Source organism: Aminobacter carboxidus (assembly GCF_014863355.1).
Classification (GTDB): Bacteria; Pseudomonadota; Alphaproteobacteria; order Rhizobiales; family Rhizobiaceae; genus Aminobacter; species Aminobacter carboxidus.
Window position 1 is genome coordinate 341835 of the sequence record NZ_JACZEP010000003.1, and the last position, 56641, is coordinate 398475.

General features: G+C 61.5%; 54 protein-coding genes and 1 pseudogene (2 of these 55 only partly in view). 33 read left to right on the forward strand and 22 right to left on the reverse strand.

The annotated features are described in order from the left end of the window. The 7 genes from IHE39_RS13500 to IHE39_RS13530 form a co-directional block, all read right to left on the reverse strand. Positions 1–99: the 5' end (the start) of an ATP-binding cassette domain-containing protein gene (locus IHE39_RS13500; RefSeq protein WP_192566820.1), read on the reverse strand. The gene continues 588 nt to the left of window position 1, outside the view; only the first 99 of its 687 coding nucleotides appear in the window; the start codon lies at positions 97–99; its stop codon lies beyond the left edge, outside the window. Continuing rightward, on the reverse strand, positions 96–845 hold the full coding sequence (locus tag IHE39_RS13505) for an ABC transporter ATP-binding protein (RefSeq protein ID WP_192566821.1): 750 nt from the start codon (positions 843–845) through the stop codon (positions 96–98). Before IHE39_RS13505 ends, IHE39_RS13500 begins: the two co-directional genes overlap by 4 nt. Further along, the gene (locus tag IHE39_RS13510; RefSeq protein WP_184770526.1) at positions 838–1809 is read right to left on the reverse strand and encodes a branched-chain amino acid ABC transporter permease; all 972 of its coding nucleotides are present in this window, start codon (positions 1807–1809) and stop codon (positions 838–840) included. Before IHE39_RS13510 ends, IHE39_RS13505 begins: the two co-directional genes overlap by 8 nt. Before the next feature lie 8 nt (positions 1810–1817). Beyond that, positions 1818–2738, reverse strand: coding sequence for a branched-chain amino acid ABC transporter permease (locus IHE39_RS13515; RefSeq protein ID WP_192566822.1), 921 nt, complete (start codon positions 2736–2738; stop codon positions 1818–1820). Between the two features lie 256 nt (positions 2739–2994). After that, a complete protein-coding gene (locus IHE39_RS13520) occupies positions 2995–4131 on the reverse strand; it encodes an ABC transporter substrate-binding protein (protein ID WP_184770528.1) in 1137 nt (378 codons plus the stop codon). Between the two features lie 42 nt (positions 4132–4173). After that, positions 4174–4971, reverse strand: a complete 798-nt coding sequence (kynA, locus tag IHE39_RS13525) for a tryptophan 2,3-dioxygenase (protein ID WP_192566936.1) — start codon at positions 4969–4971, stop codon at positions 4174–4176. Positions 4972–5006: 35 nt separating this feature from the next. Further along, complete coding sequence (locus IHE39_RS13530; RefSeq protein WP_192566823.1) at positions 5007–6632, reverse strand: AMP-binding protein; 1626 nt, start codon at positions 6630–6632, stop codon at positions 5007–5009. Between the two features lie 314 nt (positions 6633–6946). On the opposite strand from IHE39_RS13530, the gene IHE39_RS13535 reads away from it, so the two are divergent. The 7 genes from IHE39_RS13535 to IHE39_RS13565 all read left to right on the forward strand — a co-directional run bounded on the left by IHE39_RS13535 (position 6947) and on the right by IHE39_RS13565 (position 12112). After that, positions 6947–7774, forward strand: a complete 828-nt coding sequence (locus IHE39_RS13535) for a hormone-sensitive lipase (RefSeq protein WP_192566824.1) — start codon at positions 6947–6949, stop codon at positions 7772–7774. A 393-nt stretch (positions 7775–8167) separates the two neighbouring features. Next, a complete protein-coding gene (locus tag IHE39_RS13540) occupies positions 8168–9046 on the forward strand; it encodes an ABC transporter substrate-binding protein (protein WP_192566825.1) in 879 nt (292 codons plus the stop codon). Further along, a complete protein-coding gene (locus IHE39_RS13545) occupies positions 9043–10044 on the forward strand; it encodes a FecCD family ABC transporter permease (protein ID WP_192566826.1) in 1002 nt (333 codons plus the stop codon). Before IHE39_RS13540 ends, IHE39_RS13545 begins: the two co-directional genes overlap by 4 nt. After that, on the forward strand, positions 10041–10835 hold the full coding sequence (locus IHE39_RS13550) for an ABC transporter ATP-binding protein (RefSeq protein ID WP_184770598.1): 795 nt from the start codon (positions 10041–10043) through the stop codon (positions 10833–10835). Before IHE39_RS13545 ends, IHE39_RS13550 begins: the two co-directional genes overlap by 4 nt. Positions 10836–11091: 256 nt before the next feature. Next, positions 11092–11403, forward strand: coding sequence for a hypothetical protein (locus tag IHE39_RS13555; RefSeq protein ID WP_192566827.1), 312 nt, complete (start codon positions 11092–11094; stop codon positions 11401–11403). Positions 11404–11450: 47 nt separating this feature from the next. Next, positions 11451–11744, forward strand: coding sequence for a hypothetical protein (locus IHE39_RS13560; RefSeq protein WP_192566828.1), 294 nt, complete (start codon positions 11451–11453; stop codon positions 11742–11744). A gap of 47 nt (positions 11745–11791) precedes the next feature. Further along, positions 11792–12112, forward strand: a complete 321-nt coding sequence (locus tag IHE39_RS13565; RefSeq protein ID WP_434781313.1) for a hypothetical protein — start codon at positions 11792–11794, stop codon at positions 12110–12112. A gap of 35 nt (positions 12113–12147) precedes the next feature. Here the strand turns inward: IHE39_RS13565 and IHE39_RS13570 are convergent, their stop codons facing one another. Further along, positions 12148–12990, reverse strand: coding sequence for a LysR family transcriptional regulator (locus IHE39_RS13570; RefSeq protein WP_192566829.1), 843 nt, complete (start codon positions 12988–12990; stop codon positions 12148–12150). A 125-nt stretch (positions 12991–13115) separates the two neighbouring features. On the opposite strand from IHE39_RS13570, the gene IHE39_RS13575 reads away from it, so the two are divergent. Next, entirely contained in the window at positions 13116–13778 is a 663-nt protein-coding gene (locus tag IHE39_RS13575; protein ID WP_246471055.1) for a 5-formyltetrahydrofolate cyclo-ligase, read from the forward strand. Positions 13779–13908: 130 nt separating this feature from the next. After that, positions 13909–14316, forward strand: coding sequence for a globin domain-containing protein (locus IHE39_RS13580; RefSeq protein WP_192566830.1), 408 nt, complete (start codon positions 13909–13911; stop codon positions 14314–14316). Positions 14317–14369: 53 nt separating this feature from the next. Here IHE39_RS13580 and ftsZ read toward each other — a convergent pair whose 3' ends face one another. Further along, a complete protein-coding gene (gene ftsZ, locus IHE39_RS13585) occupies positions 14370–15404 on the reverse strand; it encodes a cell division protein FtsZ (RefSeq protein WP_184770537.1) in 1035 nt (344 codons plus the stop codon). Positions 15405–15956: 552 nt separating this feature from the next. On the opposite strand from ftsZ, the gene IHE39_RS13590 reads away from it, so the two are divergent. Further along, positions 15957–17345, forward strand: coding sequence for an aminotransferase-like domain-containing protein (locus tag IHE39_RS13590; protein ID WP_192566831.1), 1389 nt, complete (start codon positions 15957–15959; stop codon positions 17343–17345). Here the strand turns inward: IHE39_RS13590 and IHE39_RS13595 are convergent. The 4 genes from IHE39_RS13595 to IHE39_RS13610 are packed head-to-tail and all read right to left on the reverse strand — an operon-like array spanning position 17328 to position 20874. Beyond that, positions 17328–18272, reverse strand: coding sequence for a hypothetical protein (locus IHE39_RS13595; protein WP_192566832.1), 945 nt, complete (start codon positions 18270–18272; stop codon positions 17328–17330). The genes IHE39_RS13590 and IHE39_RS13595 overlap by 18 nt on opposite strands. A gap of 16 nt (positions 18273–18288) precedes the next feature. Further along, positions 18289–18432, reverse strand: a complete 144-nt coding sequence (locus IHE39_RS13600) for a DUF2474 domain-containing protein (RefSeq protein WP_184770540.1) — start codon at positions 18430–18432, stop codon at positions 18289–18291. Then, complete coding sequence (cydB, locus tag IHE39_RS13605) at positions 18432–19439, reverse strand: cytochrome d ubiquinol oxidase subunit II (protein WP_192566833.1); 1008 nt, start codon at positions 19437–19439, stop codon at positions 18432–18434. The genes IHE39_RS13600 and cydB overlap by 1 nt, the downstream gene beginning before the upstream one ends. Before the next feature lie 4 nt (positions 19440–19443). Beyond that, positions 19444–20874 (reverse strand): cytochrome ubiquinol oxidase subunit I, encoded by a 1431-nt coding sequence (locus IHE39_RS13610; RefSeq protein WP_192566834.1) that lies wholly within the window; start codon positions 20872–20874, stop codon positions 19444–19446. Positions 20875–21223: 349 nt separating this feature from the next. Between IHE39_RS13610 and IHE39_RS13615 the strand changes: the two genes are divergently transcribed. Further along, complete coding sequence (locus tag IHE39_RS13615) at positions 21224–21676, forward strand: DUF983 domain-containing protein (protein WP_434781314.1); 453 nt, start codon at positions 21224–21226, stop codon at positions 21674–21676. Positions 21677–21796: 120 nt separating this feature from the next. On the opposite strand, the gene IHE39_RS13620 is transcribed toward IHE39_RS13615, so the two are convergent. The 3 genes and pseudogenes from IHE39_RS13620 to IHE39_RS30925 form a co-directional block, all read right to left on the reverse strand. Further along, entirely contained in the window at positions 21797–22033 is a 237-nt protein-coding gene (locus IHE39_RS13620) for a DUF1344 domain-containing protein (protein ID WP_184770543.1), read from the reverse strand. Positions 22034–22494: 461 nt separating this feature from the next. Further along, positions 22495–23364, reverse strand: coding sequence for an alpha/beta fold hydrolase (locus IHE39_RS13625; RefSeq protein ID WP_184770544.1), 870 nt, complete (start codon positions 23362–23364; stop codon positions 22495–22497). Positions 23365–23395: 31 nt separating this feature from the next. After that, positions 23396–23584 (reverse strand): annotated as a pseudogene (locus IHE39_RS30925) (DUF1127 domain-containing protein); the annotation flags it as partial. A gap of 830 nt (positions 23585–24414) precedes the next feature. Between IHE39_RS30925 and IHE39_RS13635 the strand changes: the two are divergent. The 4 genes from IHE39_RS13635 (at position 24415) to secD (ending at position 31292) form a co-directional block, all read left to right on the forward strand. After that, positions 24415–27369: an ATP-binding protein gene (locus IHE39_RS13635; protein ID WP_192566835.1), complete on the forward strand. Its 2955-nt coding sequence runs from the start codon at positions 24415–24417 to the stop codon at positions 27367–27369. A 65-nt stretch (positions 27370–27434) separates the two neighbouring features. Continuing rightward, the gene (locus tag IHE39_RS13640; protein ID WP_184770548.1) at positions 27435–28139 is read left to right on the forward strand and encodes a response regulator; all 705 of its coding nucleotides are present in this window, start codon (positions 27435–27437) and stop codon (positions 28137–28139) included. Between the two features lie 128 nt (positions 28140–28267). Beyond that, positions 28268–28657 carry a hypothetical protein gene (locus tag IHE39_RS13645; RefSeq protein ID WP_192566836.1) on the forward strand — a complete coding sequence of 130 codons (390 nt, stop codon included), beginning with the start codon at positions 28268–28270 and terminating at the stop codon, positions 28655–28657. Positions 28658–28760: 103 nt separating this feature from the next. Beyond that, positions 28761–31292 carry a protein translocase subunit SecD gene (gene secD / locus IHE39_RS13650; protein WP_192566837.1) on the forward strand — a complete coding sequence of 844 codons (2532 nt, stop codon included), beginning with the start codon at positions 28761–28763 and terminating at the stop codon, positions 31290–31292. Positions 31293–31360: 68 nt separating this feature from the next. On the opposite strand, the gene IHE39_RS13655 is transcribed toward secD, so the two are convergent. Together IHE39_RS13655 and IHE39_RS13660 are read right to left on the reverse strand one after the other, a co-directional pair. Further along, positions 31361–31624, reverse strand: coding sequence for a DUF1488 family protein (locus tag IHE39_RS13655; RefSeq protein WP_192566838.1), 264 nt, complete (start codon positions 31622–31624; stop codon positions 31361–31363). A 149-nt stretch (positions 31625–31773) separates the two neighbouring features. Continuing rightward, a complete protein-coding gene (locus IHE39_RS13660) occupies positions 31774–31992 on the reverse strand; it encodes a hypothetical protein (RefSeq protein ID WP_192566839.1) in 219 nt (72 codons plus the stop codon). A 282-nt stretch (positions 31993–32274) separates the two neighbouring features. On the opposite strand from IHE39_RS13660, the gene IHE39_RS13665 reads away from it, so the two are divergent. From IHE39_RS13665 to IHE39_RS13675, 3 genes are all read left to right on the forward strand, one after another. Next, the gene (locus IHE39_RS13665) at positions 32275–32652 is read left to right on the forward strand and encodes a COG4315 family predicted lipoprotein (RefSeq protein ID WP_192566840.1); all 378 of its coding nucleotides are present in this window, start codon (positions 32275–32277) and stop codon (positions 32650–32652) included. Between the two features lie 77 nt (positions 32653–32729). Further along, a complete protein-coding gene (locus IHE39_RS13670; RefSeq protein ID WP_192566841.1) occupies positions 32730–33191 on the forward strand; it encodes a pyridoxamine 5'-phosphate oxidase family protein in 462 nt (153 codons plus the stop codon). Between the two features lie 42 nt (positions 33192–33233). After that, positions 33234–34589, forward strand: a complete 1356-nt coding sequence (locus IHE39_RS13675; RefSeq protein WP_192566842.1) for a glucoamylase family protein — start codon at positions 33234–33236, stop codon at positions 34587–34589. Here the strand turns inward: IHE39_RS13675 and IHE39_RS13680 are convergent. Genes IHE39_RS13680 through IHE39_RS13690 form a run of 3 tightly spaced genes read right to left on the reverse strand, consistent with a single transcriptional unit; the run spans position 34586 to position 37266 of the window. Further along, positions 34586–35683, reverse strand: coding sequence for a pyridoxal phosphate-dependent aminotransferase (locus tag IHE39_RS13680; protein WP_192566843.1), 1098 nt, complete (start codon positions 35681–35683; stop codon positions 34586–34588). The two genes, IHE39_RS13675 and IHE39_RS13680, sit on opposite strands and share 4 nt — an antisense overlap. Before the next feature lie 30 nt (positions 35684–35713). Continuing rightward, the gene (locus IHE39_RS13685; protein WP_192566844.1) at positions 35714–36313 is read right to left on the reverse strand and encodes a TetR/AcrR family transcriptional regulator; all 600 of its coding nucleotides are present in this window, start codon (positions 36311–36313) and stop codon (positions 35714–35716) included. A gap of 11 nt (positions 36314–36324) precedes the next feature. After that, positions 36325–37266 carry a nucleoside hydrolase gene (locus IHE39_RS13690; RefSeq protein WP_192566845.1) on the reverse strand — a complete coding sequence of 314 codons (942 nt, stop codon included), beginning with the start codon at positions 37264–37266 and terminating at the stop codon, positions 36325–36327. Positions 37267–37399: 133 nt separating this feature from the next. On the opposite strand from IHE39_RS13690, the gene IHE39_RS13695 reads away from it, so the two are divergent. After that, positions 37400–38725 carry an NAD(P)/FAD-dependent oxidoreductase gene (locus tag IHE39_RS13695; RefSeq protein WP_192566846.1) on the forward strand — a complete coding sequence of 442 codons (1326 nt, stop codon included), beginning with the start codon at positions 37400–37402 and terminating at the stop codon, positions 38723–38725. A gap of 5 nt (positions 38726–38730) precedes the next feature. Here the strand turns inward: IHE39_RS13695 and IHE39_RS13700 are convergent, their stop codons facing one another. Further along, a complete protein-coding gene (locus IHE39_RS13700) occupies positions 38731–39981 on the reverse strand; it encodes a S41 family peptidase (RefSeq protein ID WP_192566847.1) in 1251 nt (416 codons plus the stop codon). A 284-nt stretch (positions 39982–40265) separates the two neighbouring features. Here IHE39_RS13700 and IHE39_RS13705 point away from each other — a divergent pair, with 284 nt between their 5' ends. The 14 genes from IHE39_RS13705 to IHE39_RS13770 all read left to right on the forward strand — a co-directional run. Beyond that, a complete protein-coding gene (locus IHE39_RS13705; RefSeq protein ID WP_192566848.1) occupies positions 40266–41456 on the forward strand; it encodes an aminotransferase class V-fold PLP-dependent enzyme in 1191 nt (396 codons plus the stop codon). Positions 41457–41466: 10 nt separating this feature from the next. Beyond that, positions 41467–42432, forward strand: a complete 966-nt coding sequence (locus IHE39_RS13710; protein ID WP_184770562.1) for an HpcH/HpaI aldolase/citrate lyase family protein — start codon at positions 41467–41469, stop codon at positions 42430–42432. A 13-nt stretch (positions 42433–42445) separates the two neighbouring features. Beyond that, positions 42446–43630 (forward strand): malate--CoA ligase subunit beta, encoded by a 1185-nt coding sequence (locus IHE39_RS13715; protein ID WP_184770563.1) that lies wholly within the window; start codon positions 42446–42448, stop codon positions 43628–43630. Between the two features lie 11 nt (positions 43631–43641). Next, positions 43642–44541, forward strand: a complete 900-nt coding sequence (sucD, locus tag IHE39_RS13720) for a succinate--CoA ligase subunit alpha (protein ID WP_184770564.1) — start codon at positions 43642–43644, stop codon at positions 44539–44541. Positions 44542–44704: 163 nt separating this feature from the next. Beyond that, positions 44705–45673 carry a 2-hydroxyacid dehydrogenase gene (locus IHE39_RS13725; RefSeq protein ID WP_192566849.1) on the forward strand — a complete coding sequence of 323 codons (969 nt, stop codon included), beginning with the start codon at positions 44705–44707 and terminating at the stop codon, positions 45671–45673. Further along, positions 45673–46974 (forward strand): glycerate kinase type-2 family protein, encoded by a 1302-nt coding sequence (locus tag IHE39_RS13730; protein ID WP_192566850.1) that lies wholly within the window; start codon positions 45673–45675, stop codon positions 46972–46974. Before IHE39_RS13725 ends, IHE39_RS13730 begins: the two co-directional genes overlap by 1 nt. A gap of 157 nt (positions 46975–47131) precedes the next feature. After that, complete coding sequence (locus IHE39_RS13735) at positions 47132–47872, forward strand: helix-turn-helix domain-containing protein (RefSeq protein ID WP_184770567.1); 741 nt, start codon at positions 47132–47134, stop codon at positions 47870–47872. A gap of 380 nt (positions 47873–48252) precedes the next feature. After that, complete coding sequence (locus IHE39_RS13740) at positions 48253–49116, forward strand: rhamnan synthesis F family protein (protein ID WP_184770568.1); 864 nt, start codon at positions 48253–48255, stop codon at positions 49114–49116. 572 nt (positions 49117–49688) lie between these two features. Next, the gene (locus IHE39_RS13745) at positions 49689–52133 is read left to right on the forward strand and encodes a glycosyltransferase family 2 protein (RefSeq protein WP_246471057.1); all 2445 of its coding nucleotides are present in this window, start codon (positions 49689–49691) and stop codon (positions 52131–52133) included. A 242-nt stretch (positions 52134–52375) separates the two neighbouring features. Continuing rightward, positions 52376–52984, forward strand: coding sequence for a class I SAM-dependent methyltransferase (locus tag IHE39_RS13750; protein ID WP_067967897.1), 609 nt, complete (start codon positions 52376–52378; stop codon positions 52982–52984). A gap of 302 nt (positions 52985–53286) precedes the next feature. After that, a complete protein-coding gene (locus IHE39_RS30930) occupies positions 53287–53724 on the forward strand; it encodes an acyltransferase (protein ID WP_312880869.1) in 438 nt (145 codons plus the stop codon). After that, positions 53721–54134 (forward strand): sugar 3,4-ketoisomerase, encoded by a 414-nt coding sequence (locus tag IHE39_RS13760; protein WP_192566851.1) that lies wholly within the window; start codon positions 53721–53723, stop codon positions 54132–54134. Before IHE39_RS30930 ends, IHE39_RS13760 begins: the two co-directional genes overlap by 4 nt. Continuing rightward, positions 54131–55246 carry a DegT/DnrJ/EryC1/StrS family aminotransferase gene (locus IHE39_RS13765; protein ID WP_184770571.1) on the forward strand — a complete coding sequence of 372 codons (1116 nt, stop codon included), beginning with the start codon at positions 54131–54133 and terminating at the stop codon, positions 55244–55246. Before IHE39_RS13760 ends, IHE39_RS13765 begins: the two co-directional genes overlap by 4 nt. A gap of 561 nt (positions 55247–55807) precedes the next feature. Then, a protein-coding gene (locus IHE39_RS13770) for a glycosyltransferase family 61 protein (protein WP_192566852.1) crosses the window boundary here: on the forward strand, positions 55808–56641 show its 5' portion. 342 nt of this gene lie beyond the right edge of the window; only the first 834 of its 1176 coding nucleotides appear in the window; its start codon is at positions 55808–55810; the stop codon falls past the right edge of the window.

Genomic DNA, 56641 nt, shown 5'->3' on the forward strand with positions numbered 1-56641 from the left:
CGCCACGACCTCGCCCTCGCGCACATCGAGCGAGACGCCGAACAGTGCCTGCGATGCGCCGTAGAAGGTTTCGACCCCTTTGAGTTCGAGCAGGCTCACGCGGCTTCTCCGAGATAGGCCCGGCGGACTTCGGGGTCGTTGCGGATCTGGTCGACAGTGCCAGTGGCGATGACACGGCCGTAGACCAGAACCGAGATGCGGTCGGCGAGTGCGAAGACGGCATCCATGTCGTGCTCGACAAGCAGGATCGGCGCTTCATGGCGCAAACCGTCGAGGAATTTTGTCAACGCTTTCGATCCTTCAGGCCCCATGCCGGCCATTGGTTCGTCGAACAGGAACGCCCTGGAGCCGAGCGCCAACGCAATGGCGATTTCGAGTTGGCGGCGTTCGCCATGCGACAGCTCGGCGGCGGCCACGTAAGCGCGACCGGCAAGGCCGACCCGCTCCAGCATCGCCATCGCCGGTTCGGTCAGGCTCTTGTCGCTCATGACAGGGCGGAAGAAGCGGAAGCTCGTTCCCTGACGTGCCTGCACCGCCAGCATGACGTTGCGAAGCGCGGAAAACTCCTGCGCCAGCGACGAGATCTGGAAGCTGCGGCCAAGTCCGAGACGCGCGCGGGCGGCCATGTCGAGCCCGGCCATGTCCTGGCCGAGGAAGCGGATGGTGCCGCTGTCGGGCCGGAACGAGCCCGAGATCTGGTGGATCAGCGTGCTCTTGCCGGCACCGTTGGGGCCGATCAGCGCATGAATCTCGCCCGGCCTGAGATCAAGGCTGACGCTGTCGGTGGCCTTGAGCGCACCAAAGGTTTTCCTGAGGTCGCGGATTTCGAGGACCGGCTCAACCATGACGCACCTTTCCGGCCAGCAGCCCGAGCAGGCCGCCGCGCGCGAACAGCACCACGCCGAGCAGGATCAGGCCGAGGAAGAACTGCCAGCGTTCGGTGATGCCGCCAAGCGCATATTCGATCAACACGTAGAGCATGGCGCCGGCGACGGGTCCGAACAGTCGGCCTTTGCCGCCGAGGATGATGAGCACGATCAGTTCGCCCGACATGTGCCAGGACAGCATCGACGGGCTGACGAACTTGTTGAGATCGGCGAACAGCGCGCCGGCGAGACCGGTGACCATCGCCGAGACAGCGAAGGCGATCAACCTGACATTGAAAGGCGTGATGCCGACTGCAGCCAGGCGCGTCGCGTTCTGCCGTGCCGCCTGAAGGGCAGCGCCGAAACGTGAGCCGCGTAGCAGCCAGAACAGGCCGAGGGCCGCCATGAGCACCGCATAGCAGATCAGGAAATAAGACAGCGGCTGGGTGGTATTCACGCCGGGGAATTCGTTGCGGACGTAGATCGAAAGTCCGTCCTCGCCGCCATAGGCCGGCCACGACACGGCGAAGTAGTAGATCATCTGCGCGAAGGCGAGCGTGATCATGATGAAGTAGACGCCCGTCGTGCGCAGACTGATCGCGCCGATCGGCAAGGCGATCAGGCCGCAGACCACCACCGCGACAAGCCAGATGATCGGCATCGATGCCGTGCCCGGAATGCCGGCGAACAGTGGCACGCCATCGAATGCATGGGTGGCAAGGATGCCGGCCGCGTAGCCGCCGAGGCCGAAGAAGGCGGCATGGCCGAAAGACACCAGTCCACCGAGGCCGAGCGCGATGTTGAGGCCGACGGCGGCGAGCGCCAGGATGGCGATGCGGGTGGCAAGTGTGATGTAGAACGGCTCGCCCATGGCGGATGCGCCAAGCGGGACTGCCAGCAACAGCAGCGCCAGCAGAATGTTGACGATGGTTTCGCGGCTCATGGCGGCCCTCACGACTGCGCCGCAAACAGGCCGCTCGGCCTGAAGGCAAGGATGAGCGCCATGACGATGTAGATCAGCATGGAGGCAAGTGCTGCACCGATCAGTCCGGCCTGTGCCGCCGGCATCATCAGCGCCAGGGCCTTGGGCAGCAGGAAGCGGCCCATTGTGTCGACGACACCGACGAGGATCGCACCAAACAACGCGCCCTTGATCGAGCCTATGCCGCCGATGACGATGACCACGAAGGCGAGGATCAACGCCGGCTCGCCCATGCCGACCTGTACCGATTGCAGGGCACCGACAAGCGCCCCGGCAAGACCGGCAAGGGCAGCACCAAGTGCGAAGACGACGGTGTAGAGCGTACGGATATCGACGCCGAGCGCTGCGATCATCTCGCGGTCGGATTCACCGGCGCGGATGCGCATGCCGAGCCTTGTGCGCGAGATCAGCAGATACAGGCCCAGCGCGACCACCACCCCGACGCCGATGATGGCGAGGCGGTAAAGCTGGTACTGGCCGCCGCCGGGCAGGGGCACCGCACCTTGCAGCAGCGACGGGATGTCGAGATAGAGCGGGAACGAACCGAACAGCCAGCGTGTGCCTTCGGAGAAGATCAGGATCAGCGCGAATGTCGCCAGCACCTGGTCGAGATGGTCGCGGTCGTAGAGGCGGCGTATCACGGTCACCTCGATGATCGCGCCAGCTGCGGCCGCAGCGACCAGGCTCGCCGCAAGGCCGATCCAGAACGAGCCGGTGGCCGCCGCGACCGCCGCACAGGCAAAGGCGCCGATCATGTAGAGCGAACCATGGGCGAGGTTGATCAGGCCCATGACGCCGAAGATCAGCGTCAGGCCGGCGGCCATGAGGAACAGCATCACCCCGAGCTGTAGCCCGTTGAGAAGTTGCTCGATGAGCAGTGCGATGGACAAGGGGACGCTTTCGCTGGCTGGATTGTCGGTTCAGTGCGGCGGGACGCCTGCCGCGCTTCTATGCGATATCGGAGGACGTCGACCCCCACTCCGGTTTGCTTCGCAAACCACCTCTCCCCCGTTCGACGGGGGAGAGGAAAAGCCGGCTGCGTCTTGGCTCCTTTCCTTACCCCCTTTTGAGGGGGAGAGGTGCCGAGCGCAGCGAGGCGGAGTGGGGGTCGGACGCCCCATGTAAGGCTAGCCTGCTATTGGCTAGCTACATCTTGCACTGTTCGGCGTAGGCGTCCTTGTGGTGTTCGAAGGCGGTGGCGACGATCTTGTTGGTTAGCACGTCGCCTTCCTTGACCACTTCACGCACGTAGATGTTCTGCACCGGGTGGTTGTTGGTGTTGAAGGCGAACTCGCCGCGCACCGACTTGAAGTCGGCCGCCTTGAGAGCGGCGCGGAAGGCATCCTTGTCCTTGACGCTTGCCTTCGACAGGGCTGCCAGGATCAGGTTTGCGGTGTCCCAGCTCTGGGCGGCGTAGACCGAGGGCAGGCGCTTGTATTCGGCCTGGAAGGCTTCGACGAAAGCCTTGTTGGCTTCGTTGTCGAGGTCCTTGGACCAGCTGGCCGAGTTCTTGACGCCAAGGGCGGCGTCGCCAACCGCCGGCAGGATGTCCTGGTCGAAGGAGAAGCCGGGTCCCATGACCGGGATGTTTACGCCCGATTGGGCGTACTGCTTCATGAACGAGATGCCCATGCCGCCGGGCAGGAAGAAGAACACCGAGTCGGCACCGGAATCGCGGATCTGGGCGATCTCGGCGGCGTAGTCGGTCTGGCCGACCTGGGTGTAGACTTCACCCGCCAGCTCGCCCTTGTAGTAGCGCTTGAAGCCGGTCAGCGAGTCTTTGCCGGCGGGATAGTTCGGGGCGAGGATGAAGGTCTTCTTGTAGTCCTTGTTGGCGTATTGGCCCATCGCCTCGTGGAAGTTGTCGTTCTGGTAGGCGACGTTGAAATAGTTCTTGTTGCACTTGGCGCCGGCCAGCGCCGAAGGGCCGGCATTGGGCGACAGGTAGATAACGTCCTGCGCCACCGCATTCGGCACCACGGCCATGGCGAGGTTCGACCAGATGATGCCGGTCAATAGGTCGACCTTGTCGCTCTGGATCATCTTTTCGGCCAGCTGCACGGCGATCTCGGGCTTCTGGGCGTCGTCCTCGACGACCAGCTCGACATCCTTGTTGCCGGACTGCTTCATCGCCAGCGTAAAGGCATCGCGCATGTCGACGCCAAGGCCGGCACCGCCGCCCGAAAGCGTGGTGATGACGCCGATCTTGACCGGCTCGGCGTAGGCAAGGCTGGATGCCGCCAGTGACAGGCCGAAAATTCCGGCCGCAATGATCTTCTTCATTAGATACTCCTCCCTAGTGTTCCCGTTGTTGTTTGAAGTCTGTTAGAGCCGGGTGCGAACTTTCCAGAGTTCCGGAAACAGTTCAACCTCCAGCATCTTCTTGAGGTACGAGGCGCCCGATGTGCCGCCAGTGCCGCGTTTCATACCGATGATGCGTTCGACCGTGGTGACGTGGTTGAAGCGCCAGCGACGGAAGTAATCTTCGAAATCAACCAGCTTCTCGGCCAGCTCGTAGAACATCCAGTAGCGTTGCGGATCGCGATAGATCGTCTGCCAGGCGACAAGCACCTCTTCGCTCTCGCTGCGGGTTTCGCGCCAGTCGCTACGCTTGCCGTCGGCACCGATGTCGAAGCCGTTGCGTCCGAGAAGCAGGATCGCCTCGTCGTAGAGCGAAGGCTGGGCGAGCACCGCTTCGAGCTTCTCGGCTAGTTCGGGCTGGTGCGCGTGTGGGCGCAGCATGGCGATGTTGCGATTGCCGGCCATGAACTCGATGGCGCGATACTGCCAGGACTGGAATCCCGAGGACTGGCCGAGCGAGTCGCGAAACTCGGTGTATTCGCTCGGCGTCATCGTCCTGAGAACGTCCCAGGCGCTGTTGAGCTGTTCGAAGATGCGCGACACGCGTGTCAGCATCTTGAATGACGGTTCGAGCCTGTCGGCACGGATCGAGCGGATCGCCGAGCCGATCTCATGCAGTGCGAGCTTCATCCACAGCTCGGAGGTCTGATGCTGGATGATGAACAGCATCTCGTCATGAGCGGTCGAAAGCGGCGCCTGGGCGTCGAGAATCTTTTCGAGATGCAGGTAGTCGCTGTAGGACATGCGGTCCTTGAACGACATCTGCGCGCCCTCGGTGGAGGGATCGTACGGCTTGCTCAACTCATCTTCTCCGCGCGCAACCGGAAACGCTGGATCTTGCCGGTCTGGGTCTTGGGCAGGGCGTCGATGAACTTCACCGAGCGCGGGTACTTATACGGTGCGATCGTTGCCTTGACGTGATCCTGCAGCCGCTTGACGGTCGCGGCATCGGCGGCCACGCCGGCGACCAGCACGACATAGGCTTCGACGATCTGGCCGCGTTCGCCGTCCTCGGCACCGATGACGGCGCATTCAGCGACTTCGGGATGCGAGAACAGGGCCGCTTCAACCTCGGGGCCGGCAATGTTGTAGCCGGCGCTGACGATCATGTCGTCGGAGCGGGCCGCGAAATGGAAGAAGCCGTCCTCATCCTGGTAGAAGGCGTCGCCGGTGACATTCCAGCCGTCGCGGACATATTCGAGCTGCCTGTCGTCCGACATGTAGCGGCAGCCGGTCGGGCCGCGCACGGCGAGCTTGCCGACAGTGCCGCGCGACACTTCGTTCATGTCGCCATCGACAATCCGCGCCTCATAACCGCCGACCGGCTTGCCGGTGGAAGCGGGCTTCATGTCCTCGAAGCGGTTGGAGATGAAGATGTGCAGCATTTCGGTGGCGCCGATGCCGTCGAGGATCGGCTTGCCTGTTTTGGCCAGCCACTCCTCGAACACCGGTCCGGGCAAGGTCTCGCCGGCTGATACCGCGACACGCAGCGACGACAGATCTGCACCTTCGTCCATTGCCTTGAGCATGGCGCGATAGGCGGTGGGCGCGGTGAACGAGATCGTCGCCTTATAGGTCTCGATGATGTGGATCATGTTGGGCGGCGTCGCCTGCTCGAGCAGCGTCGCTGCGGCACCGAAGCGCAGCGGAAAAATGGCCAGGCCGCCAAGGCCGAAGGTGAAGGCGAGCGGCGGCGAGCCAACGAAGACGTCGTCGGAGGTCACCGAAAGCACCTCTTTGGCATAGGCGTCGGCGATGATCAGCAGGTCGCGATGGAAGTGCATCGTCGCCTTCGGCACGCCCGTGGTGCCAGAGGTGAAACCGAGCAGGGCGACGTCGTCACGGCCGGTTTTCACAGCTTCGAAGATGACGGACTTGTCCAGTGCGATGCGATCGAGCTCGGCGTCGTGATTGGCGGTGCCGTCGAAGCCGATCACGGTCTTGAGGAAGGGACTGTCCTTGGCGCAAGCGACCATTTCATCCATGAGCCGCGTGTCGCAAAGCGCGATGGTGATCTCGGCCTTGTCGACGATCTTGGTGAGTTCGCCGGCGCGCAGCATCGGCATGGTGTTGACGACGACAGCCCCTGTCTTGGTCGCGGCAAGCCAGCAGGCGACCATGGCGGGGTTGTTGGCCGAGCGGATCAGCACGCGGTTGCCAGGCTTGACGCCGTAGTTCTCGACCAGCGCATGGGCGAGGCGGTTGGTCCAGTCGGACAGCTCCTTGTAGGTGCGGCGGCGGCCATTGCCGATCAGGGCGGTGTGATCGCCCAGGCCCTTTTCGACCAGGCGATCGGTCAGCTCGACGGCTGCGTTGAGATGCTCGGGATAGTCGAAGCCATCGAGGAGGAAGTCCGGCCACTGTCCCTCAGGCGGCAGGTTGTCGCGGGTGAAGGTGTCGATATGCGCTGACGGTCCGAGCATTCTGCGGCTGTCCCCTACCTGCTCCTCGGCATGACGGAGCCGTCATGCGTGCGTTGGAATGCGTTACTTCGGGGGAGGTGCCGCGCCACAACGGGGCAGCCGTTCGGCACAGGCCGCGGCACCCATCTTGCGCGATCGGCATTGCGACCGGCGTCTGGCACAGCGAGACCTCCCACGTTCTCGACTGATGGCCGAGAATTGCACCGGACCAAAATTATTTCAAGCATAAAGTTTCTGGCTCTGGCCCATTGACGCGATCCGGCCCGCTGGCCATTGCTATGCGCCTGATTGCTGCCGCTTGGAGGGATGCCCGCATGCTCGAACGCCGTATCGCCGATTGGGACAACGCCTACACCAATGGCGCCAACATCGCCGGCGGCGACCGTTGGCCGGCCGCGTGGGTGGAGCCGGCGCAGTCGTTTCGCGACACCTTGTCGGCGACCGATAGGGCGCAGCTCGACATCGGCTACGGCGACAAGCCGCGCAACCGGCTCGACTTGTTCCTGCCTGAAGGCACGCCCAAGGGACTCGTCGTTTTCGTGCATGGCGGCTACTGGATGGCGCTCGACAAGAGTTACTGGTCGCATCTCGCCAAGGGCTCCGTCGATTTGGGCTACGCGGTGGCGATGCCCTCCTATACCTTGTGTCCGGAAGTCAGGATCGGCAACATCGTGCGTGAAGTCGGCGCGGCGATCGGCAAGGCAGCCGGACTGGTCGAAGGCCCGATCATGCTGACCGGCCATTCCGCTGGTGGTCACCTTGTCTCGCGCATGGTCGCATCAGGTTCGCCGCTGGCGCCGGAGGTCCAGGCGCGCATCCGCCATGTCGTCTCGCTGTCGGGGGTGCATGATCTCAGGTCGCTGATGAACACCGGCATGAACAAGACGCTGCACATCGACGAAGCCGAGGCGTTGGCCGAGAGCCCGGCGCTGCTGCGGCCGATGGCCAACGTCCGCATCACCTGCTGGGTCGGCGGCGGCGAGCGCGCCGAGTTCCTGCGCCAGAACGACTTGCTCGCCAACATCTGGACCGGCCTTGGTGCTGCGACCGGTGCAGTGGTCGAACCCGACCGGCATCATTTCAGCGTCATCGACGGACTTGCCGACAAGGATCACGCGCTGACACGGACCTTGCTTGGCTGAACATGTGCGGAGTGTGAGATCGTGGCGGTGTGCGAGCAATGTCGTTGGTCTCGGCGCCGACATCGTCACCGAGATCCAATTTGGCGATTGGTTCAGTTTCCGCGACCGTCTACGAGGCTTCCATCGGCACTCTGTGGAGTTGCCCCGGTCGGGCACTCTCTTTTTTGCTGCGTGCCCGGAATGGCTCAATCTCATTGAAAACAGGATGTTCGTGGTCAAGCTACCTTGATATGTGAGGGTGGATTTCGCCGGCAATTGCACTTCCGATGAGTGACCGAAATTTTCGGCCGAGAACCTGTTCGCCGAACAATATATTCGACCGTCACCAACTTACCGCGCGCAGGGACGAACCTTCAATCTGAGCTTCACGCGTGTGTTCTGATGAGAGGTAACATGCCCACCAATCGTCTCGGCTATGCTCGGTTTCGAGCGTGGCTGCCCGCCCTCGCGGGCCTGGCCGCAGTGTCCGGTTCATCCGTGCCGGCAGCTGCCCAACCGCCAAAGCGTGTCGTGTCGATGAATGTCTGCACCGATCAGCTGGCGATGCTTGTTGCCGGCGAGAGGCAACTGCATTCGGTCTCCCACCTTGCAAGCGATCCCAACACGTCGGTACTGGCAGACCGGGCCAGGGGACTCGCGGTCAATCATGGGCTCGCCGAGGAAGTGTTCCTGATGCATCCGGACCTGGTGCTCGCCGGTACCTACACGACACGGACAACGGTGGCGCTGCTGAGGCGGCTGGGTGTCAGGGTTGAGGAATTCGCGCCCGATAGCTCCATCGCCGACATCAGGACCAACATCCTGCGCATGGGGGAGGTGCTGGAGCAGCGCGAGCGGTCGGCCGAGCTGGTCGCCGAGCTTGAGCATGGCCTTGCCGAATTGGGCAAGGGAGGCGCCTCGCACAAGACCGTCGCGACCTACTATGCCAACAGCTACACATCAGGTGCCGGAACGCTTGTCGATGAGATCGTCAAGCTTTCGGGGCTGGTCAATGTCGCGGACAGGTTGGGTCTCAGCGGCACGGCGCGGTTGCCACTGGAGATGCTGGTGCTGAGCAAACCAGACTTGGTCGCCGGTGGCGACGAAGACTATGGCGCCCCGGCACTCGCCCAGGAGAACTTCGTCCACCCGGCATATCAGGCGGTCGCAGAGCGGGGCAGCGCGGTGGCGGTGCCGTCGCGCTACACCATCTGCGGCGCGCCCTTCACGCTCGAAGCCGCCCGCCTGCTGCGCGACGCCGCAAGCCAGCTGGACAAGGAAGAGGCCAAATGAGCGATACCTCTCGCTATCGGCTGGTACTGGCCGCTCTCGCCATCCTCGCCACTTTCCTGTTCCTGCTTTCACTCACCGTCGGCCCGGCGGGTCTCGGTTTCGCCGACAGCATCGCCGCATTGTTCTCCGACAAGGCGGGCGCCATCGAACTGATCATGCGCGAGATCCGCCTGCCGCGTGCACTGCTCGGACTGATGGTCGGCGCAACACTCGGGCTTTCCGGTGCCGCGCTGCAGGGCTATCTGCGCAATCCGCTGGCCGAACCGGGGCTGATCGGCGTCAGTGCCTCGGCCTCGCTGGGCGCGGTGATCGCCATCTATTCCGGCCTGACCATTGTCTTCCCGCTCGCATTGCCGTTGTCCGCCTTGGCTGCGTCCGTGCTCGCCGTCGTCGTGGTTCAGGCGCTTGCCGGACTGCGCGGCAGTACGCTGACAATCATCCTTGCCGGCGTCGCCGTCTCGAGCTTCGCCGGTGCGATGACCTCGCTGGCGCTCAACTTGTCGCCCAATCCGTTCGCAGCGCTCGAGATCATGTTCTGGATGCTCGGTTCGCTGACCGACAGGTCGATGACCCATGTCTGGCTCGCCTTGCCGTTCATGCTGGTCGGCTGGGCGATGCTGGCGGCTCTCGGGCGGGCGCTCGATGCGTTGACACTTGGCAACGAGACCGCGGCGAGCATGGGCATCGACATGCGCCGCGTGCAACTGCTTGCCGTCTTCGGCACGGCGGCTTCCGTGGGCGCGGCAACCGCGGTGTCGGGCGCAATCGGCTTTGTCGGCTTGGTCGTACCGCACATGCTGAGGCCGATGGTCGGCGCACGCCCGTCGCGGCTGTTGCCAGCGAGCGCCCTGGGCGGTGCCTGCATGCTGCTGACTGCCGATATTTTGGTTCGGCTCATCGCGCCTGGCCGCGACCTCAAGCTCGGCGTTCTGACCGCGATCGTCGGCGCGCCGTTCTTCCTGTGGCTTGTCTATCGCACGAGAAGGAAACTTGCCTGATGTTGCTCGATGTTCAAGGTCTTACGGCATCGCTCGGCGGCCGGCCGGTGCTCAAGGGCGTGTCCTTTTCCGTCATGCCAGGCGAATTCATTGGCCTGATCGGGCCGAATGGCGCCGGCAAGTCTACCTTGCTGCGGGCATTGCTCGGCCTGACGCCGGCCGAAGGGGCGGTTGCACTGGGCGCGCTCGACGCCGCTCATGTCACCGCCAAGGAGCGAGCCCGGCACATGGCTTATGTCGCGCAGGAACGCGAGATCGCCTGGGCCGTGCCGGTCGAGATGCTGGTCGGGCTTGGCCGCTCGCCTTATCGGCCAAGCTTCGCATCGCTCGGCCTTGCCGACCGCAATGCCATCGAAGCTGCAATGCGCAAGATGGAGGTCGACAGCTTCCGCGAACGCGCCACAACCGAACTTTCGGGTGGCGAAAAGGCGCGTGTGCTGATCGCCCGGGCGCTGGCGCAGGAGACGCCGCTGCTGCTCGCCGACGAGCCGACGGCCGGGCTTGATCCATCACACCAGATCACGCTGATGCGCCTGTTTGCCGATCTCGCGGCCGGCGGACGAAGCGTCGTGGCTTCGCTACACGATCTCGGGCTCGCCGCCCGCTGGTGCACCCGACTGCTGCTCATCGACGGCGGCAAGATCGTTGCCGACGGCACACCTGATGAAGTGCTGACCGCCCGGACCCTGCGCGACGTCTATGGCGTCGAGGCGTTCTTCGGTGAGAATTCAGGCAGATTGGTCGTCCAGGCACTGGATCTCGTTGCCGCTGACACCAGAGCACGACCATGAAACTGCCTCGGGCAGCGGCTCCCGCGTCGCTGCATTCGCGCCAGCTGCGAGCCTTTCGACTAGGTTTCAGACTTCGCCGATGAAGCAAAATTCCAGATCAAACTAAACTTGATATTTATTGTCATGTTTTATATGGTCCAGTTGTAGTCGAAACGGGACGGTCGCAACGGCCGCCGTCGGGCACGATGGGACCAGGGCAGTGGCAACAGCTCTTTCGGAAATGAATGTCGGGACGCACCGGATCAGCAGGCTGGGCTTGCGGGCAAACAGCGCGGTTGTCGAACTGACGCGTGCCGAGCTTCATCAACTGGTCTGGTCGCGACCGATGACAGAGATCGCCGTGCAGCTTGGCGTGCGCGACCAGCAAGTGGCGCAGGCCTGTGATCGCCATGACATCGCCCGCCCGCAGCCGGGGCATTGGCAGAAACTGCAATATGGCAAGGGAGTCGAGATCCGGCCGCTTTCGACAGACTCCTACGCCGCCGAAGAGCCGGTCGGCATAGCGGGCCGCGAGGCATTCGAGCGTATGCGCGACAACGAGTTTGCGCCGGAGGCCAGCAGGTCATGATGCATTTCAATCCCTACAAGGATTCCAGAGAGGCGTAGGGTGACAGCATGCGCCGCTATCGCGAGACATTCGCCGAGGTCGAAGCCCTGGGCGCCCTGGTTCGCCGGGCAAAGCGGACGGCCGACCTCAGCCTCAAGCGCGTCAACGCCACGCCGCAACCCCACAATGCAGGCAATTCTGCTTTCGCGGTTGAACTCGAGCGCCACCGTGCCGACCGCGAGACGATGTTCGAGGCGATGCGCAAGCTTGAAACCGCGCGCCAGGCGCTGCAGGCAATCGCATCCGATTTTGCCATGGATCAGGACAAAACCGCCCCGATGGATCTGCGCCGCCCTGCCTGAGGCAGCGCCGGATATCACGGGACAACATATCAGCTGGAGACTGTCGAGTGTCAAAGATGGCCGAGATCGAGCGCCGCAGCGAAGAGGCGTCAGCGCATATCCGTGCAACGATCATGAACGAGTTTTGCGAAGTCATGCATAAGACAGGCCTGTCGCCGATCGCGGTGATGCGTCTCGCCGCGCAGGCCGTCGGATCGATCTACCGCGAAGTGGCCGACGTTCATGCCTGCCCTGATGGTTGCCCCTGCGGCTGGCGTCCACATGAAGCTTCCGACATCGAGGTGCTCAGTGCGGCACTTGCAGCTGCGTGCCGGCAGCACCGCTACAACCATGATCTGCGATCGATGCGGGTCATCGGCAGCGCGTGATCCCGCCCACGGCATTGCTCGCGCGAGCGCTCAGTCTATCGGACGGTTTGTCTCAGGCCGAGCAGCGCCTCTTGCACATCCGCGCGCGTTTCGCTCGCCTCTGGCCAGACGGCGTAGACCGGATAGGTAAACTCTGGTGCGCCTTCGACGGTTTCGAGCTCGCCCGCAGCGATCAGGGGCGCAACCACGCCCTTGCGGAAGTAACCCATGCCGCCGGCGCGCAGGATGTAGCTCAGGCCGAGCGGGCCGAGGCCGACGACGAGGCCGGGCTCGCCGAACGCCGTCGAACTGGCATCATGCTGGGCGGCAAACAGCGGTCCCCAATCGACATAGACATAGGTGTCGGCCTCCGGCCTGCCGTTGCCGGGCAAGGTCCTGACCAGGACGAGTTGCTCTTCCTGAAGTATCTCGACCTTGAAGCCGGGCAGCAATTTCGGCGCATAGAGCACGGCGATATCGAGCACGCCGTTCCGGAGCTGGTCGAGCAACTGGTCCGGCACACCGACATGGGCGTGAACGGCAATTTCCGGCGTGGTCTTCTTCATCCACACCAGCCAGTCGAGAAGCAGGGGGTTCCATAGGCTCAGCTCTCCGCCCAGTGCGACGACGCTCGTTCGGCCGGACGGGATGGCCAACTGGTAGCGCGCGCGTTCCCAGATCTGGACGAAGGACTGGGCGAAGCGCTCGAACTCGCGCCCGGCCGGTGTCAGATGCGCCCCGTTGCGGTTACGCACGAACAGTTGCCGCCCGAGTTCATCCTCGAGCGTGCGAATGCGGGCACTGACGGTCGTCTGGCTGACATGGAGCCGATCGGCCGCCCTGAGGAAGCTGCCGCAATGAACGATCTCGAGAAACGTGCGGGCGCGGTCGATGTCCATAGGCGCATTAGTGCAAAATAATTGCATCAATGCAGCATTTAATTCCGTTTGCCTTCCGCATTGATGGAGCGCAGTTTTTCCCTATCGACGATCGAACGTCGCGGCCACAACGGGACACGAAGACGATGTCTGACGAAAAAGGCACTCCTACCGAAACCCGGGCATACGCCTCGCCGCCCTGCCTTATGCATGAGCTTGAGCCTGGCTTCCGGGGCGAGGCAGTTCATTCGGATGCGTGGGCCGATGTCGCGCGCTGGCGCAAGGCGGAGCGGGCACGGCTGATCGGCGAGCGGCTGCTTGCCGACCCTGACGAGCGCAAGGCTCGTTCCGAGCGCATCGCCGCCGAACTCGACCTGGCAATCGGCAAGGTCAGCGGACGCATCGTCAGTGTCTACTGGCCTTTCCGTGGCGAGCCGGATCTTCGCAACTGGGCAGTCCGCGTGATTGGGCGCGGCGGCCGGATCGCCTTGCCCGTCGTCATCAAGAAGGCCTGGCCGCTCGAGTTCCGTGCCTGGTCACCGGGCGACCCACTCGAACGTGGGGTGTGGAACATCCTTGTTCCGGCCAACGGGCCGGCAATCCTGCCTGATGTCGTCATTGCACCGGTCGTCGGCTTCGACGATGCGAACTATCGGTTGGGCTATGGCGGCGGCTTCTTCGACCGCACGCTGGCCGCCATGCCGAAGCGACCGCTTGTCGTCGGCGTCGGCTACGCCGGTAGCCGGATCGCCACGATCTATCCGCAGCCGCACGACATTGCGATGGACATCATCGTTACCGACGAATGAGCGACGGCTAATAGGTCGCAGCCCGCCGCCCTTGTCGCAATGGGCTCTGCTGTTAGGCTTTGACCATGCGATGCCGGATATCAGGACAGCCGGTGCGGCACGCATCGTAACCGGGAGGAGGTCGACTGTCGTGAATGAAGCTGTGCAGCCAAAGGGGCGTTCGCTCTATCTCGAGCTGGGAGGCGAAGACGCCATCCGCCGGTTGGTCGATATTTTCTACGACATCGTCGAGCAGGACGAGGCCGCTGCCGAGCTGCACCTGTTGCACCGCAGGGGCCATGGCGTGGCGCATTCGCGCGAGGAACAGTTCAACTATCTCTCAGGCTTCTTCGGCGGTCCAAGCTATTACGTCCAGAAGCACGGACATTCGCGGCTGAAGGAAATCCACGAGCACGTGGCGATCGGCACGGAGCTGCGCGATCTCTGGCTGACATGCATGCGTCAGGCGGTGGAAAAGGCTGGCCTGTCCGAGCACCTGCAGGCGCTGGTGATGCGCCACTTTACCTTTGCCGCCGAGATGACAAGAAACAGGGATTGAGCCAGTCCAGCCAGCTTCCCAGCCGCCTTGGCGGCTGCTCCCGGAGTTCAGCCTCAGTGGTAGGGCTGCATCGAGCCCGGCGCGGGCTCGCCGCGCATGTTGACGACCGGCTCGCCTTGCGACGTCGGCACTGCCAGCCCGGTAGCAACAACCGACACCTTGAACTGGCCCTGGAGCGAGTTGTCGAAGATCGCGCCGACGATGATGTCGGCTTCGTCGCCGACTTCCTCGCGGATGCGGGTGGCCGCCTCGTCGACCTCGAACAGCGTCATGTCCATGCCGCCCGAGATCGAGATCAGCACGCCCCTGGCACCCTTGATCGAATTCTCATCGATGAGCGGGTTGGCGATCGACGCTTCGGCCGCCTTGCTGGCGCGGTTCTCGCCGCTGCCGACGCCCGTACCCATCATGGCGCGTCCCATGTCGCGCATCACCGTCTTCACGTCGGCGAAGTCGAGATTGATCAGGCCTTCCTTGACGATCAGGTTGGTGATGCAGCTGACGCCGGAATAAAGCACCTTGTCGGCGATGCCGAACGCATCCTCGAAGGTGGTCTTGGCGTTGGCGATGCGAAACAGGTTCTGGTTCGGAATGACGATGACCGTGTCGGCGGCCTGGCGCAAAAGTTCGATGCCTTGCTCGGCCATCTGCATGCGCCGCTTGCCTTCGAAGGTGAAAGGCTTGGTGACGATGGCGACGGTCAGGATGCCTGCCGCGCGCGCGGCCCTTGCAATGACCGGAGCAGCACCGGTTCCGGTGCCGCCGCCCATGCCGGCCGTCACGAAGCACATATGCGTGCCGGAAAGCTGGTCCATTATTTCGTGGATCGATTCCTCGGCTGCCGCCTGGCCGACCTCAGGCAGGGAACCGGCACCGAGACCCTCTGTGACCACGGCGCCGAGCTGAACCAGCTTCGAGGCTTTCGACATGGTCAACGCCTGGGCGTCGGTATTGGCGACGATGAACTCAGTGCCCTCGAGACCTTCGGCAATCATGTTGTTGACGGCGTTGCCGCCACCGCCGCCGACACCGATAACGGTCAGCTTCGGCCTCATTTCCGAGATCTCAGGTTTCTTGGAAGTGTTCATGGTTCCGTTTCCTGCGCAGCGCCCCTGCCCGAATCGGACCGGCTCAGGGAATCAGATTGATCGGGAGGCTGCAAGGAATAGCCTGCCGATTGCGGTTTTTAACCGGCAAGTTCAGGCTTTTGCACGTGTATGTGACGGAGTTGGGCGTTCGATCCGATGTCCGGCCGCGGCGGGCACGGCCGGACAGGCTCGGCTGCCTTGTTGAATTCGAGCCGTTTTCGCGCGGTTGCAGGTCGCTTTGAAGAAAGGGCGGGGCGAGCATACGCCGGGGGCAAGGGTCCGGCGCCTTGCGCCCTTCAGGGTCTGCAGCAACGGGCAGTCTGCGGTTGCCCGGTGACAACTATGGGACGGGCAGCTTATTCCCGCGCGATCCCGGCGTCGATTCATTTGGGTCCAGCGCGGCAAACGAACCCGTGATGCGGTTCTGGAGCGTGTGCGAGCGCGCGACTTACGCGGGGGCGGCAGCAGCAGCAGCCCGTTACAGGCATTGCTGGTGACCGTAGGCATACATTATGCCTATATATGGAAAACAATGATGGATCCTGCGGCGTCATGACAGTCAACATCTGGTCACCCTCGATCTCGAAGGCCGACGGGCCGCTGTATCTGGCGATTGCCGATGCCCTGTCGGTCGACATTGCGTCGGGCCGGCTGCCGGGTGGCTTTCGCCTGCCGCCGCAGCGGACGCTTGCCGACCAGCTTGGCATCGACTTCACTACGGTGAGCCGTGCCTATGCCGAGGCGCGCAAGCGCGGCCTAGTCGAAGGCCGGGTCGGGCAGGGCACCTATGTCAGGATGCGTCGTCCGGCCGGTTCGTCGACCACGGTGACTGGTGTCGTCGATATGAGCATGAACCTGCCGCCACGCTTCGACGACCCGGAGCTGGCCGCGAGAATGTGGGACAGCGTCGCCGAACTGCAGGCCGGCGACGGCCTTGGCCTTTTGATGCGTTACCAGGAAGCCGGAGGCACGTTGCGAGATCGCGCTGCCGGAGCCATGTGGCTCGAACCGCGGCTGGGCGACATTGGGCCCGGCCGGTTGATGGTGTGTCCGGGAGCGCAAGGGGCATTGCTGGCGCTGCTGGGGGCGTTGGCGGCACCGGGCGAGACCATCTGCGCCGAGGCGCTGACCTATCCTGGGCTGCTTGCCGTTGCCGAGCATCTGCGCATTGGTGTCACCGGCGTCGCGATGGATGCCGAGGGGCTGATCCCCGAAGCGTTCGAGGAAGCCTGCCGCAAGCGCGCGCCGAAGCTGCTCTACTGCACGCCGACGCTGCATAATCCGACGACGACAACGCTGTCGCAGGCAAGGCGCGAGCGGATCGTGGCGATCGCGCGCCAGCACGGTGTGCTGATCGTCGAGGACGATGCCTATGGCGCCTTGCCGGTCAATCCGATTGCCTCCTTCGCGGCACTTGCACCTGAAATCACCTACTACATTGCCGGCCTGGCCAAGTGCCTGGCGCCGGCCCTGCGCGTGGCCTACGTGGTGGTGCCGCAAGAGCGCACGGTCGCCCACCTGGCAGGCGCCATCCGGGCGACAGCGGGCATGGCCTCGCCGCTCACCGCTTCGCTCGCTACGCGATGGATCGAAACAGGGGTTGCCCAGTCCGTGCTGGCGGCAATCCGCGTCGAAGCCACGCAGCGGCAGGCGATAGCGTCGCAACTGCTGCCGTCCAGCCTCGCTCAGGCAAATGCCGAAGGCTTCCACGTCTGGCTGAAGCTTCCCTCAGACTGGAACCGGAGCGACTTTGCCGCCCGCTTGCGCTCGGCCGGTATCGGCGTCGTCACCAGCGACGCGTTCTCTGTTTCAGGGCCCGCTCCCGAGGCTGTGCGCCTCGGTTTGGGTGCCGCGTCCAATAAGGCTTCACTGGCTGCGAGCCTCGAGACGGTCGCCGACCTGCTTGTCCAGCAGTCTGCGATGTCATCGATGGTGGTGTAAGCCTTGGGCAGCACAGGCCGGGTTGGCGGGCATCGGGCCGGCGAAAAGCTCGATCCGGTTCATGCCGAGGATGTCATGCAGCGGGGTCTCGTCGCTCAACCGGCGGAACATGCCTGGCGACATCCAGCGCGCGAAGCCGTCGACATTGGGCGCGCCGCGGCCTGAGCGAACGTCATCGATCCACAGCGTGCGTGTTTCCAGCGAAATGCGGGTCAGGCCGGTCGAATTGGGCACGCCGGCATGGGCATGAGCGCTGGAGAAAGCGATGGTCTCGCCCGGTGCTATGACCACCGGTATCGCGTCGCCGACCTCCAGCTCCTCGGTCAGGTGAGGTATCGCCGCATCGGCATCGACGGCGTTGCGTCCACCTGATTTCGATCGCTCCAAAAGTGCGGAAAGGTCGAAGTCGGTGCTGGTGTTTGCGACCGGACGATCCCAAAGCGAGGGGTAGATCGCAAAGGTCCGCCCTTCATCAATGTCGTAGATGGGCGCCCACCAGTTGGTCTGGGCATAGAGGTTGGAGCCCCAGGTGTCGCGGTGGAAGGCGATGGTTGCAGTGGTGCGGGCACGCGGCACGACGGTGCCGGGATCCTGGTGCGGCTGGAACCTGAGGTAGAGCGCGTCGCGGGCGAGCTCTTGTGCGTCAAGGCCGCAAGCCTCGAAGACATTGCGCCATAACAGCCTGACCTCGGGCGACCTGGCGAAGGCGCGCTGGCATTGCGCAAAGCTTTCCGTCTGCTCTTGATGCGACAAATGCCGGTGGATCTCGACCGGCTCGAACGGCGCGAACGCATCTTCCAGAAAGGCTCGTGTGAAGCTGACGAGCTCTCGCATCGGCGCGAGTGCGCTGAAACGAAGGATATCGCCGGCATAGATCCGGTCATGAAGCGCGCGCGGGCCGAGCACCTGGGCGATGTTGCTGTACATCAGGTTGTTCCACGCTTCACACGGTGAGGCCGGCAAAGTTCATCAACAGGCGGAAGAGGTAGGCTACCGCGCCGAGCCCCAGAACGCTGACCGTCCAGATGAGGACCAGCCAGCCGATCCGCTTTGGCCATGAAACCGGCGCCTGGGAGGGGGCTGCCATCAGTGGTAGCCCTCGCCAGCCTTCACCTTGCCGCGGAACACGTAATAGGACCATGCCGTGTAGCCGAGTATGAAGGGGATGATGAACAGCGCGCCGACCAGGGCGAAGCCCATGCTCTGCGGTGGTGAGGCTGCCTCGCGGATCGTGATGTCAGGCGGGATGATGTTTGGCCACAGGCTGATGCCGAGCCCGCTGTAGCCGAGGAACAGCACAAACAGCGCCAGGATGAATGGCCCGGCATGCGGTGCACCTTGCAGGCTGCGCAGGATCAGCCACGTGGCGACAAGCACGAGAATGGGCACCGGGGAGAAGAAAGCGATGTTGGGGAAGCTGAACCAGCGTTCGGCAATGTCGGGGTGGGCGAGCGGCGTCCACAGGCTGACGATGCCGATGACGGCAAGCAAGGCAAGCGTGATTGGGCGCGCCAGCGCCACCATGCGGTCATACAGCACGCCTTCGGTCTTGATGATCAGCCATGTGCTGCCGAGAAGTGCGTAGGCGACGATCAGGCCGAAGCCGGTGAACAGGCTGAAGGGCGTGATCCAATCAAGCGCACCGCCGGCATAGGCGTTGTTTTCGACCTTGAAGCCGTCGAGGAAGGCACCGAGCGACACGCCCTGAAAGAACGTCGCGACGTAGGAGCCGCCGGCAAAGGCCTTGTCCCAGAACGCCCGGTGATGCTGGTCGGCCTTGAAGCGGAACTCGAACGCGACCCCGCGCCAGATCAGCCCGAGCAGCATCAGCACCAGCGGCAGATAAAGCGCGCTGAGGATGACGGCATAAGCAAGCGGGAAGGCCGCCATCAGGGCAGCACCCCCGAGCACGAGCCAGGTCTCGTTGCCGTCCCAGACCGGGGCGACTGTGTTGACCATGGTGTCGCGCTGCTCGCGGTCGCGAACGAAAGGGAAGAGGATGCCGATGCCGAGATCGAACCCGTCCATGATGACATACATCATCAGGCCAAAGGCGATGATGACGGCCCAGACAACTGGAAGATCGATGCCCATCGTCTCAGCCTTTCCTGTCGGAGTGGGTCGGTGCGAACATGTCGATCTGTTCGTGTGCGGCAGATAGCGGACGCGCCGGGCGGCCATGCTGGTCGCCGTCACCAGGATCGTGCTCATCGGTCTCCGGGCCCTTGCCGACCAGCTTGAGCATGTAGCTGGTGCCAATGCCGAAGACGATGAAATAGACCACGACGAAGACGACGAGCGTCGTGCTCATCGCCAGTACCGAATGGTTTGAAACGGCATCCTTGGTGCGCATCACGCCATAGACGATCCATGGCTGGCGACCGATCTCGGTGGTGTACCAGCCGGCGAGGATGGCGATTACACCCGCCGGGCCCATCCAGGTGGCGAAGCGTAGGAACAGCCGCTTTTGGTAGAGCTGCTTGCGCCAGCGCAGCCATAACCCCCAGGCGCCGAGCAGCAGCATCAGCATGCCAAGCCCGACCATGACCCGGAAGCTCCAGAACACGACGGTCGAGTTGGGACGGTCTTCCCTCGCGTATTCCTTGAGGCCCGGAAACTGGCCGTCCCAGCTGTGCGTCAGGATCAGGTTGCCGAGGTGCGGGACCTTGATCGCGTAGAGCGTTTTTTCCTGCTCCATGTCGGGCCAGCCGAACAGCGTCAGCGGCACGGCTTCGCCGGGCTTGTTTTCCCAGTGGCCTTCGAGTGCTGCGATCTTGGCGGGCTGGTGCTTCAGCGTGTTGAGGCCATGCAGGTCGCCGATCAGGACCTGCACGGGGGCTGCAAACAGCACCATCCACATCGCCATCGACATCATGGTGCGGACGTGGCGGTTGTCGTTGCCGCGCAGCAGGTGCCAGGCGCCCGAGGCGCCAACGAAAAGGGCTGTCGCCAGATAGGCGGCAACGGTCATATGCGCCAGGCGATAGGGGAAAGACGGGTTGAAGATGATCTCGAACCAGTTCACCGGTATGACAACGCCGTTGACGATCTCGAAGCCTTGCGGGGTCTGCATCCAACTGTTGGAGGCGAGGATCCAGGTCGCCGAAATCAGTGTGCCGACCGCTACCATGATGGTCGAAAAGAAGTGCAGGCCGGGGCCGACGCGGTTCCAGCCGAACAGCATGACACCCAGGAAGCCGGCCTCGAGGAAGAAGGCGGTGAGCACCTCATAGGCGAGCAGCGGCCCGGTGACCGACCCGGCAAAGGACGAGAAATAACTCCAGTTGGTGCCGAACTGGTAGGCCATCACAAGGCCGGAAACGACGCCCATGGCGAAGTTGACGGCAAAGATCTTCGACCAGAAATGGTAAAGGTCGCGATAGACCGTGTCGCGCTTCCACAGCCACAGTCCTTCCAGCACTGCGAGGTAACTTGCGAGGCCGATAGTGATGGCGGGGAAGATGATGTGGAAGGAGATGGTAAAGCCGAACTGTATGCGGGCCAGCTCGAGTGCTGTCAGGCCGAACATTAGGGACCTCTCTTGCATGTACAATCGGCTCGCGCGCGATTGCTGGTCGAAGCGTAATACTCGTCGATTCCCGTCAGGTGTTGCTCATGCCTTGCAATAGACCCTCATCTTGATCTGCGCAGCGCGCAAAGTCGACGCACCCCGGGGGACATTTTGCCCCATGCGGCTGAGGCCTTGTTCGATCACGCTAATTTCCATACAATAAATCCATTCAATGACAAATTGATAGGAATGTATGTGAATTATATGCATATTGCGCCTTGCCGGCAAGGTTGAAGCGCCCTATGTGTTGAGGTGACGGGGCGCCCTATGGCTGCCCGTGTTCGCGACCCGCAAAGAGGAGACGCGTATGTCTCAGACTAGATCCAGATATTCGGCCGAGGGGTTCACCCCCACCGACAATCCGATGAAGACAGGCATCCGGGGGCTCTGCCCGCGCTGCCAGATGGGACACCTGTTTAAGGGTTTCCTGAAGCTCGCGCCGCGCTGCGAAGTCTGCGGGCTCGATTATTCCTTCGCCGATCCTGCCGACGGCCCCGCCTTCTTCGCCATGACCATTGCAGCTGTGCCGGCGCTGGCATTCGGCGCCTGGTTCCAGACGGCCTTCGGCCTGCCGCTTTGGGTGCACCTGTTCATCACCTTGCCGCTCACCGTGCTGAGCTGCATGGCGCTGTTGCGGCCGCTCAAGGGCTGGCTGGTGTGCTCGCAGTTTTTCCACAAGGCCGAGGAGGGCTCAATCGACTTCGATTGGCATGACAAGGCTAAAGGGCAGCAGCAGAACGGCCAGACACCGGTCGCCTGATCGGGCGGAAGTGTTTGATGAAGCCGAGTTGCACGTGCTGAACAGCAAAAAGCCATGGGCGGGGGCGGCCCATGGCTTTGCGGCGGCATCAAGCTGCCTATGGCGGTGGGGAAGCGTCGATCAGCGCAGGACGCTGGTGACCTTGTCTCCTTCATCGTTGAGCCCGATCGAAACCTTCTCGCCGATCTGGACATTCGGAAGGGCGACGTCGCGCGGCACCGTGAAGCTGTGGCCGTTCTCCAGGGTGATGACGCGAGATGCCGGGCTGAACTTCATGACCACGCCGTTGTTCGACGAAGCCAGGGCGGCACCCGACATGAAGGCGAGCGATGCAGCGGTGAGGAGGAACTTCTTCATTTCATTTTTCCTTTCTTGGGAGGTGGCGCCAACAGCGGCGACGGCTCATTTCTAGCGGCCTCCCGTTTCGAGCTGTTTTCAGAATCTGGCGATCAGTGTTTCGTTTGTTTCAGTCGCAGGCGGCAAGCGAAACACTGCGCTGCTTGTCGGCTGGGGAGGGCAAGCTCGTGTGCCGCTGGAACAGCGGTCGTGCCGTTGCAGCCATAAGCGCTGGCTTGCGACCAGTTACAGGCGCATGACGATTGAGCTTAGGCGTGTGTTGATTGGGGCAGGTGACAGTCGGGATGACGGCAGCCAGGCGCAAGGATGCAGTCTTGGCTCTGTCGAGCCAACTATAAGGCGACGGGATCGGGGAGATGTGGAGGGGTGCGGAGAGGTTTGACCGTATCCCGCAGCCCGGATGCGACCCCGGCGAACGGACAGAAAAACGCAAACGCACCGACCGGCAAGGTGCCGGTCGGTCAGAGCGAATGGGAGGCTGGCGTCATCGAACGCCGCGACTTGCCGACGGTGCCTTTTCCGTCGGCGGCCCGCAGATGCGCGGCAATCATTGGATCGACGATATGAGGGTCGGTCAGCAGCGCCATGTGGCCGGCGCCGGGGATCATGGCAAGCCGCGCGCCGGGAATGGCTTCGGACACCATTTCGGTGACGCGCAAGCTCGCGGTCGGGCTGTCCAGTGCCATCACCGCAAGCGTCGGGCAGTTGAGTTCGCGGCAGCGGCTTGCCAGCCAGGTTTCAGCAAGGGCTATGGCAAGATCGCGGCCCACTTGCTCTGCATGGCGCCCCAGCTCTTGCTGGAGGCCTTCGCTGGTCCGGCGCCAGGCACCTGTCCCATACCAGAAGTCGACATAGATACGCATGCTGGCTGCCGGATTGGGGCCACTTGCCGCTGCCGCCAGTTTCCCGGCCATACTGGCAAGCTCGGTGAACAAGGCCAGGTCGGACCGATCGCCTTCACGCAGCAGATGAAACAGTGTCGGCTCGATCAACGTCAGGCTTTTCACCAGTTCCGGCCGCAACAGTGCGATTTCCAGCGCCACCGCCGCACCATGCCCGTGCCCGACAAGATGCATCGGTGCCTCGCCCGCCATCGCGTCGAGAACCATGCCCGCGACATCGGAGATATCTCGGGCAGTGCGCCTTGAGGAACGGCCATAGCCAGGCAGATCAGGCGCGATCAGCCTGTAGCGGCCGCGGAGGTAGTCCTCGGTGCCTTGCCATAGCCTGCCTGTAGTCGCGGTGCCGTGCAATGCGAGTACAGGCAGGATGGGTTCGGGCTGGCAGACGCGGCCGGACCACCAGCTTGTATCATTCCACATGGTGTTCATGGCCGCGCTTCCGGTCACCCGACGGGTCGCTGACAAGCGACTGGATTTCGGAACGTGCCACGCCGATGTCCTTGAGCAGGTAGTCGTCAAGTTCCCCGAGGCTCCAAACCGCGCGGCGATGGGCGCGACGCAGCCAGAATGCCCGATGGGCTGCCGCGATCCGCGAAGCCAGCGACGAGACGAGGCCGGCAGCGGGTGATCGGATGGTCAGAGTAGTCATGTCCTGGAATTCCTTGGCTGTGCCGAATTCGGCAATGCTGAACTAGACCTCTCCTGTTTCGGGCGTGTTCCCGACCTCGAGGAGAAGTGTTTCGTTTGTTTCAGTGGCGATGTTCAGTCGATCTGCGGGTTGCCGCAGGGCGTATGACGGCCGCCCGGACGTGCAGGGCCGCCAATCGCCATCGAGGCAGCTGACGAAAGTCCGATCGAGCTCGTCGTTGAAGACATTGGCAGGATCCCGAACAGACGGCGCGACGTGAGCCGCCCCGGTGTCGCGCCCAGCGACGCGCGTGAATAGACATCGGTTCGCTGCTTTGCGTGCCGCGACGATGTTGCGTCTAGCGGCTCGTGCCGTGCCGACATCATTCCGGCGGGCGGGAATCGAAAGGTGGAAGCGATGTCGAATGCGTGCGCCACGCCGAAGGTCGGCAGAACGGCGCAAAAGGCTAGAATGGTCGATCGCATCTCATGTCTCCTTGAGGGACGTTTGAGTTCTCGACTTTGCCGGGCGCCTCGTCTTGAGGAGGCCGCCTATCAACATCCCGTGGATCTTTGATAGACTGGCTGCTTCCGCATGCCGGGAGCCGATCCAGTGAAGTCGACATGGCGGAAGTTAGCTCAGGCCTGTTTCGGCGCTTTTTCTGCGCCTAGGAAAAAGGTTTCGTTTGTTCGCCCAAATAGGCGGAAATGGCTCTCAGGCCGAAACAATTGAAACAAAGCGAGTGAGTTTCGACCTCATACCGAAACAGAGGGCTTGTAATCATCCGCCGCGCTCACGCCGCCGTGACGGCGTTGCGGATGTGGGCGCGCCCGGGATTTGAGGAGACGATCATGCGAGCTGGTGATCCGGCCGTGAATGTTCGGACAGGCTACGCGCTATTCGACAGCGACGATGTTCTTGTCGACGCCAACGCCGAGATTTTCGGCGGTATTGTCCAGCCGCGCGGTGAGCAGCCGCCGATCGGTCTGATCGCAGCGGTCGCCGAGGTTCTTCGTCAATTCACAAGCTTCGACGGTCTCGCCGTGGAGCCGACCGACGACTTCGTGCGGCGCGTTGCGCTGCGCTGGCGGCAGCTGAATGTGCCGCCGATCGAGGCACAAACCGTCAATGGCGGTTGGAAACTGCTGACGAGCCATCCTCGCCTTGACGCCGGCATCGCGCTGATCAGCACCGACATCACTGAAATGAAGCTGGCCCAGATCGCGCATCTCAGCAGCGCCGAGATATTCCGTTGCATCACCGATAGCCACCCGCTGCCGGTCTGGGTCGTCGACGAGCAAAGCAAGCAGATCCTCTATGAAAGCCTCGACGGGTCGCACCTGCTCGGCCGCAAATGGCAGCCGCAACAGCAACAACTCCTGACCGACCATTTTGTGAACCCGGACGAATTCGATCAGGCGTGCCGCCGTGTCCACGGCAACGACATCCTGCGCGACTGCGAGATCCAGATGCAGCGGGAAGATGGGTCACGCGTCTGGTGCTCGACGAACTGGCGGCGAAGCGTCTTTCGCGCGCGCCCGTCGCTGGTCATCGGCGTGCTCGACATCACGGAGCGCAAGAAGGCCGAGGCTGCCGAACGCGAGGCGACGTCGCTGATGCAGCGGGTGCTGGACGCTTGCCCTTCGCCAACGCGCATGTCGACGATCGAGGGCGAAACCATCTACTGCAATCCAGCCAGCCGGGAACTCTATGGCGATCGTCCTCACATCGCTGACTATTATGTCGACGCTGGCGACAGGGAAATCTTGGTCCGCACCCTGCTTGAGAAGGGCAGCATCGACGATTTCCGGGTGCGCCAGTATTGCTCCGACGACACCATCTTCTGGGGCTCGCTCTCGGCGCGGCTGATCGACTTCCAGGGCAAGAAGGTGATCGTTTCCAACGCAACGAACATCAACGACATGATCGTGGCGCAGCAGCAGACGCGGCAGGCAAACAACCGCCTCACCGACGCGATCGAGTCGCTGGCCGAAGGCTTCGCACTCTACGACAAGGATGACCGCCTGGTCCTGGCCAACAGCCAGTATCGGAAAATGCACGCCATCAGCGCCGATGTGCTGGTTCCCGGGGTGAACTGGTTCGATTTCCTTCGCGTGACGGCCGAGCGCAGCCAGTTCCGCGTCCCTGGCGACAAGATCGACGAGTGGCTGGCTGAGCGGGCCAGGGATCGGCGCGAGTACCGGCAGCAGGAATTCCAGCACGCCGATGGCGGCTGGTTCTTCGTTTCGAACAGCCCGACGCGAGAAGGCGGCTTCGTCGTAACCCGTCTCGACATCACCGAGCGCAAGCGGGCTGAACTGGCGGCCAAGGAGGCCGACGATCTGGTGCGCAGGGTCCTGGAAGCCAGTCCCGTCAGCATCCAGATGACGCGCGCGCATGACGGCAAGCAACTGTACAGCAGCCCGGCGACAGCAAGGCTTTTGGGCGACGTTGCCGGCGCGCTTGAGCACTTCGCCAATCCGGCACAGCGCGACGAATATGTCGAACGCCTGCGGCGCGATGGCGCCGTCGACGAATTTGAAACCCAACTCACACGCAACGACGGCAAGACATTCTGGTCCTCGATTTCGTCGCGGTTGATCGATTTCCATGGCGAGCAGGTCATTGTTTCCCACACGCACGACCTGAGCGACCGCATCGAATTGCAGAAGCAACTCGAACATCAGCGCGAGAAGCTGCACCAGAACGAAAAGCTGTCGGCGCTCGGCGGCTTGCTTGCCGGTGTTGCCCATGAACTGAACAATCCGCTGTCGGTGGTGCTCGGTATGTCGCTGACACTTAAGGAGACTTCGGTCGACCCCAAGACGGTCGAGAGGGCTGACAAGATCAGCAAGGCGGCGGAACGCTGCGCCCGTATCGTCAAGACCTTCCTGGCAATGGCCAGGCAACAGCCGACCAGGGCAACCAATGTCTCGATAGACGAGGTGGTTTCAGCAGCGCTCGAAGTGGTCAACTATTCGATCCGCTCTTCCGATATCCAGCTCCGGCTCGATCTCGAGCCGGACTTGCCGGCGATCTGGGGCGACCCTGATCAGCTCAGCCAGGTGCTGATCAACCTGCTGGTCAATGCCGAGCACGCGCTCCACCACTGGGAAGGCCCGAGGAAGATACTGGTTTCGACGGGGCGACATCCCGAGTGCGGCAACATCACCATCAGCATAACGGACACCGGCCCGGGTATTGCTGAAGAGATTCTGCCACGCATCTTCGAGCCGTTCTTCACGACCAAGGAGGTAGGTGCGGGCACGGGCATCGGCCTGTCCTTCTGCCATCGCATCATCCAGTCGCACCAGGGAACGATAGAGGTCGAAACCGTGCCGGGCGGCGGCTCGACCTTCGTCGTCTCGCTGCCGGCCTCCGATCGGATCGCCGAAACGTCCGGACCCTCCGATGAAGAGCCATCCAGCTCGGCGGGCCTGTCATGCCTGGTGGTTGATGACGAAAGGGAGGTTGCCGACCTGATCGCGGAAGTGCTGATGCGCGACGGTTTCCATGTCGTGGTCGCGCGGTCGGGCGAAGAAGCCTTGACGCAGCTGAGGAAAAGGACCTTTGCGGTCATCCTGAGCGACCTGAAGATGCCGAGCATGGATGGCCGGCGCCTGTACAACTACATCGCCGACTACCATCCGGCGGAAGTCGAGCGGCTCGCTTTCCTGACCGGCGACACGATCAGCCCCGATGCGCAGGTTTTCCTGCGCGCCACCAAGCGGCCCTATCTCGAAAAACCGGTGAAGCCGATCGAATTGCGCCGGTTTGTTTCCGGACTGGTCGTCAGGCCGGCGTAGATGAAGCTGTTTGATTTGCCGCCCCTGCCGAAGAGGGTTACCTTTTCAACCGAGGTGAGGACCCGGTGACTGCCAATTCGCAGATCGTCGTTTGCGATGATGAGCCCGATGTCCGCGACATGGTCGCGGAGTATCTGGAACGCCACGGCTATGCCGTGACGACAGCCGATGCCGGACCGGCCTTGCGCCAGATCGTCGAGAGCCAGCCCGTCGATGTTGTGATCCTTGATATCCGCATGCCCGGCGAAGATGGCCTCTCCCTGGCGCGCTACCTGCGCGAGCATTCCCAGGTCGCCATCATCATGCTGACGGGTTCGGCCGAGATCATCGACCGGGTTGTCGGCCTCGAGATCGGCGCCGACGACTACATCGGCAAGCCGGTCGACCTGCGCGAACTGCTGGCCCGCGTGAAGGCGGTGCTGCGCCGGACAGTGGGGCGGGATCGTGTTTCGGAAAATACCATCAGCGCCCAGCGTGCCCAGTTCGGCACCTGCCGGCTGGATCTGGAAGCGCACAAACTGTTCGACGCTGATGGCGGCGACATAGCGATCACTCCGATGGAGTTCCGGCTGCTCAAGGTGTTCGCCGAGAACCGGGGGCGCATACTCAATCGCGACCAGTTGCTTGAGCTTGCGCATGACCGGGGCTGGGACCCGTTTGACCGCAGCATCGACATCCGCATTTCGCGATTGCGCAAGAAAATCGAGACCGATCCCTCCAAGCCCGAAGTGATCAAGACCATTCGCGGGGTCGGATACCTCTACGCCTAGCCGGCGTCGACATCGGCGCTCACGCAAAGGACGAGCGGCGAGACTTGCTTGGCGTATCCATCAAAATGCCTTACTGGTCGGCTCCTTGGGGCAATTCAGCCCAGAGATCACGGACCGCGCACCACCTGATGCAGCAGACCAAGGCATATAGACCGCCTGTCACCGGCATGTTGCCGGCCATGCTGCTATGCCTGGCGGTAATGCTTGCCATGGTTGGCGGGTCGCTTGTCGACAGCATGCCGCTGGCATCTGCTGCCGCCGAGCCTGCGTCGAGCCAGATGGACGCACGCGGGCGCCATAGCGGCCCCGTCATTCCCGAGCGATCATTCGTCGTCGTCGATTGGCGCAGCGCCAAGGCGATGCCGCAGCATGACGACGGCAAATCGGCGCTGATACCCTCCGGGGTGGAAACGCTCGTCACGGCTATTGCCACGCCGCACGCCGATCTTGTCGTGCGGTCAGATGTCCGGCCGTCGGGGCCGGCCTATGGTGCCCGGGCACCTCCTCACTTCTCCTGAACGTTTGTGAATGGCGCGGGCCTTCGGGTGCCGTGCCGGCGAACTAACAGCCGTTGTCTGCGCGTCATGACGCTGCGGCGACGACTATTGCAGGATCAGACATATGCGGACCTCCCGATGGGTGGTGGTGACATACACCATCATCATTTTGGCCGGCATCATTGCCGCGCTTCCCAACGCCCTTACGACCAAGCAGCTGGCAGCATTGCCGAGCTGGTTTCCGAAACAGCAGGTCACGCTTGGCCTCGACCTCCAGGGCGGCTCGCACCTGGTGCTTGAAGTCGATGCGGCGGCACTCAAGACCGACCGATTACGCTCGCTGCTCGACGATGTACGCGGCGCCTTGCGCAAGGAGCGCATCAACGCCTCGTCGGCGCGATTGGCCGGCGATGCCATCGTCGTCAACATCGCCGACGATGCCCAGCGCGCGACAGCCCTGGCTACGCTGCAGTCCCTGGCTGTTCCCGTCAGCGGCCTCGGCCTTGGCGGCGGCAAGCCCGACATCGAGGTCACCACTGCCGACAAGCAGATCAAGGTCATGTTGACCGAGGCTGGCCAGCGCGACAAGCTCGACGCAGCGCTCCAGCAGAGTCTGGAGATCGTGCGCCAGCGCGTCGACCAGGTCGGCGTCGCCGAACCGACGATCCAGCGTGTCGGCTCCGACCGCATGCTCGTCCAGCTGCCGGGACTGCAGGACCCGACCCGGTTGCGCGAGCTGCTCGGCAGCACCGCCAAGATGACATTCCACATGGTGGCCAATGTCGCCAATGGCGAACCGCTTCCGCGCGGTGTCACCATGCTGCCGGATGCCAAGTCCGGCGCACAATATCCGGTCGAGGACCGCGTCGCGCTCGACGGTGCACGCCTCACCGATGCGCGCGCCGGCTTCGACCAGCGTACTCAGGAACCGCTTGTTTCCTTCCGCTTCGACAGCGTCGGCGCACGCCAGTTCGCCGAGATCACCGCTGCCAATGTCGGCAAGCCGTTTGCCATCGTGCTCGACGGCAAGGTGCTGTCGGCGCCCTCCATCCGTGAGCCGATTACAGGCGGTTCGGGCCAGATCAGCGGCAGCTTCAGTGTCGAAGAGACGGTGACGCTGTCAGCGCTTTTGCGCGCCGGCGCGCTGCCAGCGCCGCTGACCGTCATCGAAGAGCGCACCGTCGGTCCCGACCTCGGCGGCGACGTCATCAAGATGGGCATCTACACCGGCATCGCCGGCTTCGTGGCCGTCGTGCTGTTCATGGTGGCGCTCTACGGCACCTGGGGCATGATCGCGAATTTTGCGTTGTTACTGCACTTGATCCTGACCTTTGGCGTGCTGACGCTGATCGGCGGCACGCTGACGCTGCCGGGCATCGCCGGCATCATCCTGGGCATCGGCTTCGGCGTCGACGCCAACATCCTGATCAACGAACGCATCAGGGAGGAGTCGAAGAAGGGGCTCAGCGCCTTTGCTGCCTTGGACAACGGCTTCAAGCGCGCCTATTCGACCATCGTCGACGCCAACGTCACGTCGCTGATCGCCACCGGCCTGCTGTTCATGTTCGGCTCCGGACCGGTACGCGGCTTTGCCATCACCATGTTCCTCGGCACCTGCCTGTCGATGTTCACCGCCGTTTCGGTGACGCGCATCCTGATGGCCGCGGTTGTGCGCCGCAAGCGCCTGAAGACGATCACCATCGAACCGCTGGTCCGCTTCTTCCCGGAAAAGACCTCGATCTCGTTCATGAAGGCCCGCTATCTCGGTATTGGCATGTCGATCTTCCTGTCGCTGGCCTCCATCGGCCTGTTCTTCAAGCCGGGCCTCAATTACGGCATCGACTTCAAGGGCGGCATCCAGGTCGAGATCGCGACGTCGACACCGGCGGATCTTGCTCAACTGCGCAGCACGTTGGGCGGCTTGAACATCGGCGAGGTGGCGCTGCAGCAGATCGGCAGTGACGGTAACGTGCTGATCCGTGTGCAGCGTCAGGAAGGTGGCGAAACGGCACAGACCGCAGCCGTCGACACCATCAAGTCTGCGGTGCAGAAGCTCGATCCAAGCGTGAAGTTCGAACGCACCGAAGTTGTCGGGCCGAAGGTAAGTGGCGAGCTGGCGCAGTCCGGCATCATGGCGGTGGTGTTGGCAGCACTTGCCATGCTGGTCTACATCTGGTGGCGCTTCGAGTGGAACTTCGCCATCGGCGCCATCGCCACGCTTGTACTGGATACCACCAAGATGGTCGGCTTCTTCGCGCTGTTCGGGCTGGACTTCAACCTGACGGCGATCGCGGCACTTTTAACCATCATCGGCTATTCGGTGAACGACAAGGTGGTGGTCTATGACCGCATGCGCGAGAACCTGCGCCTGTACAAGAAGATGCCGCTGCGCGAGATCATCGACATGAGCATCAATCAGGTGTTCGCGCGCTGTATCTACACCTCCGTCGCGATCCTGCTGTCGATGCTGCCGATGGCGATCTGGGGTGGCAGCGCGGTCGAGAACTTCGCCATCCCCATGGTGTTCGGCGTGTTCATTGCAACGACTTCGTCGATCTTCATCGCAGCGCCGATCCTGCTGCTGCTCGGCGACTGGTGGCAGCACCGCAGTGCCGGCCGCGAGCCGTCGACTGCGGTGGCTGCAAGCAAGGCCTGAGCAATATCCTTGCCGGAGCCGCCCCAGAGCGGCTCCGGCAAGAGCCAAGTTGAGCCTGCTGGTGGCGGCTATTTAAAGTCGTATGCCGTCAGCACATACAAGCTTTTACGCCCATGGGAATAAACTTCCCGTGCAACGTCCTGGATCGAAATACGAGCCTCATCGAAGGCGGCAAGGTATCGCGTTTCATTGTCGACCGACGCCTGACTGGTTTTGAGCGCCTGAACCTCGACGAAAAACGGAACTTCGAACGTGCCGTCATACCCCAGGAAACGTATGGCCTTTCTCGCGGCGTCATAGCTGCGGCTTCTGTTGGGAAAGGCGAGTGTCATCGTTTGCTCCAGTGCAGGATTGTCGGGTAGATCAGGTTGCTGAAGGGCGCCAAACAAATGGCGCGCCACTAAGGGGCTAGGGATCAGGCCTTGGGTTGGTTTCCCGTCTTTTCGGAAGCGCAAACGTCCAACGCCTAGGCTTGGGTTCGCTAATTTGCGCTTTGTGCGGTGATGCGTGCCAAGGGGTCAGTCTCCGCCTCGTCGTGCAGTCGAGACGTCGGCATGTCCCGCGTCAACAAACCGCTGAGAATCCGGGCTGCCTCGCGTAACAGAGCTTGCATATCCTGCCTGCTCAGAGCGTGTGGATCGTCCGCTGCATCGAGAAGTTGCACCACGAGTTCGACGCCGCGCTGATGCAATTCAGCCATCAGGGGCGCCCGATCATGCTCATATTTTCGGAAGTCAGATAGTTGGAAGACACGGTGTCCTCCTTTCAGTTGGGGCTAGGGCACGATGGCCGCCCTCAATCAGCCGCGCCCTAAGACGAGCGGCCGACAATCGACACTGCGCTTTTATCAAGTTCGCGTCTAGACCGATGATCAAATATTCCCCGTGGCAAATAATTCTGATCATGGTGGAACGAACATCAGCGACCGGCCGTTTTATTTCTGGCGACATTCGATCGCCCACCAATAATAAGGAATATCAGAATGAAACGCATTGCATTTGGACTTGCATCTGTACTTGCGACGGTTGGAATGGGTTTTGCAGCTGAGCCGGCAATGACGGCGAAGACACCAAAAGGTGAAATATACACGGATATGAAGGGCATGACGCTCTATACGTTCGACAAGGACAAGGCGGGCGCATCCAGTTGCTATGATGCTTGTGCCGAAGCCTGGCCAGCGCTCAAGGCCGATGCCAAGTCAAAGGCCGACGGCGCATGGACTGTCGTTGACCGGACCGATGGCACCAAGATGTGGGCGTATGACGGAAAGCCGCTCTACACCTATGCCAAGGACAAGAAGGCAGGCGAGATGAACGGCGAAGGCGTTGGCGGCGTCTGGCATATGGCCAAGGCCAGCTAACCATTATTGATGGCGGCGTCTCTGGCGCCGCCGCTATTGCCCGCAGACGCGGGAGTCGGGGTAGCAGGAGGCAGGCGATGATCGTGCAGGAGATGACGCGAGACGAAAACATTGCCCTCGTGTCGACGCATCGGCTCGGACGGCTGGCTTGTGTCAGAGACAATCGACCTTATCTTGTGCCCTTTCATTACGCATTGTCGGACAATCATCTGTATAGCTTTTCGATGCAGGGCCAGAAGATCGACTGGATGCGCGAGAATGCTCAGGTGTGTGTTCAGGTCGACGAAGTGGGCGCCACTCTAGAATGGCGAAGCGTTATCGTATTCGGCCTGTTTGAGGAACTGCCAGAGACGCCGCAGTGGCAACGCGATCGGGATCATGCCTGGTCTCTGCTTCAGAAACACGCCAACTGGTGGGAGCCAGCAAGTCTGAAGCCTAGCGCTCCATCAACCGCGGTCGGCTCGGCATCGGTGTTCTACAGGATCAAAATCGAAAGCATGACCGGCAGGCACGCTCGTGAGGCGACGTCGTCGGATTAGGAATGGCCGTCTCAACGACGAATTTGGCTGCATACTGGCATCATGATTCTTGCCTCCCTTCCGACACCCCACCTTCCAAAAGATTCGTTCGAACTCGCCGATGACGCTCTGCTCGATATCGTGCAGCGGCAGACGATCCGCTATTTCTGGGAGGGTGCACATCCAGTCAGCGGCCTTGCACGGGACCGCCAGAAGACCACGGGCGATGCGCCGAACGATCTCGTGGCGATCGGGGGCTCAGGCTTCGGGATCATGGCCATTATCGTTGCGGTGGAGCGCGGCTGGGTCGATCGCACGGATGCTCTGGGTCGGCTGCATCGGATGCTCGATTTGCTTGAGGGCTCTCCGTGCTACCACGGCATGTTCCCGCATTTCATCAACGGCAGTACGGGCGACACCATTCCGTTCCGACGAAAGGACGATGGCGCAGACATCGTCGAGACGACGTTTCTATTTCAGGGCCTGATTTGTGCCCGTGAATATCTGGACCAAACTACAGGCGAAGAACAGCGTTTGCGCGACCGGATCAACGCGCTGCTGTCACAGGCCGAGTGGGACTGGTTTGCGCGCAAAGGCAAGCTTTACTGGCACTGGAGTCCCAGGCATGGCTGGGCCATGAACAGCCCGATCGAAGGCTGGAACGAATGCCTGCTAACATTCGTCCTGGCGGCGGGATCGCAGCATCACGCCATTGATCCGGATTGCTACCACGACGGTTTTGCTGGCGGACCAGCCTTTCAAAACGGGCGTGACCATCACGGGATAACCCTGCCGCTTGGACCGGACTTCGGCGGTCCGCTCTTTTTCGCGCATTATTCCTTCTGCGGACTGGATCCCCGCGGTCTCAACGATCGCTATGCCAACTATTGGGAGCAAAATGTCGGTCACGCGCGGATCAACCATCTGCATTGCGTGCTCAACTCGCAAAACCATCAAGGTTACGGCGCCGATTGCTGGGGGCTCACCGCATCTCATGGACCGACAGGCTACATCGCGCATGCTCCCGATAGGGATGTCGGCGTCATCACGCCGAGTGCGGCACTGTCGAGCTTTCCTTATGTGCCTGATCAGGCGATGGCCGCTCTACGCGGTTTCCTGGCCAAGCCAAGGAAACGCATCTGGGGTCGCTTCGGCTTTGTCGATGCCTTCTGCGAAAACCGCAACTGGTATGCCCGCACCTATCTGGCCATAAACCAGGGGCCCATTGTCGCAATGATCGAAAACCATCGAACCGGGCTTTTGTGGAAGCTGTTCATGGGAGCGCCGGAAGTCCGGCTTGGTCTGGCTAGGTTGGGTTTCACCAAACCTGGAACCAAACAGCGGAATAACAACCTAGGTGCGGACGCCAATCATGCTTCGCACGCCCGGCGTAACGCCGCTGGCTTGGTTGCGACCTAGCCGTTGGCGGAGCGGACCTCGACGCGCAACAGGCTAAGCATTTCATCGAGATCGGCCCGGTCGGCGATCGAAATCCGCAGCCATTCCGGCAGGCCGTAGTCTTCGTTCGAACGGATGATGAAACCTTGTCTGGCAAGTCGCGCCACTGTCGCCTGGGCCCAGCCTGCATAAGCACCGGGCAGGCGCACGAAAGCGAAATTGCCAGCACTTGGCGAGACCTCGAAGCCGAGCTTGCGCAGTTCGTCTTCAAGATATTCGCGCTCCTCGGCGGTGCGGGCGCGCACGTGCTGGACGAAATCCTGCTCGCCGAGAGCGACCGTCGCGGCCACCTGCGCCAAGCCGTTGACGTTGCCGATGCCGCGCACGTTGTTCAGCGCTGATACCACCTCCGGATAGGCATAGGCCCAGCCGGCACGCGCGGATGCCAGGCCGTAGGCCTTTGAGAACGTACGTGTGACGACTATGTTGGGGTGGCGATCGGCGATCTCGAAGGTCGCCACCGCCTCGGCCGGGTCGACATATTCGGCGTAAGCCGCGTCGAGCACCAGAACGACATGCGATGGCAGTTCGCGCGCCAGCCGGGCGACCTCGTCCATCGGCACGACAGAGCCGGTCGGGTTGTTGGGGTTGGCGAGAAAGACGACGCGTGTCTTTGGCGAGACGGCGGCCAAAAGCGCGTCGACATCGACGGAAAAGTTTGGGCCGAGCGGGGCCTCGACCGCCTTGGCGCCAAGGCGGTAGGCAACGATGGCGAACTGCAGGAAGGAATAGGCCGGAAACAGGATCTCGTCGCCGGCGCGTGCATAGACGCGCCCGACAGCATCGAGCAACTCCTCCGAGCCGTTGCCGCAGACGATGCGGGTGGGATCGAGTTTGAACTGCTTGCCGATCGCGGCACGCATCGTGCCGCAGTTCGGGTCGGCATAACGGTAGACGTTTGGAGCTGCCTCACGGATTGCCTCGACAACGCCCGGTGCAGAACCCAGCCAGCTTTCGTTGAGCCCGAGATTGACGACGCGTGCCGCGCCCGTGGTGTCGATCTTCTTGACGACGGTCAGCGTCCGGGCGGACAGATAAGGCACGGGCAGGGACATTTCGTTTCCTCAATTCATACGCGCTGGCGCCTATTCGGAGCCGATCAGGATTTTGGTGTAGAGCGAGCGGAAGCGCTTGCGGTCCGCCGGCGGCTCCTTGAAGTGGGTGGCGTAGTAGCCGATCTGCTGGAAGTAGGTGATGCGGGCGCGGATCAGGCTTTCATCCTGGTCGTAACTCATCGCGGCAAAAGCCCGGACGAGCAGCGCCATGCGAAAATCGTCTTGCGCTTGTACCTTGCGGGCAATCACCGCCGACCCGCGCGCCCAGTCGCGGATGGCGAGATCGAGCCTGGGGCTGAACGGATCTTCCCTGATCCACACCCCGGTCACCGCGTCGAAGAACGCCGGACCGTCGATGACCTCCTGGTCGATGAGGGCCTCGAACGGCTTGCAATTGCGCCGGCGCCATTCCTCCAGAAGGCTGTCGAGCAGGTCCTTCAGATTCTGGAAGTGGAAGTAGAAGCTGCCGCGCGTGACCTTCAGCTGTTTCGACAGGTGGTCGATCTTGACGTTGGCGATGCCCTTCTTTTCCAGTGCAGCGATGGCAGCGGCAATCCACGCCTCGCGCGACAGCGTTTTCCGCGTCTCGGACCTGGCCGATTGCTCGGGAGAAGTTGGGCTGCGCTTCATCTCGTCGTTCCTCAGGGGAGGTTGCCGAGGCGCTCCAGCATCAGCGCGAAGAAGCCGTCGGCGTCGATGCGGCGCAGCACGTTGCAGTTCTTGCGGCGGCCGGTGACGTGCCACCAATCGACCACGGTCATGCCGATGGTTTCGGGCGACATCAGCTCGACGGTGACGTTGCACTGCTTCTGCTCGTAGAGATGCGGTGCGAGCAGGTAGCCGGTGACGCAGGCGTCGTGGATGGGCCGGGCGTCGGTCGGGAATTTGTGCGACCCATACTGGCGGTAGAAGTCGGCCATGTTGGCGGCTTCGATGGCCGAGCGGGTGCCGAGCGTGCGCAGCTGTTGCAGCCATTCCGGCGTCATCTGGGCGGTGTAGGTGCAGTCGATGCCGGCCATGGTGACCGGTGCGCCTGAATCGAGCACGACAGACGCCGCATGCGGGTCGACCCAGATGTTGAACTCGGCGGCGGGCGTGGCATTGCCACCTTCGAAGAAGCCGCCGCCCATCAGCACCACTTCGCGGATGCGCGGGATGATGCGCGGCTCCATCACCATCGCCATGCCGAGATTGGTCATGGGGCCAAGCGTGCAGACGGTGATCTCGCCTTCGGGAGCGGCCATCAGCGTATCGACGAGGAAGTTGACGGCGTGTTTGTCCTGCAGCGGCTTGGTCGGCTCGGGCAGGACGCAGCCGTCGATGCCGGTCGGACCGTGGACATATTCGGCGGTCTTGAGCGCCTTGACCATCGGGCGCGAGCAGCCGGCATAGACCGGCACGTCGGATCGGCCGGCGAGCTCGGCGATCTGCAACGCGTTGCGCGAGGTCAGCGCCAGCGGCACGTTACCGCCGACAGTCGTCAGCGCCACCACTTCCAGTTCGGGCGAGCCGAGCGCAAACAGGATGGCAAAGGCGTCGTCCTGGCCGGGGTCGGTATCGATGATGATCTTTCGCGGCGACATGGCTCTTCCCCCCGGTTCGATCGCCGGATAGCTTCGGCGGCATTGCGCGATTTGACCATCAATGCATACAGTACTGTATGTTATTTTCAAGACGGGTTGGAGCACGCCCCGTCGGCACATTGGGGAGATTTGAATGGGGCCTGCAGTCGATCCGGTTCCCGCTGGCGACATCCAGCCGAAGAGCGCTGACGTCGTCATCGTCGGTGGCGGCATCATCGGTGTCAGCGCAGCCTTGTTCCTGGCGCGCAAGGGCATTTCGGTCGTCGTCTGCGAGAAGGGCCATGTCGCCGGCGAGCAGTCGAGCCGCAACTGGGGCTGGTGCCGGCGCATGGGCCGCGATCCGCGCGAACTGCCGCTGATCGTCGAGGCGCTCAAGATGTGGGGCGGCATCGAGGAGCTGGTCGGCGAGGATGTCGGCTTCCGGCGCACCGGTATCCTCTATCTCTGCCAGGACCAAAGTGACGTCGAACATCATGCCGAATGGGTGAAAAACGCCGGCGACTACGCACTCGACAGCAAGATGATCGAGGGCAGGGCGCTGGCCGAGCTGATGCCCGGCGCGCAAAAGACGTTCCGGGCTGCACTGCACACGCCGAGCGATGGCCGCGCGGAGCCGCAGAAGGCGGCGCCGGCGATTGCCCGCGCCGCCCAGCGCGCCGGCGCTCGTATCCTGTTGCGCTGCGCGGTGCGCGAGATCGAAACCGAAGGCGGCCGCGTCTCGGGCGTGGTGACCGAGAACGGATTGATCCGCGCTGGCACCGTCGTTGTCGCCGGTGGCGCCTGGTCGAGCCTGCTCTGCCGAACTGTCGGCATCCGCCTGCCGCAGCTCGCGGTGCGCTCGTCGGTGATGCGCACCGGTCCTGTTCAGGGCGGGCCCGATGGTGCCGCCTGGGCGGAGGGGTTCGCTTACCGCAAGCGCCTCGACGGCGGCTACACCATCGCCGACGGCACTATCAGCTATCACCATCTGAACCCCGACAGCTTTCGCTATTTCACCGACTTTCTGCCGATCCTGTCGCGCGAGTGGCGCTCTGTCGGTATTCGCTTCGGTGATTTCCTCGGTGGTCCCTTCGGGCTTTCGCCGAAGCTGGAAGGCGAGGGCAGCGTCTTTGAGCGACACCGTACGCTCGATCCTGCACCGGCGGTCGCGCCGCTGGAAGCGGCCCGCGCCAACATGGAAAAGGTCTTTCCGGCGTTGAAAGGCGTGCCCACGCTGCAACGCTGGGCCGGATTCATCGATGCTACGCCGGATGCCGTGCCGGTGATTTCGCCAGTCAAGTCGCTGCCCGGGCTGGTCATCGCCACCGGCTTCTCCGGCCATGGCTTCGGCATCGGCCCTGCCGCCGGCAGGCTGACAGCCGATCTGGTGACCGGCAACACGCCGCTCGTCGATCCCCAGGCCTTCCGTTACGAGCGCTTCATCGACGGCACCAGGCATCGTCCGACGACAGGGGTATGACGGGCTCAGCCGCCTGCGAGTATGCGTTGCATCTCTTGCACGGCGGCATCGCGCTGCGGGTCACGGCCCGCGGCGTAGGGCAAGGTGAAAGCCACCGGAATGTCCGGCTCGACGCCGATCCCTTCCAACCGGACATCGTCGCCGATGACGGCGTCGGAGACCGCCACTTCGAGCAGGCTATCGTCGGGCAGGAGATAGGCACGCCCGGCCAGCAGAGCGCCGGCGGTCCGGGAGCCGACGAGCGGAATGCCGTTGACCTTCAGTGCATAGGCGAAGAGTTCGAGCCCGCTGCGTGCGCCGCTGTCGATGATGCCAACAACCGGCCGCTGCCAGCGCACATTGGCAAGTGTTGCCTCGCCATTGCGAGGAATGAGGCGGAATGTCGGGGTGTCGCCGACGAACAGTTCGGCCGCATCGGAGGGGCCGCCGCCCCAACGGCCACGTAGATCGACGATTATGCCGTCGACATCCTTGAGGCGGCCATCCGCCATTTCGCGGGCAACGATGTCGAGACCGTCAGGCGCCGAAAGGGTCCACAGCCTGACATAGCCAATACGCTTTCCCTTGCGCTCGGTGACGCTGATGCTTGCCTCGATCGCCTTTTCAAAGGTCCTGAGCGGACGCAGTCGCTCGACAGCAACCTGGACAGCGATGGGTTCTGCGCTCGCTTTCCGGCGCAGCCTGATCTCAATGGTGCGGCCGACCTTGTCGCGGAACGATGCGATCTCATGATAGGGCGCGCCGTCCACTGAAAGAATCTCGTCGCCGGTCAGGATTCCTGCCCGCGCCGCCGGTGAGCCGTCATAGACATCGCTGACGAAGAGCGCGCCTGTCAGCGGTTCCGCAATCATCCCGATACCGGGGTAGCTCGCCTGGCCCTCCGGCGGAAACAGCCGCCGCATCTCGTTGCGTATGGCAAAGCGGAAGATGTCGGCGAGTTCGAAATAGGCGATCGTGTCTGCCTCGAAACGGCCGGTGTGGGAAGCCTGAAGGCTCGCCAGCACTCTATCGATCGCTTTGTCGACCCGCGCCTCCGAACTGGCCGCGTTCAGCGGCTCGCTGCCGATTTCCCGTATGACTGTAGCGCCGAACCGCGGAAGGGCCGAGGCGTCGTGGAAATTGTCGACGACGAGTTCGACAGCGCGGTCGAAAACGGGATTGCCCGATTTCGGGGGCGCATCGTCTGCCACGACCGGCAAAGGCTGCAGCAGATTGAGGGCTGTTGCCGCGAGCAAGCCGAAGGTCTTGATGTCCATGGGCCGTTCCTTCTCCGGCCCATTATCAACCTAAGCTCAAGCAGAACGAGTCCCATGACTGACAAGTTTGCGTGAGCGGAACTGGCGCCTTGCGCGCGGTTGGCGGGTAGGTTTCGCCCTATCCGACAGGGGGTTGGCGCATCTGAAAGAGTAGGCCCGGTCCAACGCCCAAAGGTCCGCGAATCTATCCCGGCAGGTGTTGTGAGCCGGCAGTGCAAAACCGATCATCTTCCCGAAAGCCACAGACAGGCACTACGCCGCAACAGTTTTCGGGAGGACTTTTCATGGCCGGCTTCAATCAGCTTTTCGTTCCAGGACCGACCAATGTTCCGGAGAGTGTCCGGCAGGCGATGAACATGCCGATGGAGGACATGCGCGCTCCGGATTATCCTGCATTCACGCGTGGCCTGTTCACAGATCTGATGAAGGTCTTCCGCAACGAGACCGGCCGCGCCTTTATCTTCCCGTCCTCGGGCACCGGCGCCTGGGAATCGGCGATCACCAATACGCTCAGCCCCGGCGACCGCGTGCTGATGTCGCGTTTCGGCCAGTTCTCGCATCTGTGGGTCGACATGGCCGAGCGCTTCGGTCTCGACGTCGACGTCGTCGATGTGGAGTGGGGCACGGGCGTTCCGGTCGAGATCTATGCCGAGCGTCTGGCAGCCGACAAGGAACACCGCATCAAGGCGGTGTTCGTCACCCACAATGAAACCGCAACCGGCGTCACCAGCGATGTCGGCGCCGTGCGCGCCGCCCTTAACGCCGCCAAGCACCCGGCACTGCTGTTCGTCGATGGTGTGTCGTCGGTCGGGTCGATCGATTTCCGCCAGGAGGAGTGGGGTGTCGACTGCGCCGTGTCAGGCTCGCAGAAGGGCTTCATGCTGCCGCCCGGCCTAGGCTTCCTGTCGGTCAGCCAGAAGGCCCTGGATGCCGCCAAGACTGCCAAGTTCAGCCGCTGCTACTTCTCCTTCGAAGACCAGATCCGCGCCAACGACACCGGCTACTTCCCCTACACGCCGGCCGTCCAGTTGCTGCGCGGCCTGCGCGCCGCCCTCGACCTGATCCAGGAAGAAGGCCTCGACAACATCTTCGACCGTCACAACCGTCTGGCGACTGGCGTGCGCAAGGCTGTCGACGCATGGGGCCTGAAGGTCTGCGCCAAGGAGCCGAAGTGGCACTCCGACACGGTCAGCGCGATCCTCGTCCCCGAGGGCATCGACAGCGCCGAAGTCGTTCGCCGCGCCTATCACGGCTATCAGACCTCGCTCGGCGTCGGTCTCAGCAAGGTCGCCGGCAAGGTGTTCCGCATCGGCCATCTCGGCTGGGTCAATGAAGTGATGATGTGCGGTGCGATTTCGGCGGCCGAAATGTCGCTGCGCGACGTCGGCGTCAAGGTGCAACCGGGTTCCGGCGTCGGTGCAGCACTCGAGCACTACCGCCTGTCGGCACAGCCGGCCGTCGCTAAAGCAGCCTGAGGAGGATCGCATGAGCCATACACTCCACCACCTCCGCAAGCTGCGTCTGCAGCGCTCGGAGCTCGCCGTGCCGGGCTCCAATCCGGAGATGATCCGCAAGGCCGCCGATGGTGAAGCCGACTACATCTTCCTCGACATCGAGGATGCTGTGGCACCGCCTGATAAGGAACGCGCCCGCAAGAACATCATCCAGGCGCTCAACGAGATCGACTGGCGCGCCAAGGGCAAGACCATCTCGGTCCGCATCAACGGCCTCGACACCCACTACATGTACCGCGACGTGGTCGACGTGATGGAACAGGCCGGCGACAAACTCGACACCATCCTGGTGCCGAAGGTCGGCGTTCCCGCCGATCTTTACACTGTCGATGCCATGGTCAGCCAGATCGAGATGGCCAAGGGTTTCAAGACCCGTGTCGGCCTCGAGGCCTTGATCGAAACGGCACTTGGCATGGCCAATGTCGAGGCGATTGCTGCCTATGGCGGCCGGCTCGAGGCAATGCATTTCGGCGTCGCCGACTATGCCGCGAGCTGCAAGGCACGCACCGTCAGCATCGGCGGCCTCAACCCCGACTATCCCGGCGATCAGTGGCACGCCGCCCTGTCGCGCATGACAGTTGCCTGTCGTGCCTACGGCCTGCGTCCCATCGATGGTCCTTTCGGAGATTTCTCCGATCCGGAAGGTTACATCGCCGGTGCCAAACGCGCGGCGGCACTCGGCATTGAGGGCAAATGGGCAATCCATCCCTCGCAGATCGAACTCGCCAACGCCGTATTCTCGCCGCCGGAGAAGGAAGTCACCCGCGCCCGCCGCATCATCGAGGTGCTCAAGGAAGCCGAGGAGCAGGGCAAAGGCGCCGCAGCCCTCGACGGCAAGATGATCGACGCCGCATCCGAACGCATGGCCCGCAATGTGCTGGTCATGCATGACGCAATCGAGCAGTCGGCGCGGTCGCGCAACGGCCTGCCAAACTGAGGAGGAGTTCGACATGGATATTCATGAATATCAGGCCAAGGAACTGCTCGCGCGCTATTCGGTGCAGATCCCGCGTGGCGGCCTTGCCTACAGCCCGGAGCAGGCGACCTATCGCGCCAGCGAGATCGGCGGCGGCAAATGGGTGGTCAAGGCACAGATCCACTCCGGTGCCCGCGGCAAAGCCGGCGGCATTCGCATCTGCACCACCGACAACGAGGTCTCCGAGGCTGCCGAATCCATGCTCGGCCGCAAGCTGGTAACGCATCAGACCGGCCCCAAGGGCAAACTGGTGTCGCGTCTCTATGTCGAAGAAACCGTGGACATCCGCCAGGAGCTCTATCTCGGCATCGTTCTCGACCGCAAGTCGGAGCGCGTCATGATCGTGGCGTCGGCTTCCGGCGGCATGGAAATCGAGGAGATCGCCGAAAAGCAGCCTGACTCGATCATCCGCGCCATCGTCGATCCGGGCGCCGGCATGCAGCAGTTCCAGGCCCGCGAGATCGCCTTTGGCCTCGGCCTCGACAACAGCCTGATCGGCAAGGCCGTCGACACGCTGCTCGGCTGCTACCGTGTCTTCCGCGACTTCGATGCTTCGATGCTGGAGATCAACCCGCTTGTCATCACCAAGGACAGCAATCTGATCGCGCTCGACGCCAAGATGTCGTTCGACGAAAACGCGCTGTTCCGCCGCGCCGAGATTTCGGAGCTGCGCGACAAGTCGCAGGAAGATCCGCGCGAAACCTTCGCCAGCGACCGTGGCCTGTCTTATGTCGGCCTCGAAGGCAATATCGGCTGCATCATCAACGGCGCCGGCCTCGCCATGGCGACGATGGACATGATCAAGATCGCCGGCGGCGAGCCTGCGAACTTCCTCGACATCGGCGGCGGTGCATCGCCCGAGCGGGTCGCCAAGGCATTCCGTGCCGTATTGGCCGACAAGAACATCGAGACGATCCTGGTCAACATCTTCGCCGGCATCAACCGCTGCGACTGGGTGGCCGAGGGCGTCATCAAGGCAATCCGCGAGGTCGGCGTCAACGTGCCGCTGGTCGTGCGGCTCGCCGGAACCAATGTCGAGGAGGGCCGGCGCATTCTCGCCGAGTCGGGCGAAAAGGTGATCATCGCCGATACGCTCGCCGAGGCGGCCGAGAAATCGGTCGAAGCGATGCGCGCCTTCTCGAAATCGAAAAAGAACTAAGGGAGGTCGAAATGGCAGTTCTCTTGAATCGCCGGACGCGCGTCATCGTCCAGGGTCTGACCGGCAAGATCGGCTCGTTCCACGCCGACGACATGAAGCGCTACGGCACCAACGTGGTTGGCGGCGTCACCCCCGGCAAGGGTGGGCAGGTCCATCAGGGCATTCCAGTGTTCAACACCGTTCGTGGTGCGGTGCGCGAAACCGGTGCCGAAGCTTCCATCGTCTTCGTGCCGCCGCCCTTTGCGGCCGACTCGATCATGGAAGCGGCCGAGGCTGGCCTGAAGCTCTGCGTCTGCATCACCGACGGTATCCCCTCGCAGGACATGATGCGGGTCAAGCGCTACATGCGCCGCTTCCGCTACGAAGACCGCATGCGCCTTGTCGGCCCGAACTGCGCCGGCGTCATCACGCCCGGCCAGGCGCTGATGGGCATCATGCCCGGCAACATCTACCTGCCGGGACGCGTCGGCATCGTCGGTCGTTCGGGTACCCTCGGCTATGAGGCTGCGTCGCAGATGAAGGCGCTCGGCATCGGTGTTTCGACTTCGGTCGGCATCGGCGGCGACCCGATCAACGGCTCGTCCTTCAAAGACATCCTCAAGCTGTTCGAGGATGATCCCGAGACCGACGCCGTGGTGATGATCGGCGAGATCGGTGGTCCGCAGGAAGCCGAAGCCGCAGAATGGGCAAGGCACAACATGCGCAAGCCGCTGATTGCCTATATCGCGGGTCTTTCGGCACCGAAGGGCAAGCGCATGGGCCATGCTGGCGCCATCATCTCGGCCTTCGGCGAATCCGCCCAGGAAAAGGTCGAAATCCTGCGCGAGGCCGGTGTGACCATCGTGCCGACCCCGGCCGCCTTCGGTCCGACCGTTGCCGGTGTGCTGGAGCAGCAGAAGAAGGCCGCCTGACCCGGCCTTCGGGGAGCCGGCGCCGACCGGCTCCCTTCTGCCCGACGCTGCGCCGGCCGATTATCGATGATCCATCGCATGATGTGTCGTTTCGAACTGCTAGAATGTGTCATGCGCGCCCAGCCGGGATGCGCGGTGTTCCAAGCATGACCAGGGAATTGAAATGAAACCTCGCGTTATCGTCACCCGCCGCTGGCCCGCGGCAGTCGAGCAGATCCTGGCGGAGCGCTTCGACACGACCTTCAACCAGGGCGATGCCCCGCTGGGCCCGACCGAGCTCAAGGCGGCGTTCCTGAACTTTGATGCGATCTTGCCGACCGTCAGCGACAAGCTGCCGGCGTCGATTTTCCCTGATGCCGACATCCGTACCAAGCTGCTCGCCAATTTCGGTGTCGGCTTCAGCCACATCGATACCGATGCCGCACGTGCCCGCGGCATCGCCGTGACCAACACGCCAGGTGTGCTGACCGACTGCACCGCCGACATCGGCATGAGCCTACTGCTTTCGGTGGCTCGGCGGGCAGGCGAGGGCGAGCGCCAGCTTCGGGCCGGTCAATGGACAGGCTGGTGCCCGACCCACATGATTGGCACCAAGGTCACCGGCAAAACGATCGGCATCATCGGCATGGGCCGCATCGGCAAGGCGATGGCCAAGCGCGCGCATTTCGGCTTCGACATGGAAGTGGTCTTCTACAATCGCTCGAAGGTCGATGACGAGGAAACCCGCGCCATGGGCGCGCGCCAGCTGGCGACCATTGAAGATGTGCTGGCGCAGTCGGATTTCGTCTCGCTGCATTGCCCCGGCGGGGCTGAGAACCGGCACCTGATCAATGCCGAACGCCTCGCTTCGATGAAGCGCGGCGCCTTCCTGATCAACACGGCGCGTGGCGACGTGGTCGACCAGAAGGCGCTGGTCGCAGCGCTCGACAGCGGCACCATCGCCGGCGCCGGCCTCGACGTCTATGACGGTGAGCCTGACGTACCCGGCGCGCTGATGCGCATGGAAAATGTGGTGTTGTTGCCGCATCTGGGCAGTGCCACCGAAGAAACCCGCGTGGCCATGGGCATGAAGGCAGTGGACAATCTGACCGCCTTCTTCGAAGGCCGCGCCTTGCCCGACAAGGTGGTGTGATGCAAAGCGACTGCTCGGTTTCGGCACTGGTCAAGCTTCGCCAGCAGGCAACCGCCCTGTTTCGCGAAGGCATCGCGGCTTCCGATCCCGAGCAGGCGGTGATCTCCGCGCTCGAAACGCGGCTCGATGATATCGCGGCCGCCGAGCGGGTGATCCTGATTGCCTTTGGCAAGGCGGCCTGTCCAATGGCACGTGCGGCCCTTCCGTTCGTGGCAGGCAAGCTGCATTCCGCATGCGCGGTGACCAACTCTGAAAATCTGGCTGAAATCGCAGGCGTCGAGGTGATATCAGGCGGCCACCCGCTGCCCGACGAAGGCAGCGTGAAAGGCGCGGATGCGATCGAGGCTGCAGCGCGCGCGGCCGCGCCGGGCGATCTGGTTCTTGTGCTGGTGAGCGGCGGTGGCTCGGCACTGACTTGCGCGCCGGCACCTGGTATAGCGCTTGCCGACAAGATCGCCCTCAATGACATGCTGATCCGCTGCGGTGCCGAAATCAGCGAGATCAACGCGGTCAGGCAATTGTTCTCGCGCCTGAAAGGCGGACGCCTCGCGCAGCTCGCAGCGCGGGCCAAGGTGCTGTCCCTCATTTTGTCCGATGTGCCCGGCGATGACGTCGGCACGATCGCCAGTGGGCCGACAGCGCGGCCTTCGGCCACCCAGGCGGAGGCGCTCGCTGTTCTTGACCGCTACAGTCTCAACTACATCTTGCCGCCGGCGCTGAAAGCGCATCTCGGCCAACTGGTCGACAACGCGCAAGCCCCTGTTACCTTCGATCATGTCGACAACATCGTCATCGGTTCCAATGGCATCAGCCTGCAGAGGGTGATGAGCAGTGCCGAGGCCAACTATCCGGTCGTTGTCAAAGCGGACGACTGGCTGAGCGGTGATGTCTCCGATGTCGCCAAAACCCTGCACCGCATGGCGGTGTTTGCGGCAAATCAGCGTGGACCGGTGGCGATCGTCGCTGGCGGCGAGCCGACGGTGCGGGTCGCCGGCAACGGCAAGGGCGGCCGCAATCAGGAACTGGCGCTGCGCTTTGCGTTGCTGAATGAATGGACGTCGATCAAGCGCCCATGGGTATTCCTGAGTGGCGGCACCGACGGGCGCGACGGTCCGACCGATGCGGCAGGGGGCATTGTCGATCCGGGATCGACCACCTGGATGCGCAAGCTGGGCTGCAACCCGGTGGCGCTGTTGCAGAACAACGACTCGTATCACGCGCTGGCATCGTCGGGCGATCTGCTGATGACCGGTGCCACCGGCACCAATGTCGCCGACCTGCAAATACTGCTGATGCAATAGCTGCATCTGCGCTTTTCGTAACCTGTTCAGTTGACGTGCTGCCGACAGCTACCCTGTTGGCAGCACTGCTACGTTTGTCAGAATCTGTTGAACGCGCCGCTGAAAATGTTTACTCTCGGTGAAATAGATTCAGCGAGCAGAGGCAGGCGGCATCGATATGAGCAAGGCTAAGGCGGCAGAAAAGAACGGGCATTCGAAAAAGAATGGCAAGGCCATGTCGGCTGCGGTTTCAGCCGGCGCCGCAAAGTCCGCTCTGGCTCACGTTTCGCCGCCGCTGCACCAGGATCCGCACGCCGTTCGTGACACGCGCGAGAAGGTGCTGGAGGTGGCGATCGGTCACGAGGTTCGCGCCTTCCGCAAGAAGCTTGGCATTACGGTTGCCGATCTTGCTTCTGCCACCGACATTTCGCTCGGCATGCTGTCGAAGATCGAAAACGGCATCACTTCACCATCGCTGACGACGCTGCAGGCGCTGTCGCGGGCACTTGGCGTGCCGGTCACCGCCTTCTTCCGTCGCTTTGAAGAGGAACGTAACGCCGTTTTCGTCAAGTCGGGCGAGGGCGTCGATGTCGAACGCCGCGGCACGCGTGCCGGACACCAGTATACGCTGCTCGGCCATATCGGCTCCGACACTTCAGGCGTGACTGTCGAGCCCTATCTCATCACCTTGTCAGAGGACTCCGATGTCTTCCCGACGTTCCAGCATGACGGCATGGAGTTCCTCTATATGCTGGAAGGCGAGGTCGTTTACCGCCACAGCAATAATCTCTACCGCATGACCCCGGGCGACAGCCTGTTCTTCGATGCCGATGCGCCGCACGGCCCCGAAGAGCTGACCCATTTGCCGATCAAATATCTGTCGATCATTTCTTATCCGCGCGGCCGCGGCGGCGACTGAAGGCGGCGAGGCGAGATTGAAGTTTTTTCTCCCTCGCCCAGCCTGATCACTTTGCTTCTATGGTTTTGTCGACCTGCGCCTCGAAGGCAGAGGTCACAGGTCCGAATCCTGGATCCCGACAGGAATCGAATCTGTGCCTGCAGATTAGGAGTTTGGTTCAAAGTTGAATCGCTCCATCCGAGATTGGCTGCGAGACTGTCGCGACGCTGGAAACGCCGGTCAAGGCCTTGGCGCCAACCCGCCTTGACCTTGACCGGCTCCGCCGTGAAGCCACATGCAATGAAGCCACCCGGCGAATTGTCCGGTAGGGCAGGAGAGAGGCAAGGCTCTGGTGATGGGTGGACAGGAAAATGCTGCAGTACAGGTGGGAGTAGAATTCTATGCTGGTTAGTGAAGTCTACTCAACCGGAGCTGCTGCTATCGTCGTCCATGCCTTTTATCCAGACGTGTTCGAGAAAATCCTTGATTTGGTTTGCTTGCTACCAAAGCAGCATAAGTTGTTTGTCACTACCGTGGCCGAGCATGAGGCCATAATACAACAAATGCTTGAACAATCAGGGCGCGTGTATTCATTCCGGGTAATGAAGAACCGCGGGCGGGATGTCTTGCCTTTCCTCAAGATTTTTCCGCAAATACGGGCGCAAGGTTTCAATATCGTCGTCAAGTTGCACACTAAGAAATCTCCGCACCGTGGCGACGGACATTTGTGGGCGAGAGACATTCATACGCAGTTGCTCAATAGTGCGACGCTCGCGCGGGCCGTCGAAGCCTTTGCTGTCGATTCTTCTCTCGGCATGCTTGGGCCTGAGGGACATTTTGTCTCAATGTCCGCTTATCTCGGCGCCAACAAATGCAAGGTACTTTCGATTGGCTCGCGACTGGGTCTAAGCGAGCAAGAAATTCAACAGGGTGGTTTCTTCGCGGGCACGATGTTTATGGCTCGGGCGGATGCGTTCGATCCTCTTGTGAGGCTAGCCTTTGATGACGAGGAATTCGAGCCTGAAGCAGGGCAGACTGATGGAACATTGGCTCATGCTCTGGAGCGTGCGATGGCCTTGAGTGTCACAGTTTCCGGAATGAGAATTGCGTCAGTCGCTGAGCCAGCGTCTTGGCCAACCATAAACAGACACTATGTTTTCGCCAAAAAGAAGCAGATAATTCGAGGCCTTTTTAAAAAGTGCGTTCGTTGCTACCAGCTTGGACTCAAGCGAATGCAATCTTTCGTGCGTTCGGGACGAATATGACTGGTCGGGATGGACAACGCTATCGGATCCATCAACGAGATCGGAGCCTTATGATGTCGCTGCTTTTGAAGGTTGAGTAAACGCGAACGCGCCATCGCCTATGGAAGTAGGGTCTGAACGAGAATCGTCGCCCCTCCTGAAGGCCTGTGGGGAGCTGTCTGCTACGACTGGGCAGCGCAGTGGGGCGGAGGCTCACGATGCCGTCGCTTCGCCGTCTAGATTACCGATTCCGTCGGACTTTCTCGGCTACGCCTTTGTTTCGCGACACCACTGGTACCTATCTGCCGAGCCAGACCTAACGATCCATGCCGCGCGACGACTAAACAAAGCGGGGTAGGTCGCTCATAAGTGCCGAAAGGTCTGACCATGCTATCGAGTGGTGGTTCACGGATCGGTTCATCGTTCCGGAGACGCGTTGTGCGCACCTGTTGAAATCAACCGGTTTCGAGCCGGACTGGGCGGGTATCTTCTTCCATGGTGGTAATTACCTGTGGACATCAGGCCACCTTGACAAAGCTCATGCGAGCTTGCACTCGGGGAAGGGAATTCACCACAATTGAGCTTTTACATCTATGTGGCTCGCAAATCACCCGGGCAACGACGTGACCGCATACGAGACTACTGCCACAAGCACCCCTTTGGTATCCGTCCTGATCCCCGCTCACAACGAGGCAGACCATATCGCTGGAGCAATAGAGTCCGTTCTGTATCAGAAAACTCGTTTTCCGGTGGAGATCCTCATCATTGACGATGGGTCAACCGACCGAACGGCCGAGATCGCCGAGTCTTACGCGTCCCGACATCGCAACATTAAGGTTCTTCAGAACAAGGCGAAGAAGGGAAAGGGCTATTCCATCCGGCGCGCCTACAATCAAGCGCGGGGTAGGTTCGTCCATGTGCTCGATGCGGACGACATCTTCTCAAATTGGGACAAATTGCAGCGGCAAGTAGACATACTGCGTAGGCGGACCGATTGCTTTGCAGTGGCGCACAACACACTATTCCTGACGCAGGATGATCGGGTCAGGATCGTGCCAGGATGTACCGCCGACACGGTCTTTCGCTACACAGATTGTCACCAGAATAAATTTTACTGCCACACCTCGAGCTATTTGTTCCGGCGGCTGGACACGGGCCTTCCCGCCTATTTTGAGCGCGAGACCATGCGAGGCGACACCGCGCTATTTTTCTTCCATGCTTTTGCGACGCGCAAATCAGTCTATGTGATGAAACAGGTGATGAGTGTCTACAACATCCATGGGCAGGGTATTTGGACCAGCCTGGATCAGCGCGCTAAAGACGACTTTAATATCGCGATCCTTCGGGATCTCCAGACCCTTGTAGTACAAGACCCCGAGCGGCCCGAACACAAAAGCCTAGAGAAACGGATCGACTGGGCTGAAAAGAAGAGGCTGGCTGCCGTCACCGCATCCGACGCCCTGGATTTTCGCAGCGGTGACGAACTCGTCCGCGAATGTGAGCGCACTGCGGCCAAAATCTTCCTGCCCGAGATACGAGCCCGCGCCTTCCAGGCAATGTACTCGCTGCCGGACGTAGACACACTTATGGAAACGGTCGGACGGACTGTACTTTTGCGAGAAGGGTTCCACCTTGCCGGACGGCGGCACGACGCGCGCAAGGTCGTGCTGCTCGTGTCCGGCTTTGTGCCGAACGGCGGCGGCGTGTTCCGCGAGATTAAAGAAATCGTAGGCGAGTTGTTGAGCAGCGGTTTCAGGATCGACATCCTTAGCTCCGGCAAGATTGACACGGACCGGAAAATCATCGACGCCCATTTCGCCCATCCCGCCATCACATATCGGCAGGTCGACAGGGCGGGCTCGCTGCTTGCCCAGATTGGCGAGGCACTCCGCTTTTTGGCCGAGGCTGCACCTGACCGAATTTACCCGTTCATCACACATCACGATGTGGTCGGGCTTGCAGCCATGCAGCGAGGGCTGGGGCGAGAGATCGTGTTCGACTACGTCTACGACCACGGGCTGTCGCTCGGGGTGCACAGCAGCGCGATTGATCGGATCGTGGCGAAGACACACACACAAGCCTCGGCCTTGGCCCCCGTGATAGATCCATCGCGGATCGTGCAACTCGCACCGTTTTTCACCGATCGTTTTGATGAGAACCCTTACCGCCCGCTGGTCAATGGAATACTGACAACGGCATCGGCGGCCGCCCGGCCCTACAAGGTGGAGTCCGAGTACCGGTATGCCTACTTCGACGTGATACTTTCTGCCCTCTCGGCGGTGAATATGCGGCACATCCACTACGGCCCATTATCTCCTGACGTAGTAGCGGAATTCTTGGACAGGCTGCGTGCAGCGCGCGTGCCCGAGGATCGTTTCGTCCATATCCCTTGGGCCGACGATCTTGGTGGCAGTCTTCTCAGGAGTGGCGTCGACCTGTTCATTGCGCCCTTCCCCATCTGTTCGGCTCGGATCGGTATAGAGGTGATGTGCTGCGGTATCCCCAGCCTGAACCATCGCTCCAGCGTTCCCGGCCTGCCCGAGGCCGGCGATTTTGTCGACCCAGTGCAACCGGGGTGGACATCGCCCGAAGATCTGATCGTCAGTTTATCACAAATGAACGCCACGCGACTTCAGGCGCTCTCGTGCTCGACCCGAGCCTATTTCAGTGCACAGAATTCGTCATCTATATCTTTACGCCGCTTCGTGGATGGCGCATTCGATGCGCCACAGATCTCTCCCTATCCGCGCTTTACGCTGGATGACCTTGCGCTCGAACCATTCTTCGACAGTCGGATAGCAGAGGAGCGCAACAACGGTTCGGCGGAGGGCCGCGACAGTCGCCCGGCAAGTGTCAGTCTTCTGGCAAGGGATTGTCGCCCGGCGGGAGACAGTCGTCCAGCAGAGGACAGTCGTCCGGCAGAGGAGCGGGCTATGTATCAAGAAATCGAGCAGCGCCCGCTCAAGTTCTGGCACCGAACGCCCAATCGCCGACGTGTGCGGGCAGCGTTCTACTGGTTTTTGAGACGACGCTCCTGAAAAGCTTGGGCCGGGCTCGCCGGGAAACTGTCAGGGGTCGCGGCCGGCCTGTCATCTGATATGCTCACTATGTCCGCCCGTTAGCAGGTGGCGAAGCGCGCGGGACGGATCGCCAACAGCGGCGCCAGTTGCTTGGCTCGCTGGCGCTGCACATCCTTTAAGGATTATCTGAATGGCGGATACGATGATCGGATTGGAAATAGGGTCTCGTTGAGAAAACCTACAGGGGATCAAAATAGGACATGCTTGAACGAATCGGACCGGACAACCCGACCATCTCCCGCCCAGCGCCGGGGATCGAAGAGCGCATTGCGAGCCTATTGGAGCAAGCTCCCGATGCCGCAGTGGCCGAAATTGGCGTGGGCATCGGAGCCACCACCCAAGCTATTGCCAAGACGATGAAGGGACGAGGCAAACTCCACATCTTCGACTTTCAAGATTCCGTTGATGAGTTGAAGGCGGACCTCAACGGACTCGGGTTCTTCAATGTCGTGGCTCACGGCAATACGCGGCGTCATTGGGACAGCTACCATTGGTCGCTTGCCAAGCTTCTCGATGCCATGCGCTGCCCGATTTTCGATTACGCATACCTCGATGGCTCACATCTGCTGCTGCACGATTTACCGGCGTTCGTGATTCTCGATAAGTTGGTGAAGCCTGGCGGCTTTATTGAGTTCGACGATTACGGATGGAAGTTCGAGAACTCGACATGGATGAAAGCTACTCGGCACGAATACATCACCGACGAGCATGCAGCGGTACCAAACATTAAAATGCTAGTTGATCTCTTCGTGAAGGGCAATCCGAACTACCGAATGGTGACGACCAACCGCCTGTTCCAGAGACTCTGAACGTGGCCTATAGCGAGCGGCGGCTCAGTGACGATAGCTATCGGGAACGGCTGCTCGCGAGCAGTTTAGTTGTCCGCGACCGGGTCAGAGATTACCTTTCGCCGAGACGTTCGTGCTCATGCCAACGTAAATCCTGCGCTGACGTCACAATGGGCACAAACGTATGCGGCCACAGGCAATCCGGGCGCACTCCGCCGCTGCAGTGGTTGTGTGCAACCACCATTTGCGGCACATGAGAGCCTCTATATGATTCTACCAGGAGCTTAGTATTGAATAACGTCTTCCTCCATTCCAGTTCTGACGTGCAAACGTCACATATAGGAGATGGAACCAGAATCTGGCAGTATGTTGTCGTACTTCCGGGCGCGCAAATTGGTCGTGAAGTTAACATTTGCTCACATTGTTTTGTTGAGAATAATGTCAGGGTAGGTGATCGCGTGACTATCAAGAGCGGCGTGCAACTCTGGGATGGGGTTCACTTGGAGGACGATGTGTTTGTGGGGCCGAACGTCACATTCACCAACGATCGATACCCTCGAAGCAAGAACCATTCTGCGGTTCTTTTGACAACAATTGTTAAGGCAGGTGCCTCCATAGGGGGGGGTGCCACCATTTTGCCTGGAATTGAGATTGGCAAGGGTGCGATCGTTGGAGCGGGCGCTGTCGTCACGAGGTCCGTTCCTGACTACGCGACTGTTGTTGGAAACCCAGCACGACCTGTGAGATCGCTTGGCCAATGAGTATAGATAAGTGCCATATCGTCGATCTGCCGAAAATCGCCGACTCACGCGGAAACCTTACCTTTATCGAAGGCCAGCGCCATGTGCCTTTCGACATACGGCGGGTCTACTACCTCTACGATGTGCCGGGGGGCGCTGAACGTGGTGGTCATGCCCACAAGCAACTGTCTCAGCTCATTGTGGCGATGGCGGGAAGCTTTGATATAGTAATAAACGATGGAATTAAAGAAAAGAGAATACATCTCAATCGTTCGTACAAAGGCCTTTACATTTGCCCCATGATTTGGCGAGAACTGGATAATTTCTCGTCTGGAGCTGTCTGCATGGTGCTTGCGTCAAATTTGTATGACGAATCTGATTACTACAGAGAGTATTCTACTTTTCTTGAAGCTATTCAAGGCAAGACATGACGATCCCTTTTTTGAATCTAGCTGCTGCCTACCAAGAACTCAAAGTGGAGATAGACGCAGCTGTATCGCGTGTACTTGATAGTGGCTGGTATATTCTTGGGCCGGAAGTCGACGCATTCGAGTCAGACTTCGCAGACTACTGTGAAGCCGCATATGCGGTCGGCGTCGGTAACGGCCTTGACGCCCTTGTTATCGGCTTGCGCGCGCTGGGTGTTGGTCCAGGCGATGAAGTGATCGTTCCATCGAATACGTTCATTGCGACATGGCTCGCCGTTTCGTCGGTTGGAGCTAAGTTGATACCGGTCGAGCCGGATTTGGCCACCTGCAACCTTGATCCAAAGCGTACTGCCTCCGCGATTACCAGCCGGACCAAGGCAATCATTCCGGTACACCTCTACGGCGCGCCATGTGACATGGATCCGATTATCGCTCTTGCGCGTGAGAAGGGCCTTTCTGTTATTGAAGACGCAGCGCAGGCACATGGGGCGCGATACCGCGGCAGGCGCATTGGAAGCCACAGTGACCTAGTCTGTTGGAGCTTCTACCCAGGCAAGAACCTTGGCGCCATGGGTGACGGAGGGGCAATCACGACCAACCGTCCGGAACTTGCCGATCGATTGCGCGTATTGCGAAATTACGGATCACGCGAGAAGTATCGGAACGACGTCAAGGGAATGAACACTAGGCTAGACCCGATTCAGGCGGCAATCCTCAGGGTCAAATTAAAGCATCTCGATGCATGGAACGCCCGCCGTCGAAAAATTGCGGACTTCTATCTTGCAGCGCTCAAGGGAAGCAGTCTCGTATTGCCGCAGAATCCGGATTGGTCTGAACCGGTGTGGCATCTGTTTGTTGTTCGCTCGCGACAGCGGGACGCCCTTATGGCGCACTTGAGTAAACAGGGGATCTCGGCACTGGTTCATTACCCAATCCCACCCCATAGGCAGCAGGCCTACGCCGTCGACGGATTCAGTAGCGATGCATTTGGAGTGAGTGACGCCATGTCGGATCAGGTGGTTAGCCTGCCCATAGGCCCTCATATGTCAGAGCAGGATGCACGGAAGGTAACCAGCGTCGTGCTCGATTTTGAGAACGGCACGGCGCGTATGTAAAATTACGCGTAATTCTGGAATGCAGATCTTAAAGAGGCGGTCTACGCGAATTGCGGTGGCGCAGGCGGCCCGCGACTACGAAGGTATCGCCCCTACGATCCGCCGGCGGCCGCCGGTAAATTGTGCGTCGTCAAGTCCTCCTGTTCCAAAGGTTCCGCTGCGACAGCAGCAAAGATAGAGTCTTGATCGCATGCTGCGAGCCGAGTAAGGCAAAGAAAACTTCTGTCCGAAGAGACGGTGAGGAGCGGGACACTGACCTGCACTGGAAATGGTTCGCAGAGAGATTACTGGCGCCAGCACATAACTGGGGCTGTTCACAATCGGATCCCGTTCGATCATGATCTAGGTTGGCGGGCGAACGCATTTAGCCTGGCCATTCGGCCTACCTCGACTTGAGGCTACGAAAAGGTCATCGCCCTCACCAATTCGCGTCTTGAGTGGCTTGTAGGGATCGTTCAAAGAATGTCCATATTACTCAAGATTAAGAATTGGGCAAAGGCAAAGTACAAGAAGAAGCGGAACAAAATGTTGCGGTGGTATCTGAACCCCGCGAATACTTCGTTGGCCAAGGTTCATTTTTCGGCGTGTCTAACGACAGTTATGAGGATTTTGTATCCGGAATACAGATTGCTTCCGATTTCCAAGATCGGTACGTCTGGCCATGACGTCAGTAAAATGTGGCCGGCCTTTAGTGGTAAAGCTTTTGCTCCGAAATCTATTGGCAAGCAAGCGCGAAGCAACGCCTATACATTTCCGACGGTCACCGCGCGGAGATTTGCAAATGCGACTGTCTGCGGTACAGCATCAGCATTTGTTTGTGGGGACGAGGCACTTTTGCCTGATTACTATGTTGCTACCCCCCAAGCATTGATAGAAGATGGTACGTTGTTGTTTGCGCAACTACACTCACAAGCTATGGTGCGCCACAGGCCGTATGACAGGATCGAAAAGGGAATATGCGTATTCGGATCCGGGGCCACGAATTGGTATCACTGGCTGATCGAAATTCTTCCCGCAGCGGGCTATGCTCAGTCGTTGTGCGAACAGTTCGACGCCTATCCCCTACTTGTCCCAGAGTCTTGTCTGCAAAGGCCGACTTTTCGGGACTCGCTTCTAGCCGTCGCCCCTGACTGTCAGTTCAAGCCAATGAAGCCGGACCTGCTCTATCAGGTCGAGGATCTTGTTGTAATTGACAGCCCTGTCAGGGGCCCAATGAATTTCACGAAAGGCCAATGGCCCAAAATCACAGATTATGCTCAGCACGATCCTGCGCTGCTGGCCCATCGCAGGCTAATTCTGGACAGCCTGGAAATCCCTTCCCAAACTGCGGGACGGCGGATATTCCTTGCGCGTGACAATGTTCGCCGTGCGTACAATCAGGAAGAACTGTTGGCG

Excerpts from the sequence above, each read along its gene's own strand:
- IHE39_RS13505 (WP_192566821.1), bottom strand. The coding sequence starts at position 845 with ATGGTTGAGCCGGTCCTCGAAATCCGCGACCTCAGGAAAACCTTTGGT.
- IHE39_RS13510 (WP_184770526.1), bottom strand. The coding sequence starts at position 1,809 with ATGAGCCGCGAAACCATCGTCAACATTCTGCTGGCGCTGCTGTTGCTG.
- IHE39_RS13520 (WP_184770528.1), bottom strand. The coding sequence starts at position 4,131 with ATGAAGAAGATCATTGCGGCCGGAATTTTCGGCCTGTCACTGGCGGCA.
- kynA (WP_192566936.1), bottom strand. The coding sequence starts at position 4,971 with ATGTCGTTCAAGGACCGCATGTCCTACAGCGACTACCTGCATCTCGAA.
- IHE39_RS13530 (WP_192566823.1), bottom strand. The coding sequence starts at position 6,632 with ATGCTCGGACCGTCAGCGCATATCGACACCTTCACCCGCGACAACCTG.
- IHE39_RS13535 (WP_192566824.1), top strand. The coding sequence starts at position 6,947 with ATGCTCGAACGCCGTATCGCCGATTGGGACAACGCCTACACCAATGGC.
- IHE39_RS13540 (WP_192566825.1), top strand. The coding sequence starts at position 8,168 with ATGCCCACCAATCGTCTCGGCTATGCTCGGTTTCGAGCGTGGCTGCCC.
- IHE39_RS13545 (WP_192566826.1), top strand. The coding sequence starts at position 9,043 with ATGAGCGATACCTCTCGCTATCGGCTGGTACTGGCCGCTCTCGCCATC.
- IHE39_RS13560 (WP_192566828.1), top strand. The coding sequence starts at position 11,451 with ATGCGCCGCTATCGCGAGACATTCGCCGAGGTCGAAGCCCTGGGCGCC.
- IHE39_RS13570 (WP_192566829.1), bottom strand. The coding sequence starts at position 12,990 with ATGGACATCGACCGCGCCCGCACGTTTCTCGAGATCGTTCATTGCGGC.
- IHE39_RS13575 (WP_246471055.1), top strand. The coding sequence starts at position 13,116 with ATGTCTGACGAAAAAGGCACTCCTACCGAAACCCGGGCATACGCCTCG.
- ftsZ (WP_184770537.1), bottom strand. The coding sequence starts at position 15,404 with ATGAACACTTCCAAGAAACCTGAGATCTCGGAAATGAGGCCGAAGCTG.
- IHE39_RS13590 (WP_192566831.1), top strand. The coding sequence starts at position 15,957 with ATGACAGTCAACATCTGGTCACCCTCGATCTCGAAGGCCGACGGGCCG.
- IHE39_RS13595 (WP_192566832.1), bottom strand. The coding sequence starts at position 18,272 with ATGTACAGCAACATCGCCCAGGTGCTCGGCCCGCGCGCGCTTCATGAC.
- IHE39_RS13600 (WP_184770540.1), bottom strand. The coding sequence starts at position 18,432 with ATGGCAGCCCCCTCCCAGGCGCCGGTTTCATGGCCAAAGCGGATCGGC.
- cydB (WP_192566833.1), bottom strand. The coding sequence starts at position 19,439 with ATGGGCATCGATCTTCCAGTTGTCTGGGCCGTCATCATCGCCTTTGGC.
- IHE39_RS13610 (WP_192566834.1), bottom strand. The coding sequence starts at position 20,874 with ATGTTCGGCCTGACAGCACTCGAGCTGGCCCGCATACAGTTCGGCTTT.
- IHE39_RS13615 (WP_434781314.1), top strand. The coding sequence starts at position 21,224 with ATGTCTCAGACTAGATCCAGATATTCGGCCGAGGGGTTCACCCCCACC.
- IHE39_RS13620 (WP_184770543.1), bottom strand. The coding sequence starts at position 22,033 with ATGAAGAAGTTCCTCCTCACCGCTGCATCGCTCGCCTTCATGTCGGGT.
- IHE39_RS13625 (WP_184770544.1), bottom strand. The coding sequence starts at position 23,364 with ATGAACACCATGTGGAATGATACAAGCTGGTGGTCCGGCCGCGTCTGC.
- IHE39_RS13635 (WP_192566835.1), top strand. The coding sequence starts at position 24,415 with ATGCGAGCTGGTGATCCGGCCGTGAATGTTCGGACAGGCTACGCGCTA.
- IHE39_RS13645 (WP_192566836.1), top strand. The coding sequence starts at position 28,268 with ATGCAGCAGACCAAGGCATATAGACCGCCTGTCACCGGCATGTTGCCG.
- secD (WP_192566837.1), top strand. The coding sequence starts at position 28,761 with ATGCGGACCTCCCGATGGGTGGTGGTGACATACACCATCATCATTTTG.
- IHE39_RS13655 (WP_192566838.1), bottom strand. The coding sequence starts at position 31,624 with ATGACACTCGCCTTTCCCAACAGAAGCCGCAGCTATGACGCCGCGAGA.
- IHE39_RS13660 (WP_192566839.1), bottom strand. The coding sequence starts at position 31,992 with ATGGCTGAATTGCATCAGCGCGGCGTCGAACTCGTGGTGCAACTTCTC.
- IHE39_RS13665 (WP_192566840.1), top strand. The coding sequence starts at position 32,275 with ATGAAACGCATTGCATTTGGACTTGCATCTGTACTTGCGACGGTTGGA.
- IHE39_RS13670 (WP_192566841.1), top strand. The coding sequence starts at position 32,730 with ATGATCGTGCAGGAGATGACGCGAGACGAAAACATTGCCCTCGTGTCG.
- IHE39_RS13675 (WP_192566842.1), top strand. The coding sequence starts at position 33,234 with ATGATTCTTGCCTCCCTTCCGACACCCCACCTTCCAAAAGATTCGTTC.
- IHE39_RS13680 (WP_192566843.1), bottom strand. The coding sequence starts at position 35,683 with ATGTCCCTGCCCGTGCCTTATCTGTCCGCCCGGACGCTGACCGTCGTC.
- IHE39_RS13685 (WP_192566844.1), bottom strand. The coding sequence starts at position 36,313 with ATGAAGCGCAGCCCAACTTCTCCCGAGCAATCGGCCAGGTCCGAGACG.
- IHE39_RS13690 (WP_192566845.1), bottom strand. The coding sequence starts at position 37,266 with ATGTCGCCGCGAAAGATCATCATCGATACCGACCCCGGCCAGGACGAC.
- IHE39_RS13695 (WP_192566846.1), top strand. The coding sequence starts at position 37,400 with ATGGGGCCTGCAGTCGATCCGGTTCCCGCTGGCGACATCCAGCCGAAG.
- IHE39_RS13700 (WP_192566847.1), bottom strand. The coding sequence starts at position 39,981 with ATGGACATCAAGACCTTCGGCTTGCTCGCGGCAACAGCCCTCAATCTG.
- IHE39_RS13705 (WP_192566848.1), top strand. The coding sequence starts at position 40,266 with ATGGCCGGCTTCAATCAGCTTTTCGTTCCAGGACCGACCAATGTTCCG.
- IHE39_RS13710 (WP_184770562.1), top strand. The coding sequence starts at position 41,467 with ATGAGCCATACACTCCACCACCTCCGCAAGCTGCGTCTGCAGCGCTCG.
- IHE39_RS13715 (WP_184770563.1), top strand. The coding sequence starts at position 42,446 with ATGGATATTCATGAATATCAGGCCAAGGAACTGCTCGCGCGCTATTCG.
- sucD (WP_184770564.1), top strand. The coding sequence starts at position 43,642 with ATGGCAGTTCTCTTGAATCGCCGGACGCGCGTCATCGTCCAGGGTCTG.
- IHE39_RS13725 (WP_192566849.1), top strand. The coding sequence starts at position 44,705 with ATGAAACCTCGCGTTATCGTCACCCGCCGCTGGCCCGCGGCAGTCGAG.
- IHE39_RS13730 (WP_192566850.1), top strand. The coding sequence starts at position 45,673 with ATGCAAAGCGACTGCTCGGTTTCGGCACTGGTCAAGCTTCGCCAGCAG.
- IHE39_RS13735 (WP_184770567.1), top strand. The coding sequence starts at position 47,132 with ATGAGCAAGGCTAAGGCGGCAGAAAAGAACGGGCATTCGAAAAAGAAT.
- IHE39_RS13740 (WP_184770568.1), top strand. The coding sequence starts at position 48,253 with ATGCTGGTTAGTGAAGTCTACTCAACCGGAGCTGCTGCTATCGTCGTC.
- IHE39_RS13745 (WP_246471057.1), top strand. The coding sequence starts at position 49,689 with ATGTGGCTCGCAAATCACCCGGGCAACGACGTGACCGCATACGAGACT.
- IHE39_RS13750 (WP_067967897.1), top strand. The coding sequence starts at position 52,376 with ATGCTTGAACGAATCGGACCGGACAACCCGACCATCTCCCGCCCAGCG.
- IHE39_RS13760 (WP_192566851.1), top strand. The coding sequence starts at position 53,721 with ATGAGTATAGATAAGTGCCATATCGTCGATCTGCCGAAAATCGCCGAC.
- IHE39_RS13765 (WP_184770571.1), top strand. The coding sequence starts at position 54,131 with ATGACGATCCCTTTTTTGAATCTAGCTGCTGCCTACCAAGAACTCAAA.